The sequence below is a fragment of the Thermostilla marina genome, assembly GCF_054657455.1.
In genome coordinates, this window is sequence record NZ_BAAHYR010000001.1 from 1,038,084 (window position 1) to 1,095,754 (window position 57,671).

At 61.2% G+C, this 57,671-nt stretch carries 42 protein-coding genes (2 of these 42 cut by a window edge); 31 read left to right on the forward strand and 11 right to left on the reverse strand.

Going from position 1 to position 57,671, the window contains the following annotated elements; translation table 11 throughout:
- The 19 genes from nuoD to ACYQ2I_RS03785 all read left to right on the forward strand — a co-directional run.
- On the forward strand, positions 1–1,019 hold the 3' portion of the coding sequence (nuoD, locus tag ACYQ2I_RS03695) for an NADH dehydrogenase (quinone) subunit D (RefSeq protein ID WP_460165643.1). Its footprint begins 208 nt before the window's first position; only the last 1,019 of its 1,227 coding nucleotides appear in the window; its start codon lies off the left edge, out of view; it ends in the stop codon at positions 1,017–1,019.
- Between the two features lie 85 nt (positions 1,020–1,104).
- A complete protein-coding gene (nuoE, locus tag ACYQ2I_RS03700; protein ID WP_460165644.1) occupies positions 1,105–1,596 on the forward strand; it encodes an NADH-quinone oxidoreductase subunit NuoE in 492 nt (163 codons plus the stop codon).
- Positions 1,597–1,647: 51 nt separating this feature from the next.
- Positions 1,648–3,015, forward strand: coding sequence for an NADH-quinone oxidoreductase subunit NuoF (gene nuoF, locus ACYQ2I_RS03705; protein WP_460165645.1), 1,368 nt, complete (start codon positions 1,648–1,650; stop codon positions 3,013–3,015).
- A gap of 116 nt (positions 3,016–3,131) precedes the next feature.
- Positions 3,132–4,760, forward strand: a complete 1,629-nt coding sequence (locus ACYQ2I_RS03710) for an NADH-quinone oxidoreductase subunit G (protein WP_460165646.1) — start codon at positions 3,132–3,134, stop codon at positions 4,758–4,760.
- A 42-nt stretch (positions 4,761–4,802) separates the two neighbouring features.
- Positions 4,803–6,041 carry a complex I subunit 1/NuoH family protein gene (locus ACYQ2I_RS03715; RefSeq protein ID WP_460165647.1) on the forward strand — a complete coding sequence of 413 codons (1,239 nt, stop codon included), beginning with the start codon at positions 4,803–4,805 and terminating at the stop codon, positions 6,039–6,041.
- Between the two features lie 84 nt (positions 6,042–6,125).
- Positions 6,126–6,722 (forward strand): NuoI/complex I 23 kDa subunit family protein, encoded by a 597-nt coding sequence (locus ACYQ2I_RS03720; protein WP_460165648.1) that lies wholly within the window; start codon positions 6,126–6,128, stop codon positions 6,720–6,722.
- Positions 6,719–7,618, forward strand: coding sequence for an NADH-quinone oxidoreductase subunit J family protein (locus ACYQ2I_RS03725; RefSeq protein WP_460165649.1), 900 nt, complete (start codon positions 6,719–6,721; stop codon positions 7,616–7,618). The genes ACYQ2I_RS03720 and ACYQ2I_RS03725 overlap by 4 nt, the downstream gene beginning before the upstream one ends.
- A complete protein-coding gene (gene nuoK, locus ACYQ2I_RS03730) occupies positions 7,611–8,054 on the forward strand; it encodes an NADH-quinone oxidoreductase subunit NuoK (RefSeq protein ID WP_460165650.1) in 444 nt (147 codons plus the stop codon). Before ACYQ2I_RS03725 ends, nuoK begins: the two co-directional genes overlap by 8 nt.
- A 77-nt stretch (positions 8,055–8,131) precedes the next feature.
- On the forward strand, positions 8,132–10,165 hold the full coding sequence (nuoL, locus tag ACYQ2I_RS03735) for an NADH-quinone oxidoreductase subunit L (protein WP_460165651.1): 2,034 nt from the start codon (positions 8,132–8,134) through the stop codon (positions 10,163–10,165).
- A gap of 77 nt (positions 10,166–10,242) precedes the next feature.
- A complete protein-coding gene (locus tag ACYQ2I_RS03740) occupies positions 10,243–11,964 on the forward strand; it encodes a complex I subunit 4 family protein (RefSeq protein ID WP_460165652.1) in 1,722 nt (573 codons plus the stop codon).
- 18 nt (positions 11,965–11,982) lie between these two features.
- A complete protein-coding gene (locus ACYQ2I_RS03745) occupies positions 11,983–13,602 on the forward strand; it encodes an NADH-quinone oxidoreductase subunit N (RefSeq protein WP_460165653.1) in 1,620 nt (539 codons plus the stop codon).
- Positions 13,603–14,229: 627 nt separating this feature from the next.
- Complete coding sequence (locus tag ACYQ2I_RS03750; RefSeq protein WP_460165654.1) at positions 14,230–15,609, forward strand: AAA-type ATPase lid domain-containing protein; 1,380 nt, start codon at positions 14,230–14,232, stop codon at positions 15,607–15,609.
- A 73-nt stretch (positions 15,610–15,682) separates the two neighbouring features.
- Positions 15,683–16,225, forward strand: a complete 543-nt coding sequence (locus tag ACYQ2I_RS03755; RefSeq protein ID WP_460165655.1) for a hypothetical protein — start codon at positions 15,683–15,685, stop codon at positions 16,223–16,225.
- Positions 16,226–16,323: 98 nt separating this feature from the next.
- Complete coding sequence (locus ACYQ2I_RS03760; RefSeq protein WP_460165656.1) at positions 16,324–17,403, forward strand: Mrp/NBP35 family ATP-binding protein; 1,080 nt, start codon at positions 16,324–16,326, stop codon at positions 17,401–17,403.
- 137 nt (positions 17,404–17,540) lie between these two features.
- Positions 17,541–20,027: a beta-L-arabinofuranosidase domain-containing protein gene (locus ACYQ2I_RS03765; protein WP_460165657.1), complete on the forward strand. Its 2,487-nt coding sequence runs from the start codon at positions 17,541–17,543 to the stop codon at positions 20,025–20,027.
- Between the two features lie 15 nt (positions 20,028–20,042).
- Entirely contained in the window at positions 20,043–20,924 is an 882-nt protein-coding gene (locus tag ACYQ2I_RS03770; protein ID WP_460165658.1) for a Rossmann-like and DUF2520 domain-containing protein, read from the forward strand.
- A gap of 149 nt (positions 20,925–21,073) precedes the next feature.
- Entirely contained in the window at positions 21,074–22,126 is a 1,053-nt protein-coding gene (locus tag ACYQ2I_RS03775) for a DUF1559 domain-containing protein (RefSeq protein ID WP_460165659.1), read from the forward strand.
- Between the two features lie 144 nt (positions 22,127–22,270).
- A complete protein-coding gene (locus ACYQ2I_RS03780; protein ID WP_460165660.1) occupies positions 22,271–23,107 on the forward strand; it encodes an SAM-dependent methyltransferase in 837 nt (278 codons plus the stop codon).
- Between the two features lie 165 nt (positions 23,108–23,272).
- Positions 23,273–28,300 (forward strand): glycoside hydrolase family 2 TIM barrel-domain containing protein, encoded by a 5,028-nt coding sequence (locus tag ACYQ2I_RS03785; RefSeq protein WP_460165661.1) that lies wholly within the window; start codon positions 23,273–23,275, stop codon positions 28,298–28,300.
- A 39-nt stretch (positions 28,301–28,339) separates the two neighbouring features.
- On the opposite strand, the gene ACYQ2I_RS03790 is transcribed toward ACYQ2I_RS03785, so the two are convergent.
- Complete coding sequence (locus ACYQ2I_RS03790) at positions 28,340–29,098, reverse strand: CPBP family glutamic-type intramembrane protease (RefSeq protein WP_460165662.1); 759 nt, start codon at positions 29,096–29,098, stop codon at positions 28,340–28,342.
- A gap of 119 nt (positions 29,099–29,217) precedes the next feature.
- On the reverse strand, positions 29,218–30,384 hold the full coding sequence (locus tag ACYQ2I_RS03795; protein WP_460165663.1) for an aldose 1-epimerase family protein: 1,167 nt from the start codon (positions 30,382–30,384) through the stop codon (positions 29,218–29,220).
- A 418-nt stretch (positions 30,385–30,802) separates the two neighbouring features.
- On the opposite strand from ACYQ2I_RS03795, the gene ACYQ2I_RS03800 reads away from it, so the two are divergent.
- The 3 genes from ACYQ2I_RS03800 to ACYQ2I_RS03810 all read left to right on the forward strand — a co-directional run bounded on the left by ACYQ2I_RS03800 (position 30,803) and on the right by ACYQ2I_RS03810 (position 34,551).
- Positions 30,803–32,050 (forward strand): hypothetical protein, encoded by a 1,248-nt coding sequence (locus ACYQ2I_RS03800; protein ID WP_460165664.1) that lies wholly within the window; start codon positions 30,803–30,805, stop codon positions 32,048–32,050.
- Between the two features lie 182 nt (positions 32,051–32,232).
- Positions 32,233–33,309, forward strand: coding sequence for a sugar phosphate isomerase/epimerase family protein (locus ACYQ2I_RS03805; RefSeq protein WP_460165665.1), 1,077 nt, complete (start codon positions 32,233–32,235; stop codon positions 33,307–33,309).
- Between the two features lie 84 nt (positions 33,310–33,393).
- Positions 33,394–34,551, forward strand: coding sequence for a Gfo/Idh/MocA family protein (locus ACYQ2I_RS03810; RefSeq protein WP_460165666.1), 1,158 nt, complete (start codon positions 33,394–33,396; stop codon positions 34,549–34,551).
- A gap of 101 nt (positions 34,552–34,652) precedes the next feature.
- Here the strand turns inward: ACYQ2I_RS03810 and ACYQ2I_RS03815 are convergent, their stop codons facing one another.
- Positions 34,653–35,810: a XylR family transcriptional regulator gene (locus ACYQ2I_RS03815; protein WP_460165667.1), complete on the reverse strand. Its 1,158-nt coding sequence runs from the start codon at positions 35,808–35,810 to the stop codon at positions 34,653–34,655.
- A 577-nt stretch (positions 35,811–36,387) separates the two neighbouring features.
- Here ACYQ2I_RS03815 and ACYQ2I_RS03820 point away from each other — a divergent pair.
- Positions 36,388–38,016: a sulfatase family protein gene (locus ACYQ2I_RS03820; RefSeq protein WP_460168396.1), complete on the forward strand. Its 1,629-nt coding sequence runs from the start codon at positions 36,388–36,390 to the stop codon at positions 38,014–38,016.
- 84 nt (positions 38,017–38,100) lie between these two features.
- Here ACYQ2I_RS03820 and ACYQ2I_RS03825 read toward each other — a convergent pair whose 3' ends face one another.
- From ACYQ2I_RS03825 to purN, 5 genes are all read right to left on the reverse strand, one after another.
- A complete protein-coding gene (locus ACYQ2I_RS03825) occupies positions 38,101–38,952 on the reverse strand; it encodes a sugar phosphate isomerase/epimerase family protein (RefSeq protein WP_460165668.1) in 852 nt (283 codons plus the stop codon).
- 16 nt (positions 38,953–38,968) lie between these two features.
- Positions 38,969–40,531, reverse strand: coding sequence for a xylulokinase (locus ACYQ2I_RS03830; protein ID WP_460165669.1), 1,563 nt, complete (start codon positions 40,529–40,531; stop codon positions 38,969–38,971).
- Positions 40,532–40,833: 302 nt separating this feature from the next.
- Positions 40,834–42,504 (reverse strand): L-fucose/L-arabinose isomerase family protein, encoded by a 1,671-nt coding sequence (locus ACYQ2I_RS03835; protein WP_460165670.1) that lies wholly within the window; start codon positions 42,502–42,504, stop codon positions 40,834–40,836.
- Between the two features lie 406 nt (positions 42,505–42,910).
- Positions 42,911–44,683 (reverse strand): formate--tetrahydrofolate ligase, encoded by a 1,773-nt coding sequence (locus ACYQ2I_RS03840; RefSeq protein ID WP_460165671.1) that lies wholly within the window; start codon positions 44,681–44,683, stop codon positions 42,911–42,913.
- 437 nt (positions 44,684–45,120) lie between these two features.
- Entirely contained in the window at positions 45,121–45,774 is a 654-nt protein-coding gene (gene purN / locus ACYQ2I_RS03845) for a phosphoribosylglycinamide formyltransferase (protein WP_460165672.1), read from the reverse strand.
- Positions 45,775–46,119: 345 nt separating this feature from the next.
- Between purN and serA the strand changes: the two genes are divergently transcribed.
- Complete coding sequence (serA, locus tag ACYQ2I_RS03850) at positions 46,120–47,760, forward strand: phosphoglycerate dehydrogenase (protein ID WP_460165673.1); 1,641 nt, start codon at positions 46,120–46,122, stop codon at positions 47,758–47,760.
- A gap of 29 nt (positions 47,761–47,789) precedes the next feature.
- Here the strand turns inward: serA and mutY are convergent, their stop codons facing one another.
- Complete coding sequence (gene mutY, locus ACYQ2I_RS03855) at positions 47,790–48,938, reverse strand: A/G-specific adenine glycosylase (RefSeq protein WP_460165674.1); 1,149 nt, start codon at positions 48,936–48,938, stop codon at positions 47,790–47,792.
- 386 nt (positions 48,939–49,324) lie between these two features.
- On the opposite strand from mutY, the gene ACYQ2I_RS03860 reads away from it, so the two are divergent.
- Entirely contained in the window at positions 49,325–49,801 is a 477-nt protein-coding gene (locus ACYQ2I_RS03860) for a tetratricopeptide repeat protein (protein WP_460165675.1), read from the forward strand.
- 22 nt (positions 49,802–49,823) lie between these two features.
- Here ACYQ2I_RS03860 and panD read toward each other — a convergent pair whose 3' ends face one another.
- Entirely contained in the window at positions 49,824–50,171 is a 348-nt protein-coding gene (gene panD / locus ACYQ2I_RS03865; protein ID WP_460165676.1) for an aspartate 1-decarboxylase, read from the reverse strand.
- A 318-nt stretch (positions 50,172–50,489) separates the two neighbouring features.
- Between panD and ACYQ2I_RS03870 the strand changes: the two genes are divergently transcribed.
- The 5 genes from ACYQ2I_RS03870 (at position 50,490) to ACYQ2I_RS03890 (ending at position 57,044) form a co-directional block, all read left to right on the forward strand.
- Positions 50,490–51,887, forward strand: coding sequence for an aspartate ammonia-lyase (locus ACYQ2I_RS03870; protein WP_460165677.1), 1,398 nt, complete (start codon positions 50,490–50,492; stop codon positions 51,885–51,887).
- 273 nt (positions 51,888–52,160) lie between these two features.
- A complete protein-coding gene (locus tag ACYQ2I_RS03875) occupies positions 52,161–52,541 on the forward strand; it encodes a hypothetical protein (protein ID WP_460165678.1) in 381 nt (126 codons plus the stop codon).
- Entirely contained in the window at positions 52,538–54,493 is a 1,956-nt protein-coding gene (locus ACYQ2I_RS03880) for a hypothetical protein (RefSeq protein WP_460165679.1), read from the forward strand. Before ACYQ2I_RS03875 ends, ACYQ2I_RS03880 begins: the two co-directional genes overlap by 4 nt.
- On the forward strand, positions 54,490–55,449 hold the full coding sequence (locus tag ACYQ2I_RS03885; RefSeq protein WP_460165680.1) for an ABC transporter ATP-binding protein: 960 nt from the start codon (positions 54,490–54,492) through the stop codon (positions 55,447–55,449). The genes ACYQ2I_RS03880 and ACYQ2I_RS03885 overlap by 4 nt, the downstream gene beginning before the upstream one ends.
- Entirely contained in the window at positions 55,446–57,044 is a 1,599-nt protein-coding gene (locus ACYQ2I_RS03890; protein ID WP_460165681.1) for a hypothetical protein, read from the forward strand. Before ACYQ2I_RS03885 ends, ACYQ2I_RS03890 begins: the two co-directional genes overlap by 4 nt.
- Before the next feature lie 68 nt (positions 57,045–57,112).
- On the opposite strand, the gene ACYQ2I_RS03895 is transcribed toward ACYQ2I_RS03890, so the two are convergent.
- The gene (locus ACYQ2I_RS03895) at positions 57,113–57,415 is read right to left on the reverse strand and encodes a gamma-butyrobetaine hydroxylase-like domain-containing protein (protein WP_460165682.1); all 303 of its coding nucleotides are present in this window, start codon (positions 57,413–57,415) and stop codon (positions 57,113–57,115) included.
- Positions 57,416–57,583: 168 nt separating this feature from the next.
- Here ACYQ2I_RS03895 and ACYQ2I_RS03900 point away from each other — a divergent pair, with 168 nt between their 5' ends.
- Positions 57,584–57,671, forward strand: partial view of a nitroreductase family protein gene (locus ACYQ2I_RS03900; protein ID WP_460165683.1) — the beginning only. The gene runs 437 nt beyond the window's last position; 88 of the gene's 525 nt are visible here — the first part of the coding sequence; it begins with the start codon at positions 57,584–57,586; its stop codon lies beyond the right edge, outside the window.

The following is a 57,671-nucleotide window of genomic DNA, read 5'->3' on the forward strand; positions in this document are numbered from 1 at the left end:
ATTACAACCAGTACGTGACCGTCACCGACCGCATGAACTATGTGTCGCCCATGGCCAACAACGTGGCCTGGCACATGGCGGTCGAAAAGCTGATGGGCATCGAGGTGCCGCCGCGATGTCAATATCTGCGGGTGATCGTCGCCGAGCTCGCGCGGATCGCCGATCACCTGGTGTGCAACGGGGCGGTGGGGTTGGATACCGGCGCGTTCACGTATTTTTTGTATGCGTTCAATCCGCGGGAAAAGATTTACGACATCTTCGAGGCCTTGTGCGGAGCCCGGTTCACGAACAGCTACACGCGCGTGGGCGGGCTGATGTACGACGCCACCCCCGAAGCGATCCGGATGATCCGCGAATTCGTCCGCGAGATGCCCAAGGCCTTGCGCGACATGGAGCGGTTGTTGAACCGGAACAAGATTTTCATCGATCGGACGAAGGGGGTCGGCGTCCTCACCAAGGAAGAGGCCTTGAACCGCGGCGTGACCGGTCCGATCGCCCGAGCCAGCGGCGTGACGCGCGATTTGCGCAAAGACGAGCCGTACCTGGCCTATGCCGATTTCGATTTTCAGGTGTGTTGTGCACAGGAGGGCGATTGCTACGCACGGTATCTCGTCCGCATGGGCGAGATGTGGGAAAGTCTGAAGATCATCGAGCAGGCCGTCGAAAATCTGCCGTCGGGGCCGGTGAATATCGGGCTCGACGCGCGGGCAACCAAGCCCGACAAATTGCTGGTGTACACGACGATCGAAGGGCTGATTTCGCAGTTCGAGCTGGTGATGACCAACCGCGGGCTGCGCGTTCCGCACGACGAAGTGTACTCGGCAGTCGAAGCGCCCAACGGCGAGCTCGGTTTTTACATTGTGGGAGACGGAACGGCCCGGGCGTATCGTGCGCGGTGTCGTCCGCCCTCGTTTATTCATTTCGCCCTGTTTCCGCATTTGATTCGCGGTCACATGCTCAGCGACGTGGTGGCCGTGTTGGGCAGTTTGAACATCATTGCCGCCGAACTGGATCGGTGAATCGCCCCGGCGCGATCGAATTCACCGGGCCACGGCGTATGAGGCGACCGCGGAACGTGGATGTCGAGAGGGAAAGGTGAACGTCATGGGAGAACTGAAGCGCCCCGTTCTGACCGATGCCGTTCGGACCGCGATCGAGGAGTATTTTCCGCGGTATCCGAATCGGCGGGCGGTCGTGTTGCCGGCGGCGCACATCATTCAGGAAGAACTGGGGTATGTCCCTGCCGAGGCAGTGGCCGAATTGAGCGAGTTGCTCGAGATTCCCGCTCCCGAAATCCAGGACGCGTTGTCGTTTTACGGGTTCTTTCATCAAGACAAGCCGATCGGGCAGTTTCGGATTTGGGTGTGTCGCAGCTTGAGCTGTTCCGCCCGCGGCGGTGAGAACCTGTTGGCGTACCTCAAAAAGAAGTTAGGAATCGAGCCGGGAGAAACGACCGCCGACGGCCGCTTTACCCTCGAAATCGCCGAATGCCTGGGAGCCTGCGATTACGCTCCGGCGATTCTGATCAACGATCAGTTGCACAAGAACATGACCGAAGAGCGGATCGACCAGTTGTTGGCCTCGTTGAGTAAATAGCTTCGCAAACACGATTGCCGACCAGAACGCATCGGACGGGAGAACAGCGTCGTGGCCGAATACGAGCCGGTCTTGCTGGCGAACATCGACAAGGAAGACAGCCATACGCTTCGGGTGTACGAGGCACAAGGCGGGTATCGGACCTTGCGCCGTGTGCTCAAAGAATGTACGCCCGCCGACGTGGCCGGTAGCGTGCAGCAAAGCCATCTGCGCGGACGCGGCGGTGCGGGGTTTCCTACGGGGTTGAAGTGGTCGTTCCTGAAGAACGACGACGGCGGCCCGATCTATTTTTGCGTCAATGCCGACGAAAGCGAGCCGGGCACCTTCTGCAACCGCGTATTGATGGAACTCGACCCGCATCAAGTGATCGAAGGGACGATCCTCAGCGCGTACGCGACGCGGGCGTCGACGGCGTACATCTATTTGCGGTACGAATACCCCACGGCATACCGGCGGTTGCAGCAGGCGATCGACGAGTGTTACGAGGCGGGATACCTGGGGAAAAATATTCTCGGCAGCGACTTTTCGCTCGACATGTACATCCACCGCGGCGCCGCTGCGTACATCTGCGGTGAAGAAACCGGCCTGATCGAAAGCCTCGAGGGCAAGCGTGCGTGGCCGCGGATCAAGCCGCCGTTTCCCGCCGTCGAAGGCCTGTTCCGACGTCCGACGGTGGTCAATAACGTCGAGACGGTCGCCTGCGTCAAGCACATCATGGAACGCGGCGTCGAGTGGTTTCGTTCGATCGGCGTGCCGCCCGATCCCGACAATCCGAGAGACCCCGGCAGTTACGGGCCGAAGCTGTATTGCGTGAGCGGGCATGTGAATCGTCCCGGTTGTTACGAGGCGCCGCTCGGCGTGCCGTGCCGGGAAATCATCGAGGAATTCGCAGACGGCGTGTGGCGGGGCCGCAAGGTGAAGGCCGTCGTGCCCGGGGGCTTGAGCACCGGGTTGCTCACCGCCGACGAGTTGGATACGCCGATGGATTTCAACGGGCCGCTCAAGGCCGGTTGTTTGGGCCTGGGAACCGGCGGTCTCGTGGTGCTCGACGAGACCTATCCGATTATCGAATTCCTGTACAACAGTTGTCGCTTTTTCGCCCACGAAAGCTGCGGCCAATGTACGCCCTGTCGCGAGGGAACGCGTTGGGCGCTCGAATTGGTGACGCGGATCAAATCGGGCAAAGGGCGACTGGTCGATCTCGACCTGCTGTTGGATATCGCCGACAACATCGGGATCATCCCGGGAACGACGATTTGCGGGTTGGCCGACGGTGCCGCATGGCCGATCAAGACGGCCGTCCGCAAGTTCCGGGATGAGCTGGAAGACTACATTCGTTCGAGCAATCCCGACGGATATGCCGAAACGGGGCCCGTCCCCGCTTTGCAACCGGCCCCGTTCGTGTCGCTCGACCATTGACGGTCGCGAGGTGCCGTCGCGGGAGAATAAGGACGGGGAGCAAGCGTGTTGACGACTCCGCCTGTGCGAGGCGGGTTCGGAACGACGACCGATTCGAAAAACAAGGCGGTTTGCCGATGCCTGTTGTCATTGTCGACGGTAAAGAGATCGAGATTCCCGCCGATCGCAAGATGAACGCGATCGAGGCGGCGGCGCTGGCCGGTGTCGAGATACCGCACTATTGCTGGCATCCCGGTTTGTCGGTGGTCGGCAGTTGCCGGATGTGCCTGATCGAGATGGGAAACCGTCATCCCGAAACCGGCGAGATCACCATGCTGCCGAAGCTCTTCCCGGCGTGCAACACTCCGGCCAAAGACGGGCTGGTGATCGTCACGCAAAGCGAAAAGGTGCAGCGTGCCCGGGCGATGGTCGAGGAGGACTTGCTGCTCCGGCATCCGATCGATTGTCCGATTTGCGACAAGGCCGGCGAATGTCGCTTGCAGGATTACCACTTCGCCCACGGCCGCGAGCAGCGCCGAGCCGATATCCGACCGTTCACCAGCCGCAAACGCGATGTGGGCGATGTATTCCTGTTCGTCGATCGGTGCGTGATGTGCTCGCGTTGCGTGCGGTTTACCCGAGAGATCAGCGGCACGAGCGAATTGATGATCTCGCGTCGTGGAGCGAACGAAGAGATCGATGTCCTGCCGGATTATCCGCTGAACAACAAACTGTCGGGGAATGTAGTCGACCTGTGCCCGGTCGGAGCGTTGGCCGACAAGGACTTTCTCTACAAGCAACGCGTGTGGTTCTTGAAACGACGCCCCGGGGTTTGCACCGGTTGCGCGACGGGATGCTCAATTTGGGTCGAAGAGAATCAAGACCGCGTGTGGCGGATCAAGCCGCGGGAAAATCCGTTCGTCAACAAGTGGTGGATTTGTAATGACGGGCGATACGGCTATCCGCATGTGCACGACCCGCGGCGCTTGCGCGGCGTCGCGCGACGCGGTGAAAACGGGCTCGTTCCCATCGACTGGAAGGTGTTCTTGTCGGAAATTCCCGGCAAGCTGAAAGAGGCGGGCAGCCCGGCGATCGTTTTGTCGCCGTTTTTGACCGTCGAAGAGGCGTATTTGTCGGCCAAGTGGCTGCGGACGGTGGATGCGAACGCGACGATCGCCGTCGGTCCGATTCCCGTCGAAGGTGAGGACGAGACGTTTCCCGGCAAGTTCGTCATCTCGGCCGAGAAGTGTCCCAACCGACGCGGCGTCGAAGCGGTCGCGTCGCATTTCCAGAAAGGCGTCGTTTCGTGGACGCAGTTCGTCGAACAAGCCGCGGTTGGAAAGTTCGGGGCGGTGTGGATCGCCGGGGGATATCCGAAAGCCTGGATCGACGAGACGGAGGCCGCCGCGCTTCGCAAGGCAACACTGTTGATCGTGCAGGATTTGTTTCCCTCGCCCGCTTCGGAGGCGGCCGATTACGTACTGGCCTCTGCCGCGTTCCCGGAACGAGAGGGATCGTACGTCAACCGCGGCGATCGGCTCCAGCGGGTCGTGCGGGCGATTCGCCCTCCCGCGGGCAATCGACCGGCCGCGCAGGTCGTTTGGGAATTGTCGGCAAACGAGGGGCTCTACGATGCTCGCGGCGTTCTCAGTGAACTTGCCGCCGAGATCAACTATTTCGCCGCGGCGGCGGGCGAGATTCCCGAAACGGGTTTGGATTTGAAGGTGAACATGCTGGCCGATGCCGGCAGCGGTGCGCATGCCTGATGCGGGACGTGCGACCGAGGAACATATAGACGGATAACCGCCATGTTCGGATTGACCATCGAAGCGATCGTCAAGATTGCCCTGTTGATCGGCGGAGCCATGACGGCGGCGGCCTATCTGGTGCTGGTCGAACGCTGGTTTGCCGCGTGGGTGCAGGACCGACTGGGACCGAACCGCGTCGGCATTCCGCTGACGAAGATTCGCCTGTTCGGACTCGGACAGCCCATTGCCGACGGCGTCAAGTTCATCTTCAAAGAGGAATTCACCCCCAAGCACGTCGACAAGGTGCTGTATTTTCTCGCGCCGACGGTGATGTTTATGGCGGCGCTGGCCGTGTTCGCCGTCGTTCCCTTCGGCGCGGTCGATTTGGGGTTGGATGGCGTGCCCCCGATTCATTTGATGGTGGCACCGGGCATCGACGTGGCGGTCATCTACCTGTTTGCCGTCGGCGGATTGGCCGTTTACGGCGTCGTTTTGGGGAGTTGGGCGAGCAACAACAAGTATGCGTTTTTCGGCGGCATGCGAGGTGCCGCACAGCTGATCGCTTACGAAATTCCGTTGGGGCTCGGAATGCTGGGCGTGGTGCTGGCGTCGGGAACGCTGCGATTGGATCGTATCGTGCTCGCGCAAGCCGAGTCGGGCATGTGGAACATTTTCGTGCAGCCGCTGGGATTTCTGGTCTTTTTCGTGGCAGCCACCGCCGAAGCCGGGCGATTGCCTTTCGACCTGCCCGAGACCGAACAGGAGTTGGTCGGCGGATACCATACCGAGTATTCCGGTATGAAGCTGATGATGTACCTGGTGTCGGAATTCCTGCACATGATCGCGGCGTCGTTCTTCGTCGTGATCTTGTTCCTGGGCGGTTGGCACTTGTGGGGCTTGACCGGCAGCGACGAGGTCGTCGGTTGGCCGCTCGCGCTGCTGCGGATTGCCGTATTGCTGGGAAAAGTGCTGCTGCTGATCCTCACGTACATGTGGATCCGCTGGAGTTGGCCGCGGTTTCGCTTCGATCAGCTCATGGCGATGGCCTGGAAGGGGCTGCTTTCGTTGGGATTGGTGAATTTGCTGGTCGTGTTCGCATGGTGGGAATGGGCCGATCCGTGGTTGCGAGGCAAAGGCATTCCGTCTGCGGGACTGGCCGTTTCGGTCGGTTGGGCCGTATTGATTGCAAGCTGGCTGATCACCGCCGCACTGGTTCCGCCGTATGCCGACAACCGGCCGCGACGCGACGAGCCGATTCCGCTTCCCGAGCCGATCGACGAGGCAACGGTTGTCGAGTGACCGAAAAGATCGAACTGGCGCGCGAGCGAACATGGCGTTGTCGGCGATGAACGCCGGCGATTACGAACAGACGGGTACCGCACCATGAAACCGGATGATCCGAACATTCACTGGATCGAACCGCCGAAGATGGGTTGGTCCGAGAAGACCTATCTGCCGCTTCTGGTGGACGGACTGACGACGACGTTTCGGCATTTGATTTCGCCGAAGAAGACGGTCCAGTTTCCCGAAGAACGCCACGAGTTCGTCGATCCGATCCGCTATCGCGGCGTTCATCGCTTGAATCGCGACGAGAAGGGGCGGGTGAAGTGCGTCGCGTGCTTCTTGTGCGCGACGGCCTGCCCGGCGCACTGCATCGACATCGTGGCCGGAGAGAGCCCCTGGCCGGATCGGGAGAAGTATCCCGTCCGCTTCGAAATCGACGAGCTGCGTTGTATCTTTTGCGGCATGTGCGAAGAGGCTTGCCCCTGTGATGCGATCGAGCTGACCAGCCTGTACGATCTGGCGGGCAAAAGTCGCGAAGAGATGGTTTTCAACAAAGAAAAGCTGCTGTCCGTCTACGATCAGACGAAAGACAGCGAACCGTCGGCCGAGGAACGCCTTCGCATCGGCGGTATCAAGGCGTTGATTCGCGAACAGGGGACCGAGGATCGAGCCGACAAGGGAGACGAGCAAAAGTGATCGGCACGCCGTGGTTGATTGTCGTTGCTGCCGGGTTGGGTGCGGTCGGGCTGTGGTGGCTGCTGCCCTGGGGCGGCCGTTCGCGGACGAGACGCCTTGGCTGGTTGCCCGTCGCCGTGGCGATCGGGATCGCGACCGCCCCCCTGTGGTCGCTGGGCGAGTGCTTCTCGGCCGCCGTCGTGTGGACGTTGACGGTCGTGACGTTCGTCGGTGCCGTGGGAACGATTACGACGCGAAACCCCGTCTATGCCGCGGTATGGTTCGGGCTCACGCTGCTGGGGACCGCGGCGCTGCTGTTGTGCTTGAAGGCGCAGTTTTTGGCCTTGGCGACGATCGTCGTCTATGCCGGGGCGATCTTGGTCATGTTTCTGTTCTTGCTGATGTTGGCACAGCCCGAGGGGAGGGCGATTTACGACCGGAACGCCTGGTCGCCGCATTTGGCCGCGTTTACGGGGATGATTCTCGTCGCCGTCCTCACAGCGGCGTTGGCGAAATCGGCATCGGCACAACAGGCGATCGCCAAGCAAAAACAATCGGCCGCATCGGTCCGACAGACGGATGAGGCGTCCTCGGGGGAGACGCAAGGCGGCGTCGCCGACGAACGCGCCCCTTCGCGGCAGGTTCGGACGGCGCAGCCCGGCGACGAGCACGAAACGAAACGCCTGGGCGCGGCGCTCTACGGCCCGGAGTTGCTGGCCGTCGAAGCGGTCGGTCTGCTCTTGTTGGTGGCCTTGGTCGGTGCCGCGTTGATTACTTCGCGACCGGTGACCGACGACGAGATCGCCGCGTCGCGACAGGCCGAAACGCTTACCGCAGAAGAAGCGTCGGCCTTGGCGACGCACGACGACGTGCCGGTATCGCAGGGCGAAACCGACCGGGAGGAAGACGATGCCTGAGATCACGTTGTTGTATCACTACCTGACGGTCGGGGCCGTCTTGTTCGGACTGGGAGCGATCGGCTTCGTCGCACGGCGGAACATGATCCTCATGTTCCTCAGCGCCGAGATGATGCTCCAAGGAGTCGCGATCAGCGGTGTCGCCTGGGCGTGGTATCGGCAAGATATCGGCGGGCAATTATTGGTCGTGTTCGTGATCGCCGTCGCCGCGGCCGAGGCCGCCGTCGCTTTGGCCTTGATCATGATGATCTTTCGGGCGAAGGGGACGCTCGACATTGCCGCCTTGCAACATTTGCGGGAAGAGGAGACGACGCCGTACGTCGATCACGACGTGCCGCCGGAAGAACCGCACCGGCGGCGGTGGCCGCATCTGGCCGTTGCGGGCAGAAAACCCGAGGTTCCGCCCGAGGCGACCGAGTTCCGCGACGAGGTGTAGCGGTCGCCGTCGCGGTTCAAGACGATACCGGGAAATTGACCATTCGGCTCGAGTGAGCGAAAAGCGAGCAAACGACGATGGAATTCCTGCTGATTCTGGTTCCGATGATGCCGTTGGCCGCGGCCTTGGCGACCGCCCTGTTGGGCAAGCACGTGTTGCGGTCGCAGAGCCACGTTCCGGCGGTGACGGCCATAGCGATCTCGTTCGCAGCCGCCTTGATTTTGTGCGTGTGGACGGCAGGCGGCGACCATGCGGCGCAGGAAATCGGCACCCGGCACATCGTTCGATTGTGGACCTGGGCCGACGTCCCCTCTGCGGCACCTTCGGCGCCGGACGGTTCCTTGAATCATGCGAATTTCGACATCGGCATCACGCTGCGGCTCGATCCTCTGACGGCGATTATGCTGGTGACGGTCACGTTCATCTCGTTGTTGGTGGCCGTCTACTCCATCGGGTACATGCACGACGATCCCGGCTACTGGCGGTTCTTCACGTACATCAACTTGTTCGTTTTTTCCATGACGATGCTCGTGTCGGTGAGCAACTTCTTGTTGTTGTACGTGTTTTGGGAGGCCGTCGGGCTGTGCAGTTACCTGCTGATCGGATTCTGGTTCCAAAAGCCCGAAGCCGCGGCGGCGGGGAAGAAAGCCTTCCTGGTCAACCGCGTGGGCGATTTCGGCTTTGCGATCGGCATTTTCCTGTTGTGGACGATGTACGGCACGTTGAACTTTCACGACGTGGTCGATCCGCAGACGGGCGAGGTGATCATCGCGGGCGTATTGGGCGGGCATCGTTTGGCGTCCGGCGCGTTCGTGACCGGCGGTATCGCCACGGCAACATGCCTGTTGCTGTTCCTGGGAGCTTGCGGTAAGAGCGCCCAGTTCCCGTTGCACGTGTGGTTGCCCGACGCCATGGAGGGCCCCACTCCCGTGAGCGCCTTGATTCACGCGGCGACGATGGTGACCGCGGGCGTGTACATGATCGTCCGCTGTGCCCCGTTGTTTGCCGCGTCGCCGCAGGCCCTTGAGGTGGTCGCGGGGATCGGTGCCTTTACGGCGCTTCTGGCGGCACTGATCGCACTCACACAAACCGATTTGAAACGTGTGTTGGCGTATTCGACCATCAGCCAGTTGGGCTACATGTTTTTAGGTCTTGGCGTGGGCGGGATCGTCGGCGGCACGGCGGCCATGTTCCACCTGTTCACACACGCCTTCTTCAAGGCCTTGCTGTTCCTTGGGGCCGGAAGCGTGATGCACGCCATGGGCGGCGTGATCGACATGACCCGCTTCGGCGGTTTACGCAAACGGATGCCCTGGACACACATTACGTTTCTGGCAGGATGCCTCGCCCTGGCCGGGTTGTTCCCCTTTGCCGGCTTTTTCAGCAAGGATCGCATCCTGGCGGCGGTGCAGGCGCACGCAGCGGAACACGAGTTTTACACGATTTTGTACTACACGGGCGTCGTGACGGCCTTCCTGACGGCGTTTTACACCTTCCGGGCCTTCTTCCTCACCTTTTACGGTCCCGAGCAAATTCCCGAGGCGGCCGGGCACCACGCGCACGAGTCGCCGTTGAACATGGTGGTTCCGCTGGGGATTCTGGCCGTGTGTGCCATTGTGGTGGGAGCGATATTCAATTGGGGCGACATCTTCGGCCGCTTCCTGGCGAACACGCCGTCGCTGGCCTATTTCGCCGAGCACGCCTCGGGACACGGCGGAGAACATCACGGCGATCACCTGCTGGTGGCGATTCAAAGTACGATCGCTGCGGCCGCGGGAATCGGACTGGCTGCGCTGTTCTACTTGCCCAAACGCTCGCCGCTCGGCGCGGTCGCCGCGGTGACGCGAAAACTCGGGTTGTACGACCTGTCGAAGAACAAGTTCTATTTCGACGAGCTGTACATGATTTTGTTGGTGTTGCCGATGTGGGGCATCGCCTACCTCGCGGCCTTTTTCGATCGGCGGTTGATCGATCGGTTGGTGGATGCCGTCGGTGAGACGCCGAAGGCGGTCGGAACGAGCCTGCGCTCGCTGCAGCGAGGACTCGTGCCGTACTACGCCGCGGCGATGTTGTTGGGCGTGCTGGTGTTGACGATCGCCCTGTTGTTGTGACCGACTGCGCGAGAAGAGGGAAGGAAACGCAACGGCCGTCGGCATGCGGCCGGTAATTCACAAACGTTCAAGACGCGATGAATACCATGGGAAACCTGCTGGCTGTGACCATCCTGTTGCCGACCGTCGGAGCGGCGTTGATCGACAATCATCGCTGCCGGGCACGCGGCGTGGCGCTGGTCGTGTCGCTGGTCGTCTTGGCGGCTTCGATCGTGATCCTCGCCGGATTTCCCGGCGGTGCCGAGCCGTACGCCGTGTGGCAGGCCGATTGGCTGGGTGACGCCTTGCCGCAAGTCGACCTGAAACTGGCCGTGGGCCTCGACGGGTTGAGCTTGTGGCTGTTCGGCCTGTCGGCGTTGTTGACGGTCACCTCGGTCTTGGTGAGTTGGAATGCGATCGAGGAGAACGCGCCGACCTATTACCGGCTGTTGCTATTGTTGGAAACCGGGATGCTGGGGGTCTTCGCTGCCCGCGACTTGTTGTTGTTTTACGTCTTCTTCGAGTTCACGCTCATCCCGCTGTTTTTCCTGATCGGCGTGTGGGGAAGCGACCAGCGGCGGTATGCGGCAGTCAAGTTCTTCTTGTTTACTTTGGCGGGCAGCTTGCTGACGTTCGTCGGCTTGCTGGCGTTGGTCTTGTGGGCGGGGCAGTACGCGCCGGACGGGAAGATCACCTTCGACATCGCCGCCTTGACCGAGACGTTGCAGCAGTTGAACGCCACCGGCCGGTTTCCCGCAAAAGTGCAACTATGGATCTTTCTGGCGTTGTTCGTCGGTTTTGCCGTGAAAGTGCCGTTGTTCCCGCTGCACACATGGTTGCCGTTGGCGCACGTCGAGGCCCCGACCGCGGGAAGCGTTCTGCTGGCGGGTGTGCTGTTGAAAGTGGGCGGCTACGGCTTCGTGCGGTTCAGCATGCCCATGCTGCCCGACGCGGTGACCATGTGCGCCCCGTGGATCGTGTGGCTGGCCGTCGTCGGAATCATCTACGGCGCGTTGACCGCGTTGGCGCAGTCCGACATCAAGCGGTTGATCGCCTACTCGAGTGTGAGCCACCTGGGATTCTGCATGTTGGGGTTCTTTGCGTTGAATCGCGTGGCGCTTTCCGGCGGTGTGTTGCAAATGATCAATCACGGGCTGTCGACCGGCGGGTTGTTCGCGGTCGTCGGCATGTTGTACGAGCGATATCATACGCGGCGGATTCGCGACTACGGCGGGATGGCTTCCCGCTTGCCGGTATTGGCCTTCTTCATGTTTGTGATGACATTTTCCAGCATCGGCCTGCCCGGGTTGAACGGTTTTGCCGGCGAGTTCCTGATCCTGTTGGGAACGTTCCAGAGCGCGTGGGCCAAGGGCGGGCATTACCTGGTCGCCGCGGTCTTGGCCGTCGGCGGTGTCGTATTGGGGGCATGGTACATGCTGTACCTGGTGCGCCGCGTGTTCTTCGGGGCGTTGGTCGAGCCGAAGCACGACGAGGACGATTCGGCCGAGCCGGTGCGGGATTTGCGATTTCGCGAATGGTGTGCCCTGGTGCCGCTGGTCGTGTTGATCGTGTGGATCGGCGTTTGTCCGCAATTCTTCCTGAGCCGCATGCAGCCGACGTTGGAGCAGATCTACGCGGCAGCAAGCGTCAACGAACCGGTGTACCGACCGCCGACCGTTGCTTCCGAAAGCGAACAGGGGGAAGAAAGCGATCGGCCCGGACGCGTCGAATCGCGTGAGCCGGCAGGCAAGACGCTTGCCGGGACCTACTTGGCACAAGACGACGGCGCGGCGACATCCGCCGTGACGAACGACCGATAACGGGAGGAGTACATCACCGTGTGGCCGGAAATCCAACACCTGATGCCGGAACTGGTTCTGACGGTGACGGCCGTGTTGCTGTTCTTGCACGGGGCGTTTCGTCCCGGGGAGCAGAAGCTGCCGCCGTGGATCGCGACCGTCGCGCTGGTGGTTGCCGCCGCTTTGTTGGCGAAACAAACGAGCCAGGCGGCGGTTGCCGGTGCCGTGACCGTCGATCCGTTGGCATGGTTCTTCCGGTCGACGGCGGTGGCGGCCGGTGTGTTGTTGGTATGGTTGCGCCGGGCCGAAGGCGACAAGAACTACGCCGAAGAGACCGCCTGTCTGCTCGCGGCGATCGCCGGATCGATGCTGGCCGCAGCGTCCGACGACTTGCTGCTGGTGTTCGTGGGGCTCGAGTTGATCTCGGTGCCCGTCTACATCTTGCTGTATTTGGGAGGCAATCGGGGCGACCGGCAAGAGTCGGCGGCGAAATACTTTTTCCTGGGCATCTTGGCTTCCGCGCTGTTCTTGTACGGTTTGTCGTTTCTTTACGGCGTGACGGGGACGTTGCGGATTTCGGAGACGGCCGCGGCATTCACGGCCCCGGATCAAGAGATCGCCGTGTTCCCGCTGGGGTTCTTGGGCGTGCTGCTGGTGTTCGCCGGCTTGGCGTTCAAGATCACCGCCGTGCCCTTTCAGTTCTATGCACCCGACGTGTACCAAGGGACGACCCACGCGAACGCCGCTTTGTTGTCGGTCCTTCCCAAGGCCGCCGGATTGGCGGTGCTGGTTCGCGTGTTGTTGGTCGCTGTGCCGGGGCTGGAAAACTACCTTTGGCATGTCGCGATGGCCCTGTCGGTGCTGACGATGACGGTGGGGAACGTTCTGGCCCTGCGCCAGAAGAACCTGCGGCGACTGCTGGCGTACTCGGCGATCGCCCACGCGGGCTATCTGTTGCTGGGGCTGACGGCCGCCTTGGCGGCGGCGAGCATCGGGGCCGCCTCACGATGGGACGGCGGCGCGGCCTCGCTGGTCTACCTGGCGGCCTACGTCTTCGGGACGATCGGCGTGTTCGCCGTGCCTGCGGCATTGGAGCAAGGCGGTAGGCCCATCGACCGCGTGACTCAATTGGCCGGGCTGGCCTGGTCGCCTTTGGCGAGCAAGAGACTCTTGGCTTGGGCGTTGGCGGTGTGCCTGTTCAGCCTGGCAGGCATCCCGCCGCTGGCCGGTTTTTGGGCGAAGCTGGCCGTTCTGATGAGCGCCTTGGATACCGGAACGAAGGCCATGGAGGGAACGCCGCAACGCTGGCTGATTGCCGTGACGGTCATCGGGGCGATCAATGCGGCGATTGCCGCGGGATATTACCTCCGCGTGACGGCCGTGCTGTTCTTCGGACTGGGAGAAGGCGAAACCCGCTCGGTGGAAGACAACGTGACGGCGATCTATCGCAAGCCGGGATTTTCGGCGACACTGGCCGCTGCGGCCTGTATGGTGATCGTTCTGGGAATGGGGTTGTCTCCGGCACGCTGGTTCCGGGCCGCCGATACGGCCGTCCGCGGTCTGCGATCGAATCCATTCCAAGCGGTTCGAATCGACAAGCAAGGCGACGGTGCGACCGTCTTCCATGTACAGCGGCAGGAGAACCCCGCAGCGGGGTGAATTTCTGCGGTACGCAATTGAGGCGTGCACCCTGCTGGTGACGGGGTGAAAAAATTTCGGCCGAAAGGCCTTTTCACGCGGGAAGCGACGTTAAAAATAAGGAGCGACGGTCACCTGCCGAGAGCGTCCCGCAACTGTGCCCCGAGTTGCGGGTCAAGGTGACCGTCGCTTGCCCCAAAGTCCTTCGTAACTTGTCGATCGCTCGACCTTTGCCTCTTGCTCGGCCCCGCGTGTGTTAAGCACAACGGTTGATGGACGCGCGGACAACACAAGGTGGGCGATCGACATTTTTCGCCGTGAGGAAGCAGCCTACCCGACGGCGAAATGCGTGGGGAATCTCCTGCCCCGGTCTCGTCCTGATTACTCCTCGTGTGTCGCCGCGTTTCTTATCGCGGTGGTCCTCTTTCGATCATATATCCTATCCAATACATTGGCCTGGGAGGCTGATTTTGTCCACAAATTTTTGGCGAACTCGCCGAATTTGTGCTCTGTCGAGCGGGGGGCGATTTCCCTGTGCGAGGGGCTGTCTCTTGCGGGGGAGGGATGCCCTCGCCACAATGGCAATCGATGTTCGGTCGCGTTTTTTCGATCGAAATCTGCGAAGTGGTCTTTGGTGCGAGCGTCCGCATGCCTCGTCGTCGACATCTTGCCGGGCTGTCGAATCTGTTCGACAAAGCCGCTCAACCGATCTACGTGTTGGACGCTCAGTGGCGCATCGTCTACGCGAATCGTGCCTGCCTGGACTGGGTTTCGGTTGAAGAGCGGGAGTTGCTGGGGCGGCGTTGTTTGTTCCATAGCGAACTCGATTTGGATCCGGCCGACGTGATTGCCGCGGGATTATGCCCACCGCCCGAGGCGATGACGCGCGACGAAACAATCGGCAGTATTTCCTGTTTGCTGCAAGGCGGAAAGCTGTCGCGGCGCCGTGCCCGGTTCTTGGCCATCCGCGACGGGAACGAGGTCGTCGGCCTGATCGCCTTGGCGGATCCCGACGAGCAACCGGTGCCGACGCAGACGAATGCCGCCGCTGAAGGCGAGCGGACCGAGGATTGGCACGAGGTCGTCCGCGCGTTGAGGCATGAGCTGCGCTTGGTGTCGGGCGTCGAGCCGATCCTGGGGCGGCATCCGGCTTCGGTGCGCCTGCGTCGGCAGATCGAGGCGGCGGCCGCCGTCGGCGAGAACGTCTTGCTGTACGGGCGGCCGGGAAGCGGTCGGCGCACGTTGGCCGCCACGATTCACTACGGGGGCGGATACGTGCCCGGTCCGTTGATCCCCATTCCCTGCGCCGATATCGACGCCGACGTGCTCGAAACGACGGTTCAGGCCTTGGCCGCGGCGCACGCCGAGGAAGACGGTCGCGCGGCCTTGCTGTTGGAGGATGTCGACGCGTTGGCCGATGAGGCGCAGTGGGTCTTGCAACGTTTGATCGTGCGGGAAGACTTCCCGTTTCGCCTGTTCGCGGTGGCCGAATCGTCCCTCTTGGAAAAGGTCGAACAGAAGGCGTTTCGTGCTGAACTGGCGCTGGTATTGACGACCTTGACGATCCGTGTGCCGCCGTTGGAAGAGCGGCTCGAGGACGTGCCGGTGCTCGCCCAAGCGCTACTTGAACGCTGGAATACGCAGGGCGAAAAGCAGCTTTCAGGGTTTTCTCCGCCGGCGATCCAAGTTCTTACGACGTACCGGTGGCCGGGTGAATTCGCCGAGTTGCAATGGGCGGTCGAGGAAGCGGCTCGACGCGCACGCGGTCCGCGGATCGAAGCCGAGGATTTGCCCCGTCGGTTGCGTTGGGCGTTCGACGACGCCGCCTCGCCCCCGATCGATCGCGAGCCGATCGATTTGCCTCGATTTTTGGCCGATGTCGAGCGCGAGGTCATCATGCGGGCGCTGCGAATCGCCAAAGGCAACAAGGCCCAGGCCGCAAGATTGCTGGGATTGAACCGGCCCCGTTTGTATCGCCGCTTGGCCGAATTGGGGATCGACGACGCCGAAGATACGGCTTCCGATTGAGACCGACTCGACTGAGGACATAGACGATGCCGTGTGTTTGGTATTGTCGGCAGGATCAATTGCAGCGAAGGGCATGGCGGGATTGAACGGTGACGAGATTCGGACGACGCGACGACGCTTTCCCGGCGGCGAGTCGGCGGCACTGGTCGTATGCGAGACGACGGGACGCTGGACGGCCGCATTTCGGACGGCTTTGGCACGTCTCGAGAAGACCGTCGACACGCCGCGCGATATAATGACGTTGCCCGGCCGCGAGATGCTCGATGAGGTCTTGCAGCGGCGTCCGACTTCGGCGGTCGTCATCGAATGGGCCGGAAATTCGAAGCGGGAGTTCGTCGTCGAGTTGGCGCGACTTCGGCGTCGGTTTCCGGCGGTGCTGTGGATCGCCGTGGGTGAGGGACTGGCAACCTTTCACGTGCCGGTGCGTGAGGCCGGAGCCCACCTGGTCGTGTATCGCCCCTTGGACGTGCTGCCGGTCGCCCGCGCCGTCCTACGGCGTCTCGATCGTTTTGCGGCGGCCGACCAATCCTGCCGCGAGGCGATTTGGCGGCGTCTGCCGTGGCCCGCGTTTGCCGTCAAAAGGGAGATTTGCGATCTGCCGGGCGGAGAACACTGACGCGCGAGCGAAGCTTGTCGTTTGTGGGGCCGACGGTAAAGGACCGGTCTTCGCCGATCGTTGCACGATTCACTCAAGCAATAGAGGAAACCGACGTGATGTCCGATTCGCTGACTCGCGAAAATGTCTTGCAGGCTTGTGAGGATTTTCAAGACCCCGAAACGGGGCGCAGCTTGGTCAAGATGGAACAAGTCAAAGATGTCGTCATCGAGGGCGACAAGGTGACGGTGACCGTCGGTTTGACGACCTTTGCCGCACCGCTTTGGGACGAGATCACAGCGCAATTGACCGAGCATTTGAAGACCCGGTTGCCGCAGGCGGCGGAAGTGACCGTCCATCGCGTGATCGAGGAACGCCCCCCGGCAAAGCAAGGACAGTTGGGGGTGCAGGTGAAGTCGGTGATCGCCGTGGGGTCGGGCAAAGGCGGCGTCGGCAAGAGCACGATCGCAACGTTGTTGGCGTTCGGGCTTTCGCGTGCCGGAGCCAAGGTCGGAATGATCGATGCCGACGTGTACGGGCCGAGCGTTCCCCACATGTTGGGTTCGCGCGGTCGGCCCACGATGCACGACGGGAAGATTCAGCCGGTGGTCGTCGACGGGGTGCCCGTCATGTCGATGGGGTTCCTCGTGCCCGAAGACGAAGCGGTCATCTGGCGCGGCCCGATGCTCCACGGGGCGATCCAACAATTCTTGGGCGATACGAATTGGGGTGAACTGGATTACCTGGTCGTCGACATGCCGCCGGGTACCGGCGACGTGGCCATCAGCCTGTCGCAATTGATTCCCGTTTCCGGGGCGGTGGTCGTGTGCACGCCGCAAGAGGTCGCCCTTCTCGACGCCGTCAAAGCGGTGGCCATGTTCCGTAAGGTCAACATCGAGCTGTTCGGCATGGTCGAGAACATGAGCCACTTCATTTGTCCGGAATGCAACGCGCGGCACGAAATCTTCGGTACCGGCGGGGCCAAGGCGAAGGCCGAGCAATTGGGCGTACCGTTCTTGGGTGAGGTTCCGTTGAACGTGAACATGCGGGTGGCCGGCGACGCGGGTAAGGTGGTCTCGTGCTTCGAGGACGAGGCCTGTCGGCCGTACCTGGAAAACCTCGTGAAAAACCTCGTGCGAACAATCACGTCGCAGCGCAAGCAGAAACCGCCGATGCCCTCGCTCGAAGTGCTCGGTTGACGCACTCGGCCCGCCCGCGCAGACGCCGTGTGCGCCCTGCACACTTTTTGCGATCACCCGGCAAGCCGACTATACTCACCTCGGCCGTTCGTCGGTCGAGGTTTTTTCGTGGACGATTCCGATGTGGGGGAACGATCATGCAGGCGACGCGATTTCTTGTCGGGGTAGTCGTTGTACTCGCGGCAACCGTTTTCGGAGCGTCGGCGACGTGCGTTGCCGAAACGGGCGTTGAAGTGGTCGGTTCGCCGCCGACGGAACGCCCGAACTCGCACTACGTGTCGAATCGTCGCCCATTGACGGTCAGCCCCTTCGTCAAGCTGCCGATCGGTGCGATTCGGCCGCAGGGGTGGCTCCGTAGGCAATTGGAACTGGAACGCGACGGCCAGGTTGGACATCTCGAGGAAATCTCGCGCTGGCTCGACTTCGAACGCAGTGCATGGACCGATCCCCAAGGGCAGGGGGAATATGGTTGGGAGGAGATGCCTTATTGGCTCAAAGGCTACGGTGATTTGGCCTACGTGCTGGGTGACGAGCAAATGATCGCGAACGCCCGGCGCTGGATCGAAGCCGTCATGGCCTCGCAACGGGACGACGGCTGGTTCGGGCCGCGCGGCTTGTTGACCAGTTTGGGCGACAAGCCCGATTTGTGGCCGCATATGATCATGCTCAATGTGCTGCAAAGTTACTACGAGTACACCCACGACGAGCGGGCGCTGGAGGTGATGCTCGGCTATATGCGCTGGGAGAACACGTTGCCGGTGAGTGCCTTCGGCGAAGGCTACTGGCCGCGGTTGCGGGCGGGCGACAACATCGAAAGCGTCTTCTGGGTGTACAACCGCACCGGCGAACCCTGGTTGCTCGATCTCGCTCGGAAGATTCACGCCGGGATGGCCCGCTGGGACGAAGACGTCATCAACTGGCACAACGTCAATATCGCGCAGGGATTTCGCGCGGGGACGGTGTTTTGGATGCTGTCGAAAGACGAACAGCACTTGCTCTCGGCCGAACGCAATTGGCGAAAAGTCATGGCCGAGTACGGCCGATTTCCCGGCGGCGGGTTCGTCGGCGACGAGAATTGCCGCCCCGGTTACGTCGATCCGCGCGGCGGCATCGAAACGTGCGGCATCGTCGAATTCATGCATAGCTACGAGATGCTCACCAAGATCACCGGCGATCCCGTGTGGGCCGAACGTTGCGAAGAGATCGCGTTCAACACGTTTCCTGCGGCGATGACGCCGGAGCAAAAGGGCCTGCATTACATCACCTGCGTGAACCAGGTGCAGCTCGATCGGAACAACAAATCGCCGGGGATTCAAAATCGCGGCATGATGTTCGCCTATTCCCCGCATTCCTATCGTTGCTGTCAGCACAACGTGTCGCACGGGTGGCCGTATTACGCCGAAGAACTATGGACGGCCACGGCCGACGACGGCTTGTGCCTGTCGCTGTTTGCCGCTTCGACGGTGACGGCAAAGGTCGGCGACGGCACGGAGGTGACCGTCCGCGAAGAGACGGACTACCCGTTCGACGAGACGATCCGCCTGACCGTCGAGACCCCGGCGACGGTTCGCTTTCCGTTGTACGTTCGCAAGCCGAGCTGGACGAACCGGATGGAAATCGGCGTAAACGACGAACAACCGGTGGTCGTCGAAACCGAAAAGGCCCGCTTCGTTCGCTTGACGCGCGAGTGGAAAGCCGGCGACCGCGTGACCGTGCGTTTGCCGATGTCGCTGCGGGTGACCCGTTGGCCGAACAATCAGAATGCGGCGTCGATCGCGTACGGTCCGCTTCACTTTTCGTTGTTGATCGAAGAACGTTGGGAGCCGTTCGGCGACGATCCGAATTGGCCGAACTGGGAGGTCTTTCCGGCCTCGCCGTGGAACTACGGCCTGGTCCTGGATGACGACGAGCCGACCCGCGGCATGCGATTGGTGCGCACGGAAGGACCGCTCGCTGCGCAACCGTTTACGCCCGAAACCGTGCCGCTTCGCTTGATCGTCAAGGCCAAGCGGATCCCGAATTGGAAGCTGGATCGTTTGGGCATGATCGACAAATTGCAACCAAGTCCCGTGTGTTCCGCCGAACCGGTGGAAGAAATCACGTTGATTCCGATGGGTGCGGCGCGGCTGCGGCTGGGCATGTTTCCCGTCATCGGAGAAGGCCCCGACGCGCACGAGTGGACGCCTCCTCCGCTTCCCCCCGCGTCGAAGTACAAGGTGACCGCATCGTATTGCTACGCGAACGACAGCGTGCAGGCGGTCGGCGACGGATTGGAACCGCGAAATTCGAACGATCATTCGATTCCGCGACAAACATTCTGGCCGCACAAGGGGACGCAAGAATGGATCGCGTACAACTTCGACGCGCCGAAGACGGTTCGGTCGGTCGCCGTCTATTGGTTCGACGATGCACCGCAAGGGGGTTGCCGGATTCCTGCGGCGTGGCGGATACTCTACCGCGAGGGCGATGCGTGGTTGCCCGTTGCAAACGCGAAAATTGATCCCGTTCGTAAGGATGCCTGGAACCGCGCGACCTTCGAGCCGGTGACGACGACGGGACTGCGGCTCGAAATACAGCTTCAGCCGGAATTTTCCGGCGGCGTGCTTGAATGGAAGGTGGAGTAGCAACCGAGCGGCGGCATGGAACGTACCGATTTGGCGATCATCGGAGCAGGACGCGTCGGCAAGGCCTTGGGGCGCCTTCTCGTTCGGGCGGATTGCGTCCGTTCGGTGGCTGTGTACGATCGCGACGTTCGGATTGCCGAGCAGGCCGCGGCCTTCATCGGTAAGGGGCCGGCGGTTTCTACACTGGATGCGTTGCCGCCGGCGACGGTAGCGGCTTTGACCGTGCCCGACGATGCGATTGCCGGAGCGGCCGAAGAACTGGCTGCCGCGGGTGCGATACCGGCGACGGCATTTCACACCTCGGGGGTCCACGACAGCCGCCTGTTGCAGCCGCTCGCCGAACGGGGCGCGGCAGTGGCGTCGTTGCATCCGATGCGCAGCTTCGCCCGGCCGGCCGAGGTCGTCGAAACCTTCAGCGGCACGTTTTGCACCGTCGAAGGTGACGAACCGGCCGTGTGCCTGCTCGCGGAGTGGTTTGCTGCGTGCGGTGCGCAAGTGGTGACGATCGATCGGCAAGCCAAACCTCTTTACCACGCCGCCGGAGTGTTCGCGTGCAATTATTTGGTGACGCTCACGGCAATCGCCGAGCAACTCTTGGAAGCCGCCGGTGTGACGGAAGCACATCGGCGCGCGATGCTTGCGCCGCTGGTTCGCGAAACGGTCGAGAATTGGGCCGGCTCGACCCCGCACGACGCACTGACCGGACCGATCGTTCGCGGTGACGAAGAAACGGTGCGCCGGCATCTCGAGGCGTTGCAGACGCTTTCGCCCGCGTTGGCCGACTTGTATCGGCGCCTAGGGCAGGCGACGCTTCCGATCGCCGAGAAGGCGGGGCTGTCGAAGCTAGCGGCAGACCGCCTCCGGCGATCGATGAGCGACGCGCGCGACGTCGGTTGAAGGGGCAGGCAACCGCCGCGCTGGTCTTGAACAGCGCGAAGTTTCTCGTTTCGGAGTTGTGGGTTTCGTTCGCCCCTTGACAACCGCGCCGCGATAGGAAATATTACGAATCTGTAATACGTAATATCTGCCGGTAAAAGGGTGTCGAAATGGTCCGCCTGCGACGTTCTAGTGGGTTTACTCTGGTCGAATTGTTGGTCGTCATTGCCATCATCGGGATTTTGATTGCATTGCTGCTTCCTGCCGTGCAGGCCGCCCGAGAGGCCGCACGAAGAACCCAATGCACGAACAATCTGAAGCAGGTCGGATTGGCATTGCACAACTTTCATGCCGCCAGGGGAGAGTTTCCTTGCGGGTCGCCTAGCAAGGTGTGTCCCGGTTTCGAGCAGATTCCGGCTTGGCAGTACCGCTGGGGGCCGTTGGCGATGATCACCCCCTACATGGAACAATTCAACGTGTATCGCTCGTTGGATCTTTCGATGCCGTTGTACGGCCATACCGGGATCTTCAAAGGGCCCGGCTACGGTGTCCATCCCAACAACCAGGAAGCCGTTACCCAGGAAATCAGCTTTCTCTTGTGCCCCAGCGATCCGCAAAGAAAAGTTCGGATCGAAGACGCGGAATTGCCGTTTGCGGCTACCAATTACTTGGCGTGTTGGGGACGCGGTGCGCCGACCGAGACGGGCACGGCCATCTTCGCAGACGCCGACGGCGTGTTCCGCTCCGAAGAGCCTGTGCGCTTTGCCGATATTCTGGATGGAGCGAGCAACACTGCCGCCTTTTCCGAATCGCTGCTGCCGGACGGGAGTATTTCGACCGGCGGTGTTGTGCTGACGCAGGCAAACCACGGCCTGGTGATGGTGGGAGATTCCAGTCGATCGGACCCTCATTTGACGGTCGAGTGGTGCACGCGTTACGGTGAACCGGTTGCTTCACGGTCCCGTCGAGGAACCCGTTGGGTCGACGGCTTTGTTCTCTATACCGCTTACTATCATTGGTGGGGGCCGAATTCTCCGGTGCCCGATTGTGCCAAATGGGCACCGCTGCGCTCACTGTGGCAGTCGGCCCGCAGCTATCATCCCGGCGGCGTCAACGTTCTCTTCGCCGACGGCTCCGTTCATTTCGTTCGGGAGACGGTAGACCTCGATACCTGGCGGGCATTGGGCTCGATCCGGGGCGGCGAGGTCGTTCAAGGCCTTTAGGGAAATGCCCGAGAAGGGCGACACTATGCACGAAAGGATGGTTCGATGTTTGCATCCGTTGATCGAGAGTCTGTGATTCGCCGAACTGCGATAGGGTTTGTGATCGTCGTCGGGCTGGTGATGTGCCGGTGGAGCGGGTCGACGATGCCCGTTGCGTCGGCGCATCCCCACCATGAACAGCCGACGAAGCGAAGCCTTTACTATCTTGTGGGTGTGGGACCGGGCGACCCGGACTTGATTACGCTGCGGGCATTACGGGTGATCGAGCAGGCCGATGTCGTGTATGTTTCGCCCGGAGTGAAGGAGCGATTCGCACGCGAACTCGAAGGCAAGAAGGTGATCGAAGGGTTTTGGCGTCTGTTTCCGTACTACGGCCAAGAACGCGACGAGGTGCCCCTCGAAGAAAGGGATGCCTTCGATGCCATTTCGGCAAAACGCGACGCCTTCATCAAGCAGGTCCGCGAAACGACCGCTGCCGGAAAAGTCGTAGCCGTCCTCGACAGCGGGGATCCGCTGATCTACGGTCCGTGGGCCTGGTCGCTGCGGGAATTTGCCGACCTGCACCCGGTCGTGATTCCGGGTGTGAGTTGCTTCAATGCCGCAAACGCAGCCTTGGCTTGCTCTATCCAAGACGGAACGGAAACCAAGTCGATTATTCTGACTGCCGACGATTGGCCCGGAAAGAAAGACACCATCGACAAGCTCGCGAAGCTGAACACGACGATGGTTCTGTTTACCATGCGGGCCGATTTCGATGCGTTTATCGACAAGTTGTTGAAAAGTCGGTCTCCCGAAACACCCGTCGCCATTGTCGAATATGCCGGGTTCGCCGACCGGGAAGCGGTGATTACCGGCACGTTGGGCACCATCCGGCAGAAAGTGTCGGCGGATGAACTCCCGTTTGAGTACCTGATCTACGTGGGCGATTTCCTTCGTTTGCGTGCACCGTCGTCCGGCGAAAAGACTTCGGCTGCACGATAACCCTGCTCGGCCTCGCCGGGGGTGGTACGCCGGAGTTCAGGGCGAGGAAGATACACTGGAATTCCCCGAAGCCATGGATTATCGTGGCAGGCAATATGCCGGGGGGGATGTGTATCTCGGCCTCGCCCTATCTGCTTTCCCGCCTTTTCCGGAACGAGGTGCCCGATGCAACGTCGCTTGCTCGCCTGCTTTTGTGTCGTAACGGTGTGGTGGTCGGCTGCGGCCGTCGGAACTGCCGCTTCCTACGTGTGGCTCGAGGGAGAAAAGCCCGCCGAGGCGCAGGGCGAGCCGACCCTGTCGGGCTGGGGGAATGCCGATTTTCTTTCCCAAGGCGCATGGCTCTCGTACAGCATTCCCGACAAGGAAATCGAGGCGAAAGTCCCTGAATCGGGGTTGGCGATTCGGTATCCGTTCGAGCTCGATGAGGCCGGAAAGTACGAGGTTTGGCTTCGTATCGGCTTCGAATTCGTACGGTCCGACTTCGAATGGCAAATCGACGGCGGCGAGCGGCATACGGTAACGCCCGACGATTTGACGACCGACCTCATGGAAATCGCCACCTGGTGCGAGGTCGCCTGGTTGCACGCGGGCGATGTCGAACTCGTCCCGGGAAGGCATGTTCTGGAGATCCGGCTTCCCCGCCGAAAAGACGACGAAGGCAAGTGGAAACGCATTCTCTTTGCCTTCGATGCTGCGTGTTTGAGTCGCGAGCCGTTTCATCCGAACGGGAAATATCGGCCCGATCAAGACTGGAGGACCGATCGCGACCGCGCGGCGGCGGAACACGTCTTTCGGTTGCCTCCGCCGAAAGGCGCTGCGGAACGTGTCGAATTGCCGCTTGCCGGCGATTGGGAAATCTGTCGCGACGACGAACAGTATCCCAAGGATGTCGACAAACCGATTCCCCGTCTGCCCGAGACAACCTATTTTACGGCGATTCAGGTTCCCGGCGACAAGAACACGCTGCGCCCCGATTTGGTATTCGCGCATCGGCTTTGGTATCGCACGCGCGTCGAGGTTCCCACGGAATACAGCGGTCGTTCGTTCTTTTTGGTCTTTCCGCAGAACAACCTGAACACGACCGTGTACGTGAACGGGCGGTTGTGCGGCTTCGACAAGAATCCCTTCGCCCGCGTGCAGATCGACATTACGCCCGCGATCAAGCCGGGAATCAACGAGGTGTGGGTCGGCATTCGCGATGCGTGGTACGGCTATTCGACGAATCCGAACGATCCGATGAAGTTGCGTCGGGTGTTCAACCGGCCGATCAAGTTCTTCAGCGAAGGGTTCCAGGACCTGGCGTATCCGATCTGGAATCATCCGCAGTCGGGGATTCTCATGACGCCTAAGTTGATAGCGGCCGGGCCGGTGTACGCCGAAGACGTTTTCTGCAAGCCCTCGGTGGCGAAAAAATCGCTGGGCTTGGAGGTCACCCTGAAGAATCCCGCGAGCGAATCCGCGTCGGGGACGCTCCTTTGCGAAGTGATCGACGACGACGGCACCGTCGCCAAGCGGTTTGCACCGGTCGAATTCGAGTTGAAGCCCGGCGCCGAGAAGCTGCTCGATTTCACCGAATCGTGGGAAAATCCCAAGCTGTGGTGGCCCGACGATCCGCACTTGTACCGCCTGCGGGCGACCGTGCGGTTGAACGATCGACCGGTCGACGTTTCCGAGACGACGTTCGGCTTCCGCGAATGGTCGTGGCAGGGAAAAGATTTCAAGCTCAACGGGATCGTGTGGCACGGCTGGGCCGACTGTTTTCGGGCCTCGTCGCCGGAAGAATGGATCGCCTTCTACCGACAGACGAACCAGCGGATGATGCGATTCTGGGGTGCGTCGTGGCAAGGTCTTCCGCCGGAAGAAGCGTTGACGTTTTTCGATAAACACGGCGTCGTTGTACGGCGCAGCGGAATACTCGACGGCGAGCGCATCGGGTACAACGCGGTCGAGCACGACCCGGATCTCGTCGCGCTGTACGACAGCCCGATCAAGATGCAGTTGATGAAGAATTGGAAGGATCAACTCTTGGCCCAGATTCGGGGCGAACGGAACCATCCGTCGGTGATGATCTGGTCGATCGAAAACGAGTGGTTGTATATCAACTGCATCAATCTGCACCGCAAGTACATGGATTTGTTCGAAGAGGCCGTGTACGAAGTCGCCGAGGCTGCGATGGCGCTCGACCCGACACGGCCGGTGATGACCGACGGCGGCGGCGCCGGGGCGGCGCAGAAGATGCCCGTGCACGGCGATCATTACGTGTTCAAAGGATACACCGCCTATCCCGATCTGGCTTACGAGGCGAATCCGACCGCCGGAGGTCGCGAACGCTGGGTGTGGGATCAAAAACGTCCACGGTTCATCGGGGAGGATTTCTTCGCCAATGGCATCAATCCGTTCGACTATTCGTATTTCGGCGGTGAGGAAACCTTCCAGGGGAAGGCGCAAAGTCATCGTGCGGCGGGCATCATCTACCGCATGCTGACCGAGGGCTATCGCTGGGCCGGCTACGGGGCGTGGCACTTCTGGATGGGCCAACACGAAGCCGAGGACCAGTACAATTCGAATGCACCGCGGGCGGTGTTCTGTCGCCAGTGGGATTGGACGTTCGGGGCGGGCCAAACCGTCCGCCGTACGTTCCGCATCTTCAACGATACGCGATTCGACGATCCGATTCGGTTCGCTTGCGAACTGACGATCGACGGTAAGACGATCGCCAAAGGCGAACGCGAGTATCGTGTACCGCCCGGGGCGAGCGAAACGGTCGAATTGGCCTTCCGAATGCCGCAAACGAACGCGCGGGTCGAGGGAACACTCGTGTTGCGGTTGACCGTCGGCGGTGAAGAAGTCTTCCGCGACGAGAAGGCCGTTTCGGTGCTTCCTGATGCGGCGAAAGTCCATCCGCAATGGCCTGCTGAATTGAAGAAGGAGGATTTGCTCGTCTACGATCCGCACGGCAGCGTGGCGGCATTCTTGGACGAAGCCGATATCGCGTATACGAAGCTCGATGACCTCGAGGCGTTACCCGAATCCGGTAAGGTGTTGGTCGTCGGCAAGGATGCGATCGACGCGATGTCGACCGATTCGACGCGGTTCCAGGCGTGGGCGTCGACGGGGCGGGCGGTCGTCGTTCTGGAACAACGAGAACCGCTTCGCTACCAAGCCCTCCCCAGCGACATGACGCCGGACGACAACGAAGGGCGAACGGCGTTCATCGAAGATGTATCGCATCCGATCTTCCGCGACCTTGCCCAAAAGGACTTCTTTACGTGGGCGGGCGACCATGTCGTCTATCGCAAGGCGTACACGAAGCCGACCCGCGGCGCAAAGTCGCTCGTCCAGTGCGATCTGCGCCTTGCCCGCACGGCCTTGGCCGAGGTGCCCTGCGGTCGCGGCGTGATGCTGTTGTCGCAATTGGTGATCGGCGAAAAGCTGGACCGATCGGCCGCAGCCCGGCAACTGCTCGTCAACCTGTTGAGTTACGGAGCGAACTATCGGCTGGAATATCATCCCGTTCTCGCCTGCACGCGGGGCATGGACGCGCTGTTGCGCCGCGAACTCGATGCGATCAAGGTCAAGTACGATCCCGTGGATGATCCCGTAGCGGCGCTGGCCGGAAAGGGGCCGCGGATCGCGATCGTGCCGGCCGTGCCGGAGAATTTGCAGGCCTTGGTCGGCGCCGAGGATGCGCTGGTCGACTTCTATGCCGACGGCGGTTACCTGTTCCTGCACGGCCTGACGCCGGAAGGGCTCGACGCCTACAATCGCCTGACCGGTGTGGATCATCTGATCCGGCCGTTTTGGCGCGAGCGGGTGACGATGGCGATGCCGCGACATCCGCTGTGTGCCGGGCTGACGTTGGCCGACGTGGTAATGCGGTCGGGCGAACGGATCTTCGGCTGGACGCGCGACGAATACGTTGCCGACAACGTCTTTTCGTACGTGGTCGATGTCGACGACGTCCTCTCGTTCGCGCGTTTCGCGAACGACTTCGAGCGGAACATGGTCAACGGCATGGTTTCGGCCGATGCCTGGAAATACATCGTGAACGTGCCCGTCCCCGAAGACGGCGGACCGGTCGAGTTCGAAATGGAACTTCCCAAGCCGCGGACGATCGATCGCATGGAGTGGATCGGCAACACGTTCTACTATCCCGTGACCAAGGCGGCGTTGATCTTCGACGGCGACGAGGAACACGCCTTTGTCTTCGAGACCGAACCGAACAACGAGCCCCAAGAGTTCGTCATCGATCCGCCGCGGACGGGCAAACACGTGTTGCTGCGACTGTTGGAATGGGAAATCGTTCCCGAGAAGCACGCCGTGACCGGCCTGGACAACATCAAGCTGTTCGCGAAACGCGACGACGATTTCCGCCGTCGTGTGCACCCCATGCTGAATGTGGGCGGCCTGGTGGAGTACAAGCAGGGGCCCGGCGGTATCGTGTTGTGCAACGTGAAGTTCGAGCAGAGCGAGGCGGTTCCCGAAAACGCCGACAAGAAACGTAAGATCCTGGCCACCTTGCTGCGAAACCTGAAGGCGCCCTTCGCCGAAGGAAAGACCGTCATCGCCGGTGCGCCCATGCGCTACGAGCCGATCGACATCGCGAAACACTGCAACCAGTATCGTGATGCGCAAGGATGGTTCGGCGACAAGCAATACACGTTCGCCGATTTGCCCGTGGGCGATCAACGGTTCGCCGGCGTGCCGTTTCATATCTACGATTTTCCGACCTCGCCGGTGCCCACGTGCATCATGTTGGGCGGCAAGGGCGTGCCCGGCAATCTGCCGGATGCCGTTCGCGGCATCACGATCGCACGCAAGGCCGACGCCGTATTTTTCCTGCACACTGCCCGCATGGACCATCGTCGTAGTCCGCGCGATTTGGCCGAGGACAAACGCTACGTCATGGCGCGGTACGTCGTGCATTATGCCGACGGGCAAACGGCTTCCATCGATCTCGAGGCCGAAATCGACATCGACGACTATCATCCGGAGCAGCTGCAACCTATCCCCGGCGCGCAACTGGCTTGGGTGAAACCGTATCCCGACGGCAAGCGGACGGCGGTCGCCTATTGCAAGCAATGGAACAACCCGCGGCCGGAAGTCGAAATTTCGTCGGTCGACTTCGAATACGGTCCCGATCGACGCGGCGTGCCCGCGTTGCTTGCGATTACCGCCGCAAAAGTCGAGTAGTGCGCAAAGTCGTGCAACACCCCTGTTGCCGTGCGATGTTCACAACAGCGACCAATCGCCGGTCGTCAGTGCGTAGCCTGCAAGGGCCGCGTTGGTGATAGCGTGTGCGATTACGCAATCGCCGAAACTGCCCGTGCGCCGGGCGGTGTACGCGACGATCGAAAACCACACGACCGCCGCGGGCACTTCCGCCGGATGCGAGAATACGGCGTAGGCGAGCATCGCCGAGAATGCTCCGCGCGTGAGCTTGCCGAATGGGACCCGCTGCCACTCGATATCGACGACCAGCCGCATGAAAAAGCCCCGCAAGAACGCTTCTTCGATCAGGGGAACCAGCAAAACCAGGCCCCACAATCGCACGGCCAGGTATCCGTAGATCACTCCGTTGCCGAAAAGTTGTAACTCGACGAACGGATCGTACCCGGGCCGCAGCATGGAGCGTCCGCCCAACCGTGCCGCCGCTTCGCGGGCGAACTCGCCAATGGGCGAAAGGCAAATCCCCAGCCATACGCCCGCGCCCACGAACCCGGTCGCAATGCCCCACGGTGTTATCCGCCACGGCATCTGTCGCAACACGCCGACGAAAGGCAACACCACGCAAGTAACCGCGACCACCTGAAACGCGTACACGATCGGATAGGCCACATTCGGCGGAAGATAGGCGGTAGGGATGAATGCGAGTCCTATTCCCATCGCCAGGTACACGATCAAGGGCGCAGCCAATGCGGCTCGACTGCGCTGTTCGCCGGCATCAGGTACAGGTTGCTCGAGGCGGTCGTCGGTGCGATGCGTCGTCATCGTGCCCCTTTTTGCGTCGTGGTTTCGGCGGTCGTATCGACAAGTGACGTGCTTCGGCAAGCGGATACACGACGCCGACCGGGCATGCTCGCCGACCGGCGTCGCTCGGTGATCATCGCTCAGCAGACGGACCAGTCGGGATCGGGGTGTTGGAGGATTTCCGGCGCTCGCTCGCCCTGAACGGCTCGAACTTCCTCTTGAACCTTGGCGACCGCAGCGGCATCGGTTAAGGCCTCGACGGTCACGCGGAAGGTGCGCGATTCGCCGGGAGCGAGATCGACGACGCGGCCGTGTTCTTTTTCGAACGATTTCGTATTCGGGAAGTTCGTGGCGGGTTCCAGCCCGGTCACGTATCCGTCGACGACCGCCTGTCGATTCTTCCACAGGGTAAAGCACGGCAATTGACGGACGTCGAATCGCACGCAGGCACCCAGGTCGGCCCCGGAATTGTGTAACAGGGCGACGGTCTCGCCGCTTTCGGCAGCCGCCGGCCGGAAATAGAAGACCGCCTCGCGCAGTCCCGGCGATTCCGGTCCGTAGCGGTCCCACTCGGCCGCGTTTTCGACGGCCGTGGCATCGCGCGGGGCCATCTTTTCGATCGGCAACAGCACTTTCGATCCCGGATCCAACAGCGGCGCCCCGATATTGATGTGATACAGCAGTTCCATGTCGGTCGGTTCGGCCGACAGGTTCTCGACGGTATCGATGATCGTGAAGGCGGTCGAGCCGACGCGGGTTTCGATGCGGGTAGAAAGCCGAAGCTTCGTGAAGAACAGCCGCGTCTCATCGACTTCGCCGATTACCGCCATCGTGCCGGTTTCTTCATCGACCTCGGCGACCACCTTGTGGGCGGGGCGGTTGGCGATCTTCCCGTGCAAAGGATACCGCAACGTGCCGTCGGGGTTGAACTCGGGCGCGCCGTTGCTTTCGAGACCGCAGCGAACGACCAGTTCGTCGAATCCGTCGAGCCAACCCACTCCGCTGGGATCCCAGATGGGAACGAACGCCGGGTGAACCGGTCCGCGCGTCGGTGCCTGCCAGCCGAGCCGGAGATCGCCGACGACTGCCTGCCAGACGCCCATCCCGCGGGTGGGAAGAATCGTCAGTTGCATGCGACCGTTGTCGAGACCGACCACCTCGACGCCGTCGCTCAGTCCGCCCCGCAGGCGAGACTTGGCGATTTCCGCCTTTTCGAAGCCGGCCCCCAACTCGCCGCCGTCGAGGCGGGCCGATTCGAGGTACGTTTGCTCTGCCGCATCGATGAACACCCATTTCTTGGTCGCCATGAGCGTCTCCTCCGTTTTGCGGGCTCGAATGCCGAAAAATACGCGGTTTCGGTTGCCGAGAATTCTTCGCGTGCTTGGGTTTTGCAGGTTGTCTGGCTCGCAGTGAAGCGTTTCGGTGCGTCGCCGAGCGTGAACACAATGGTAGACCTGAACGGAGCCGATTGCCAGTACATCGAGAGGCGAACTTTCGCCGACGCCGAAGGGGATCGGGTTATATGTCCGCTTCGTGCCGGTTGCGGTTACGATCGCCCGAATTTCGACGCCGTTTCTTGCGGAAGGCGGTTCCAATCGCTAAAAATGGTCACAGACTTTATTGGCCCTTGCCGGGAACGATGCCCGCACGGCGCCGGCAAGCCGTCCTCTGTACAGGCCGTTCACGTCCCGTTTCGCTGGAAATGTGGAGAAGGAGCACACACCGATGGCCGCATCGAAGATCGTCGAAAAAGATAACGTCGGAAAGATTCTGGATCGGGCCATGGATGCAGGCGGCGGCCTGCTGCGTTTGACGCCCACGTGGGTGCCCCGCAGCTTCTTGCACCCCGGGCGGCGGATCAAGCTCGCTCCCGAAGACCTGTATGCCTTGGGGGGGCACCGCGGCGGTATCGACGAACGGTGGTTCGCCAGCACGACCGAGGCCGCCAACGAGAACCGCAATTGGGACGAAGGGTTGAGCTGGGTGCGTTTCGAGGGAGAACGCTTCCTGCTGCGTGATGCCGTCGAAGAAGGGCAAGGTCGCATCGTCGGTCCCGACATTTGGGAAAAGTACCAGCGGTGGCCCGTCTACTCGAAGTTCTTCGACAATGCCGGCCCCATTCCGCACCACATGCACCAAAGCCAGGAATTCGCCCAGTTGACCGGGCAGGAAGGCAAGCCCGAGGCGTATTACTTCCCGCCCCAACTGAACGCCGCCGAAAACCATTTCGACTACACGTTCATGGGCCTCGAGCCGGGGACGACCAAAGATCAAGTCAAAAAATGCCTGGAAGACTGGAACAAGGGCGACAACGGCATCTTGGACTTGTCGCGGGCGTACCGCCTCAAACCGGGGACGGGATGGCTGATTCCCGCCGGCGTGCTGCACGCTCCCGGCTCGCGCTGCACGTATGAGCCGCAATGGGGTTCCGACGTGTTCGGAATGTTCCAGTCGTTGGTCGAAGGCCGGGTCGTGCCGTGGGATTTGTGCGTCAAGGACGTGCCGAAAGACAAGCACAACGACCTCGACTTCATCGTCAGTCAGCTCGACTGGGAAAAGAACGTCGATCCCTATTTCAAAGAACACAACTACCTTGAACCGATCGTCGACGAAGAGGTTTCGGGCGACGGGTACGTCGACAAGTGGGTCGTCTACGGGCTGGTCGACGGGAAGCAGCTCTTCTCGGCCAAAGAATTGACCGTCATGCCCGGCGCGAAATGCACGCTCAAAGACCCCGGTGCCAGCGGCTGGATCACTGTGCAAGGCTGCGGTCGGATGGGCTCGCTCGCCCTGCAAACGCCGGTCATGATTCGTTTCGGCGAAGAACCCGACGACGAGGTGTTCATCACCTACGAGGCCGCTACGAACGGCGTCGTCATCGAGAACACCGGCTCCGAGCCGCTGGTCGGGTTGCGGTACTTCGGACCGGACGTCCATCCGAAGGTGCCGAACGTCGGCGATTACAAGAAGTAAGCCGAATGATCGAGTCGGGGCGTCCGGCGGACGATCGGTCGGGAACGCCCCGACGGAAGTGACAGCTCCGAGCCGATTCGTGCGCCGCGTGCCGAGCCGATTGCCATGCAGGCGGCGCGTCGTTTTCGGCCGAGTTTTTCGCCCCGGTTCGTGTCGGTTCCCAAACAAAGCGAGGAGTGTCCATGAGCACGGCTCAGCGCAACAACTATCCCAAGTTGCACAACGCAGCATGGCCCGGCGTCGTCGGCAAAGGCGATGGAGGCGAACCCCCGATCGATCTCGATACGATGCTCGACCTGACGGCCGCCGCCGAGGTCGACGGCATCAAGTTCGACGGGTTCGACCTGTTCTTGTATTTGCCGCACATCGACATCGACTCGACCGTCGAGAGTGACGACGCCATCAAGGAATTGGCCGAAAAGGCGCAGAAGCGGAACCTCAAGATCGGTACGGTGGTGGCCCCGATTTGGCCGCCCACCGGCGGCGGATCGGCGATGGGCAGCGAGGAAGAACGGAAGCGGTTCCTCGAACAGGTAAAAAAGGGGTGTCGGGTCGCCAAAGTGTTGCGTGAGTTGGGCGTCCGCCCCGACGGCGTGGTCCGCATCGACTCGGCGTGTTCGGTGAATGACTGGATTGCCGATCCCGATGGCAACCAAAAGAAGATCGCCGAGACGTTCCGGCAGGCCTGCGACATCGCGGCCGATCACGGCGAACGGCTGGCGGCCGAAGGCGAAATCTGCTGGGGCGGCATGCACAGTTGGAAACGCATGCTCCAACTGCTGGAGATGGTCGACCGGCCCGACGTTCTGGGCTTTCAGGCCGATATGGCCCACACCCTGTTGTACCTGATGGGCTACAACGCGCCCGAGGACGCCATCCTGCCGCAAGATTTCGACTGGTCCGACAAGGATGCCTTCTACGCCGCGTACAAGCAGCTGACCGACGCCTTGCGGCCGTGGACGATCGACCTGCACATCGCGCAGAACGACGGCACGGTGCACGGTTCCGGTTCGCACGACAAGACCGGTCGGCACTGTCTGGCGACCGATCCGAACGGCAAACTCGACATTCCCGAGTGTGCCGGGTACTGGTTGCGCGATGCCGACGGCAACGTGACCAAGAAGATGCGGTACATCTGCTGGGACGGCTGTATGTTCCCCAACGCCGTCATGATGAATCCGCAGACCTGGAACGACATTCTCAAGGTCATGATCGAGGTCCGCGATCGCCACGGCTGGTATGAACCGGAAGAAGGGTGATCGGAGAGAGACGGGAAAGATAAACAGGGCGCAGGAAGGCGTCCGACCGACAACACGCATTTTGCATCGCGTAGGAGGGAGACAATGGCCAAAGAATTGCGAATCGGAATGTTGGGTTGCGGCTTCATGGGCCGCGCGCACTCGAACGCCTGGTTGCAGGTGAACCACTTTTTTGAACGGGAGCACAAGCCTGTCTTGAAGGCCTGCTACGCCCGCAGTGAAGACAAGGCCAAGGCCTTCGCCCAACAGTGGGGCTACGAAACGATCGAAACCGATTGGAGGAAGATCGTCGAGAGTCCCGACATCGACGTGGTCGACATCTGCGTGCCCAATCATATGCATCACGATTGCGTGATTGCAGCGGCCGAGGCGGGCAAGATCGTCGTTTGTGAGAAGCCGTTGGCGATGAATGCCCAGGAAGGCGAAGCCATGTTGGCCGCGGTCGAAAAGGCCGGGGTGCCGAACATGGTCACCTTCAATTATCGCCGCGTGCCCGCCATTGCGTTGGTGCGGCAGGTGATCGACGAGGGCCGTATCGGTCGGGTGTTCCACTATCGGGCCACCTACAACCAAGACTACACGATTTCGGCCGATGTGCCGCAGGGCGGTCGGGCGCTGTGGCGATTGGACAGCCGCGTGGCCGGCTCGGGCGTGACCGGCGACTTGCTGGCCCACTCGATCGATACCGCCGAATGGCTCAACGGCCCCATCAAGAAGGTCGTCGCCTACACCGAAACCTTCGTCAAGGAGCGCAAACACGCCGAGACGGGGAAGGTCGAGAAGGTCGACATCGACGACGCCTGCATGTTCTTGGCCGTCTTCGAAAACGGATCGATCGGCACGTTCGAAAGCACTCGCTATGCTCGCGGACGCAAGAATTACAACACCTTCGAAGTCAACGGCGAACACGGGGCGGTCTTCTTCGACCTGGAAGATCCGCACATCCTCCAGTTCTTCCGGTACTACGACCCGGCAAGCGGTCGGAAAATCGAAGATCACCTCACCGGATGGCAGCGGGTGCACGTGACGAACTTCGAGCATCCGTACATGAAAAACTGGTGGGTGCCCGGATGTACGATCGGCTACGAGCACACCTTTACCAACAGCTTCGCCGATTTCCTCGCCAGTCTCGAAGGCGGTCCGGAATTCCAGCCCGACATCAAGTCGGCACTGCGCACGCAGCGGGTGTGTGACGCCGTGCTCCAGTCGGCCAAGGAAGGACGTTGGATCGAAATCGCCTGACCTGAATTCTGCACCGTCAAACAATCGGCCCGGCAGCCGTCGAGCTGTCGGGCCGATTTCGTGGATCGATGGCTATACGCGACCGGACGATCACGCGTGAATTATTCTTCTTCGACCGCCGCGGTTTTCCGGTACGTGCTGGGCGACATACCCACTTCGCGCTTGAACACGACGCTCATGTGCGAGGCGGTCTTGAAGCCCGCCAACGCGGCGACCTCGGGTAAGGGGTGGCGCGTGCGCGTCAGCAGCTTTTTGACTTGCTCCAGGCGAATCCGCAAAATCTCGTCCTTCGGCGTGCGGTTGAGATACCGGCGGAAACGGCGCTCGAGCGTCGCACGCGACAGGGCGAGGCGATGGACCACATCACCCACGGTGATCCCGTCGCAGGCGTGACGGCGAATGAACGTCAAGGCCTCGGCGAGTTCGGGATCGGCCATGGCGAACACGTCGGTCGATTCGCGGGCGACCACGCCCCGCGGCGGCAGCAGGATTTCACTGCGAGGAGGCTTCTCACCGTGCATCATGCGGTCGAGCAGCGCGGCCGCCTCGTAACCGATGCGCGGCGTGTTCAGGTCGATACTGGACATCGGCGGCGAGGTGAGCGTCGTGATCACCGGATCGTTGTCGACGCCCAAGACGGCGATTTGCTCGGGAATAGAAATATCGACGCTGCGGCAAGCATCGATCAACCGCATCCCGCACATGTCGTTGGCGGCCAACACGGCGATCGGCTTGGGCAGGCTTTGTGCCCATTCGGCCAGTTCCTGTCGTTGGGCCTCCCACAGCGAGCGGCCTTGGCATTCGGCCGAGAACCAATGGCAGGGGATGCCGTGACGGCGGGTTTCTTGGGCGAAGGCCCGGCGGCGACGATCGACCCAGGCGCCTTCTTCGATCGTGCAAAAGGCGACTCGTTGGAATCGACGTTCGAGGAAGTGCTCCACGGCCATCCGGGCCAGGGCCTCTTCATCGACATAGACCAGCGGCAGCCCGTGGCCTTCGACTCGCGTGTTCGTATCGACCGCCGGCACCCCGCGAGAAACGATGGCGTCGATGACGTCCTCGTAATAACTGCGAATGATGATGCCGTCACCCGTCCAACGACGGAGCCAATCGGGCTCGCGCTCGCCCAGCGAGCGTTCTTCCATGTAGAGCGACCAGCGGCCGTGCGCCACGGCGTAAGAACCGATTCCCTCGAGCAAACCGCGACCAAAGATCTTCGAGGTTTCGACCAAAAGCAGGATGTGTTTCGTGTGCGGCATAGGGGACCCGAAACTCCGGAATTAGCAGATTGATGAAAAACCTGTATGCAAAAAACTGATATGTCGATCCCGCAGCCTATCCCCAAACACCACGTCGATATATTGAGTTTACCTTCCAAAAATCGCATTTGGAACCCAATTCTCGGTTTTTGAAACACTTGTTCGGCCACTATGAGCATGAAAAGTACATTCTTCGAGAAAAAGTGAAATCAAGACTTTGTGGCAAAATCTGCGGCAATCATGAAATCTGCTTTGAGAAAAATCGGAATGTTGCGGTGGTTGGTCGATCCGCAATGCATTCGGGACACATTTTGTGACGTCGGCGACACTCGGAAGGGTGTCTCTGATGCAATGGTGAACGAAGTTTGTCCGCGGTGCTGCAAATTGTGGTTGCAGCGTGTTCGTTGCTGGCAATTCCGAAGGCTACGGGATAGCATCAGCCCTTTGACTGGTGCCCGGATCGGACATCGGGTGAGGCGGGGGAGGGGTGAGACGTCGCACGGATGCCGTGTGCAGTCGTCGAATGGAAGAGGAGAGTTGTATCGCGCCCGTTTCACTACGGAGGTTTCCGATGAGAATGTCTGCGTTGCGACTTGCATGTTGTACGGCGGTGTGCCTCTTGGGGAGCATCGCCGCGGCGGCGGAGAAACGTCCGAACATCCTGTATATCATGGCCGACGACCATACCACGCAGGCGATCGGTGCGTACGGCAGCCGGTTGGCCAAGCTGAACCCGACGCCGGTCATCGATACCCTTGCGAAAGAGGGGATGCTCTTCGAACATTGCTATGTAACGAATTCAATTTGCGTTCCCTCGCGTGCGTGCGTCATTACGGGACAGTACAACCACGTGAACGGTTGCTTCACGTTGCGCGAACACCTGCCGCCGGAACGCCATTACTTGGCGATCGAGATGCGCAAGGCGGGGTACACCACCGCCATAATCGGGAAGTGGCACTTGGGCGAAGAACCGAACTTCGACTACTACAAGGTGCTGCCCGGGCAGGGACGCTATTTCGATCCGCAGTTTCGCGACAAGAACGCTCCGGGCGAATGGCCCAAGAACATGGTCGAAATGAAGGGCCATTCCAGCGACTGCATTGCCGACAGTGCCTTGGAGTGGCTCAAGAATCGGCCGAAGGACAAACCGTTCTTCCTGATGCTGCATTTCAAGGCGCCGCACGATTTCTTCCAATATGCGCCGCGTTACGAAAGCTACCTGGCCGACGTCGAGATTCCCGAACCCGAAACGTTGTGGCATCAGCCGAATTTCGGCTCGATCGCGACGCGAGGGTACAACGATGAGCTGGTTCGCTTCATCGGAACGTCGATCGGCCGACGCCACGTCTTCCGCAACTACACGCAAAAATGGGCGAATGATCCCTCACTGACCGACGACGAGGCGAAGCACCAGGCTTATCAGGCGTATCTCAAGGCCTACCTGCGCTGCGTCAAGGGTGTCGACGACAACCTGAAGCGGGTGTTCGGATACCTGAAAGAACAGGGCGTCTTCGACAATACGGTCATCCTCTACACCGGCGACCAAGGCATGATGCTCGGCGAGCACGACTACCAAGACAAACGCTGGATGTACGAAGAGAGCGAGCGGATGCCGCTGTTGGTTCGCTGGCCCGGCCATATCCCTGCCGGTTCGCGGACCGATGCGATCGTCGAAAACGTCGATTTTGCTCCGACCATGCTCGATTTCGCCGGTGTGCCGACGCCCGAGTACATGCAAGGGCGCAGTTTCAAATCGATCCTGCTGACCGGAAAAGAACCGGAAGATTGGAAAAAGGCGGCATACTATCGCTATTGGATGCACCTGGCGCACCATTGGAATCCCAGTCACCTCGGCATTCGTACGAAGCGCTACAAGCTCATCTACTACTACGGATGCGATATGAACGGTGAAAACCGGACGCCGCCGGGATGGGAGTTGTACGACCATCTGAAGGATCCCTTCGAAACGACGAACGTGTACGACGATCCGGCGTACGGTGATGTCGTCAAGCTGTTGAAGGCGCAACTCGCCGAGTTGAAACGCAAGGTGGGCGACAACGAAGAAGGAATGCCCGCGGTCAAGAAAATCGTCGAAGAGTTCTGGGACTACGACGAGGCCGACCGCCAAAAGGCGATCGAGATTTCGCATCAGTATGCGGCCGAACAGCAGGCCAAGTACGAAGCGATGCAGAAACGTCAGCAGTAGTCGTTCGCCCTTCGGCGAGGGGGAATGAGTGAAGAGAAATCGAGGCGGTCGTCGTCGGACGGCCGCCTCGTTTCGGTGCGCGGTTTACTCAGCCTCGCTTGCCTCGACGGCCGCGAGTTTTTCCCGCAAGAATGCAACGCTTGCCGGAACCTGGGCCTCGGTGAGACTGTGCAGCAACAGCGGCCCGTCGAAGCCGACGCGTTTCAGGGCGCGTAGATAGCAGTCGTAGTCCAGCAAGCCCGTGCCCGCCGCCGATTGTCCGGCTTCGCCGTCGCGTTCGAGATCTTTGGCGTGCGCGAGGACGATATCGGGGCCCAGCAATTCGACGGCCTCGTCGATCACCTCGTGCATGCGGGCAAGTTGTCCGTGGTGGAACAGGTTGGCGGCGTCCATGATGATCTTCAGACGCGGCGAAGCGACCTCGTCCAGCAAACGCCGGGCCTTGTGCGGTGTGTCGATCACGTTGGCGACTTCGGTTTCGATTACCAACGTCAGATCGTGGGCTTCGGCGAGTTCAAGAACAGCATCGAGCGTGGCCCGCATGTCCCGCCAAGCCTCGGGCGTGTGAGTGTCGGGGTGTGCACGCCACATGTCGTTCGGGTCGCGCGTGCCCGTGCACAACGAGACGATCCGAACGCCCAAATGCGGACAAGCCTCGGCCAGTACCTTGAACCGCTGCAAACACGCCTCGCGGTACGCAGCGTCGGGATGCGCCATGTTGAACGTGCCCGAGATGGAGACGATGTCGAGGCCCAGGTCTTCGGCTCGGGCGCGAACGGCATAGCACACCGCCGGATCGATCGCTTCGGGGAGCGAATCGCCGTACACGCATTTCATGTTGAAGTGAACGGCGCGCAGGCCCGTCGCCGCCACGGCGGTCAACGTCTCTTCCCATGTAGGGCGGACGAATACCTTCGCGAAGATGCCGAGTTGCATCAGATTTCCTCGCCGATCACGACTTGGCCAGGGCGGCGACTTGCTTGCGGAACTCGGTCAATCCCTTGCGGTACGCGGCGGTCCATTCCGGATTCGGTTCGACCGTATCGCGGAAGCGGACCATGATCTCGACCGCGTCGCCGACCGTAAATCGCTTGCGGATTTGTTTCTCTTTCCGCAAGTGCGACTCCATCGCCGCCAAGGCCGTGACGGCGGCTCCCAGCGCCGGCCCTTCCTCCGATTCCAAACGGACGAGCGGCTTATCGAGGACGCTGGCTAGGATGCGGCACATCAGGTTGCTGCGGGCAATGCCGCCCGAAACGGTGATGCGCTTGATGTTCTGACCGGCCGCTTCGTGTTCTTCGACGGCCATCGCGATGAGGTAGGCGATCGCTTCGAGAGCCGCCCGGAACTGCTCGCCCGCCGCGCGGGGCTTCTTGGGCAACCATTGCACCTTCGCCTGTTTGAGGCTGATGCCGCGAGACGGTTCGGGATTCACGAACGGCATGACCAACGTTCCGTTCGTGCCGGGAGCGACGGTCTCGGCCGCGCTTTCGAGTGCCGCCCAATCGGGATTGGGACCGACGACCTTGTCGAGGAACTGGGCGCCGTTGTTGTAGCACCGCATCCACAAGTACGGTCCCCAATTCAGCCGCATCACGTCGAGCTCGCCGGAGGTGGGCCGATCGGCCGACGAGGAGTTCACCACGGCCGAATTCCCGAGGATGACCGCCACTTGCCCGGCGTCGACGGCCCCGCCGCCCACCAGGCCCGCTTGTTGATCGTCGGAAGTCGGGAAAATTAGCGGGCGATTCTTGCCGCGAATACCGGCGACGGCCGCCATGGCATCGTTGAGCGTTCCGACCGGCGTGTCTTGCGGAATGATCTTGGGAAGCTGCTTCCAGGCCAATTGGCGGTAGGTTTCGTTTTCCAAGGCCCCGAGCATCTCGCGGCACCATTTGCGGCTGCGCAGGTCCATGATGCCGGTCGAGGCGGCCACCGAGACGCTGCACACGTCGAAATTGCCCGTCAGATAGCCTGCCGCCAAGGCACCGTGCGGCAGAATGCGGTACGTGCGCCGCCAATCGGCCTCCGAGAGAGTGCTTTCGTCTTTCACCAGATGGCTGAGCGAATACCGGATGGCCCAGGGCCCGCCGATCAACTCTTGGACCCTTTTTTGACCGCCGAGCCGTTCCAAGCCGACGGCGTGATATTCGGCCAAGGTGGCGTCGTTCCAGCAGATGGCACGCCGGACTTGGTTGCCGTTTGCGTCGATGCGACCGGCGGTGTGGTGCGTGGCCGAGATGCCTCCGGCAATCCAGCGGTTGAGCAAGCCCGCTTCGTCGAGGGCCTTGGCGATCGCCCGCACGCTTGCGAAGGCTTGGCCTTCCAGTTGCATCAAGTTCAGTTCACGGATGCCCGTCTTCGGGGAATCGCCGAACCAGAGATCGGTCGGAAGGCGTACTTCGGCCAGTACGCGTCCTTCGACGTCGAAAGCCAGGCACTTGACGCCGCCGGTGCTGAAGTCCCAACCGGTGATCACACTGTTCTTCTTGACGCATTCGAGCGATTGAGCCATGACCCTTCTCCCGTCCAATCGACCACGTTCGGTTGTGTGTTCGCTTCGTGTGTCGTGAATGCGACGCCGCCGAACGGCCGAAAAAATGCGGCATCGTCACGTATCGGGTTGTCGGCGATTGTACTCGCGGCGCCGTGCGTTGCGAACCCCCCGGCGAATTCCAAAGGGCACGGCGGCATGTTTCGGCAACAGGGGTGTTGCGGTCGGAGGACGAAACGTAACGAAAAACGCCCGCCGAAAACGGCGGGCGCGATGAATGGTCTTGCGGCTTGCCCATCGAGACGCCGCACGGGCAGAGAGCGCTACGCCTTGGGCCAAGGCTTGTTGCCCGCCCGTTTGCCGCAGAAGTACACTTCGATCCCCAACGCTTGGGCCATGGCCGCCTTGGCCATGGCGACGGCGTCGGCCTCGCGGGCGCTGTTGGCATAGGCCACTTGGATGTGGTTCGACTTGTGCCGGGCCATCAGCTCGTCGCGACCGATACCGTAGGTCACCGCGTGCATGATCGGCCACTGCGGCGTGGTCTCGTTCAGGCGGCGTTGGGTTTCCTCCGGCGGAAGCTCGACGACGCCGGCGCGACCGATGTCCATCCGCAGCTTGCCCTTTTCGACGAAAATGCGGGACCAAACGATTTCACCCGGCTTCGAGACGCCCTTGAGCGTACCGCCGCCGAGGCGGAAGTACATCGGCGGCTGTCGCTCGCTGGAGGCGCCCTTCCACCCGTCGATGAAGTGCGCCGGAGGCGCCGAACCGCTGATCAGGAACACCCAAACGTAGTCGGAAACCGTGCCCGACTGATCCCAATCGCCCCAGCGGACGTCGTGCAGCGTCGTTTCGACCGGCTGGCCCATGGCCGCGTGGACACGATTGGTCAGCAATGCGTCGAGACCGGCGCATTCGTCGACCTCGTTGAAGTGGATGACGGGCCGGCCCTTGAACAAGATGCGGCGGCCGTCACGGCTGCGGACGGGCGGGCGGTCCGAGTTGTTGAGCATGCCTTCGACCAGGTCGCTGGCGGGCAACAGGTCTTTCAGTCCCTGTTGATACTGGATGCCGATCGTGTCGCAACCGAAATCGTCGGCCAACCGCACGGCGGCGATATACATCTTGCACTGGGTGAGAACCTGCTCTTCGGTCAGGTCCGTTTCCGGGTTCTTGCCCAGCACGAATTTCATGCCCTTTTTCTTCAGCCAGGTGTAGACTTCGCGCGCTTCCTTGTCGGAAACCTGCGTGGTCTCATAGTACAGCGTCGATTGGCTGAGACGTTCCTTGAACACGCCGACGGGGTTGAGCAGTTCGTCGGGAATGATCGCGTTATACATTCCCATGCACCCCTCGTCGAAAACGCCCATGATCGACTTCTGCCGTTGCAACTGTTCGGCCAGAGCGTTGCCCAGTCGCTGGAGCGTGGCGGGAATTTTGACCCGTCGATACGGTTTGACGTGCCGCAAAGGATGTTTGATTTCGCCGGTTTCGAGCCACTTGTTGAGTCGTTCGAGGAACCATTCGTCGGTGAAGTCCTTGCTCCACAGCGACGAGAATTTCTTGCCGGCCTTGGTGAGGCACGCGTTCAAGTTCAGCAGGCCTACCAGTCCCGGCCACTGACCGGACCAATTGGCGATCGTGAGGATCGGCCCGCGGTGCGAGAGCAAGCCGGGCAAGACGTGGTGCGAATACTGCCACACGGCCTCGGCGACGATCAATTTGGCGTCGGGGTCGAGCTGCGAAAAAACTTCGAGCCCTTCTTTTTGCGACGAGATGAACCCGTGCTTGACGTTGCGCTTGTAGGGGTGTCCCCGCACGATGCGATACCCGGCCGCTTCCACGGCCTTCGCCAGCGCCTTCTCCATCTTGTTTTGTGCGTCCCAGCACACTTCGTTCGCCGAATCGCGCAGATCGCCGCTGGCGACGAGATAGACTTCGTTCGACTTGAGTTTGGTGGGACTTTTCAGCTTCGGGATCGCGTACGCCATGAAAGACACTCCGGTCGATAACGGGGAACGAGATTGGTTTGTACCTTGGGGGCGGGCGGGACGACGAGAACCATCGAGAACGACAATCGATCGCCGATTGCGATCAGGGCGATCGAGCCGATTCCCCCGCGACCCCCGGTGCCTTGGAAACCATCATCATACTCTTGAAGGATAGTGCGGCAAAGTGGAAGCATCGCAAACGCACGCCGATCGTCGACATCGCGTTTGTGAATGCGCGAAAACGAAAAAATCCCGCACGATACACTGCAAAGCGCAGTCCGGTCGCTCGACGGCGGTGTGAGGTCGACGAAAAAAGCGGAAAAGAAAACGGCAGCTCCCTCCGACCGATCGTCGGCCGAAAGAAACCGCCGCAATGCGCAATGGGGATGCTTTGTTCCGGGCCGACTCAGAACAGTCCGCGGACCTCGCCGGTGTTGGTGTCGACGTCGATTCGTCGGAACGCGGGGTTCGACCCGGTTCCCGGCATCAGCTTGATGTCGCCGGCCACCGGGCAAATGAAACGTGCGCCGCCGTACACCAGGATGTCGCGGATCGGCAGCGTCCAGCCTTTGGGAACGCCCTTGAGCGTCGGATCGTGCGACAGGCTCAAGTGCGTCTTTACCATCATCGTGGCGAACTCGCGGTATTTCGGATCGTTTTCGAATTCGTTCAACTTGGCTTCGGCTTCGAGCGAGTAGGCGACGCCGTCGGCTCCGTACACCTTTCGCGCGATGCGCTCGATGCGTTCGCTCAACGGCGTGTCGAGATCGTAGAGATACTTGAAGTCGACCGGTTCCTCGCAGGCGTCGATCACTGCGTCGGCCAGCTCGAGGGCGCCGTCGCCGCCGTAGCGCCAATGGTTGGAGACGGCGACGCGGGCGCCGGCGTTTTCGGCGAGTCGACGCAACAGCTTGATTTCGGCTTCGGTATCGGTGGGGAACACGTTGATGGCCACGACGGGGTGGATCCCCGACTGCTTGATCGTCTCGACGTGATGCAGCAGGTTTTCGGCACCCGCCTCCAACCAGCCGAGGTTTTCTTCGAAGTATTCTTTGGGGATGGGACGCCCAGGCGGGCAGGGAGGCGCTCCCGCCGCCACGCCGTGATGCTTGAGTCCGCGGATCGTGGTCGTGATTACCGAAACATTGGGTGTTTTCCCCAGGTAACGGCATTTCACGTTCCAGAACTTCTCGAAGCCGATGTCGGCTCCAAAGCCCGATTCGGTGATGTGGTAATCAGCCAACTTCAGGGCGATCTGGTCGGCGATGACCGACGATTGTCCGATGGCGATGTTGGCAAAGGGACCGGCATGCACGAAGACGGGCTGGCCCTCGATCGACTGCATCAGGTTGGGATTGATGGCGTGGCGAAGCCAGGCGGTCATGGCACCGGCGACTTCGAGATCCTCGCATGTGACGGGCTTGCCCCGCTTGTCGTAAGCAACGACGATGCGGCCGATCCGCTCCCGCAAATCCTTGAGGCTTTGCGCGATTGCCAAGATGGCCATGACTTCGGAGCTGCTGGCGATTTGGAAACGGCTTTCCATCATGTAGCCGTCCATCCGCCCGCCGATCCCGATGATGATCTTTCGCAGGGCTTGCGCGCAGAAGTCGATAGTCCAGCCCAATTCGACGCGGGTGGGATCGATGTCCAGCCGGGGGATTCCGATCTTGGCCAGCCGTGCATCATCGTAGTTTCGCTCATGTTGCAGGCGGGCAGTCAGGGCGACCATCGCCAAGTTGTGGGCGTTCATGACGGCGTTGACGTCGCCGGTCAGGCCCAGCGAGAACTCGGCCAACGGAATACACTGCGACAAGCCGCCCCCGGCTGCGGAGCCCTTGATGTTCATGGTCGGGCCGCCGGAGGGTTGGCGGATGGCTGCGGCCACGCGTTTCTTACGCTTGCCGATCCCTTGAAGAAGGCCGATGACCGTCGTCGATTTTCCCTCGCCCAACGGGGTGGGGGTGATGCCGGTGACCTCGATGAATTTGCCGTCGGGGGCATCGGCCAGCCGCTCGCGAATCTTCAGGTAATCGACTTTGGCGATGTAGTGACCGTGCGGGAGAAGTTCTTCGCGGGTGAGGCCCAGTTCTTCACCGAGCTGATAGCAGGTTTTCATCCGCGATTCGGCTTCAACGGCAATCTCCCAGTCGGCATGTTTGGTCGGATCCAAGGGCATGAGAAAGACTCCCCTCCGAAATCTGGGTCGGCGCGTTGCCTCTCGACCGGATTGCCGAGCGGTCGCGCACGACGATCAACGAATTGATGTCTCTGGGACACTCAAAGGGGGGACACGAACGAGCACCGATCCGACGATGCACGGGAAGACGGATACCAGCACAACCCCCGCCTCTTGCGTGTTCGGGTCGAAGCCTCGATTGGACCCGTTCGGACCGGTCGAGTAGTAGACGAATCGTCGTCTACGATCGGACGCGAAAAATCCATTATGTCTCGAAAACGTGGTCCGTACAGCTTTCCTCAGCCTGTTCTTTGAGATTTGCGCGTCAACAAAAAAATGTTTTCCGGGACGCGTCAGAACCATGTGCCGTTCGCGATCTTGGTCGATCGCAAACGGACGGATGCCGGATCGACACGCGCGGCTGTTCGACGGTCGCATCAAGGAAGCTCTTCTTCCTCTTCCACTTCGGCCGGATGAATGTATACCTTGCGGCCGCGGATTTCGACACGGTTTTCGGCGATCAGCCGAATCGCTTCGGGATAGGCCTCACATTCGGCTTCGAACACCCGCGCCGCGAGCGTTTCGGGAGTGTCGTCGTCCAGGACGGGGACCACCCTTTGCAGGATGATGGGGCCGTGATCGTATTCGTTGTCGGCAAAATGCACGGTACAGCCTGACAGTTTGGCCCCGTATTCCAATACGGCCTCGTGGACGTGTCGCCCGTAGAACCCCTTTCCGCAAAAGGCGGGGATGAGGGCCGGGTGGATGTTCACCACGCGCCCGAAGAAGTCGTTGGGAATCACGAGTCGCTTGAGAAAACCGGCCAAAACGACGAGTTTCACCCGCTTGTTCCGGCACAGCTCGAAGACATCTTGGCTGAATTTCTCGGGCGATTCGTAGCTGTTCCAGTCGAGTACGTGGTATTCGAGACCGGCTTCTTCGGCGAATCGCAGCCCTTTGGCGCGGGGAGTGTTCGAGATGACGACTTCGATGCGCGCGTTCAATTGCCCGGCATCGATCTTGTCGATCAGGTTCTTGAGAGTCGTTCCGCCGCCCGAGATGAGTACGGCCAGCTTGATCGGTCGAGGCACGACAAAGCTCCCTTGTTGCCGCAAAGTCCGAAAGGGCTGGGGGGATTTCCCGATGGTAGAACTTGTAACACACCGTCGGCGACTTGACCAGTGAGGCGGCGGGAATGCCCCAAGTCGGGGTGGTGTAGGGGCCCCTTGACCCGTGTAGGCCGGGTCTGACAATAGATTCTTCTGCTTGGGGCGACGCGGTAGGGATCTCGGGGTGTGACGGCGAGGCCGCTGCGAGGTGGAGTTGAGACTTGATCTCATTATTTCCTCGCGCCGTTTTGACCACACCGAGTTCGTCGACCGCCGATCGCCCGGTTCGGCTTCTTGCTTTCACTCAACGTGTGGGGACTGCCCGCCATGCCCAAGGTCATCGTGTTGGATCCGTTGTCGGACGACGGTATCGCGCTTCTGGAATCGGCCGGAAACATCGAGTACGAGGTGCGTACCGGCCTCAAAGGCGAGGAACTCAAGCAAGCGCTCACCGAATTCGACGGCGCCATCTGTCGCAGCGGGGTCAAGATTACCGCCGACGTGTTGGAAGGCAATCGGCGATTGCGGGCGATCGTGCGGGCGGGGGTCGGAACCGACAACATCGACAAAGAGGCCGCGACCGCCAACGGCATCGTCGTCATGAACACGCCCGGCGGAAACACCGTCTCGACCGCCGAGCACACGATTGCCCTGATGATGGCTCTGTCGCGGAATATCTGCCCTGCTTATCAGTCGCTGTGCGAAGGCCGCTGGGACCGCAAGAAGTTCATGGGCACCGAGGTCAACGGCAAGACGTTGGGGATCATCGGGCTGGGACGCGTCGGGCGTGCCGTGGCCGCACGTGCCGCCGCGTTACAGATGAAGATCGTCGGCTACGATCCGTTCCTGCCTTCGCAACGGGCGAAAGACTTGGGCATCGAGACCGTCGATTCGCTCGACGAGTTGCTTCCGTTGGTGGATTACCTGACCGTCCACACGCCGCTTACCGACGAAACCCGCGGCATGATCGGGCGGGACGAGATCGCCAAGATGAAACCGGGCGTCCGGCTCATCAACTGTGCCCGCGGCGGAATTTTCGATGACGAGGCCGTTCTCGAAGCCCTCGAAAGCGGCCATGTGGCCGGGGTGGCGCTCGACGTGTATCCGAGCGAACCGTGTACCGACAGCCCGTTCTTCAACCGACCGAACGTCGTGTGCACGCCCCACTTGGGCGCCAGCACGGAAGAAGCCCAGTCGCACGTGGCGGTCGAAGCGGCGGAACTGCTGATCAATTACTTCGCCACGGGTGCCATCCGCAACGCCGTGAACATGGCGCCGTTGGATCCCAAGAGCCTCGATGCGATCCGCGGTTATCTCGACGTGGCGTACCGGCTGGGCTTGTTGCTGGGGCAGCTCGACCGAAAAGCCCCCTCGACATGCCGAGTCATCTACGAAGGCGAAGTGGCGAAAAAAGAGACCCGTTTGTTGTCGGCCGCCTTTGCCGCCGGACTGCTCGAGCATGTGTTGGACCAGTCGGTCAACCTGGTCAATGCGATGGTTCTGCTGCAACAACGCGGCATCAAGTTCTCGGAAGAGCGCAGCGAGGAGATTCGCGACTTCGGCTCGCTGATCACCGCCGAGGTGTCCAACGGCAATACCACGGTTTCCGCGGCCGGAACGGTGTTCGGAAAACGCCTGCCGCGACTGGTGGCCAAAGGCGGGTTCCGTCTGGAAAGCCCGCTTGAAGGGACGTTGCTTGTGACCACGCATAGCGACGTACCCGGCGTGATCGGTAAGCTGGGCGAGATTCTCGGCCGGCACCAGGTGAACATCGCCTACTTGTCGGTGGGGCGAGCGAACGGTGATCAGGGGGGCGAAGCGATCGGCGTCTTGTCGCTGGACAGCTATCCGCCCGCCGAAGCCATCGCCGAGATACTCAAGCTGGAACCGATCAAGCGGGCGTGCGTCGCCAAGTTGCCGCCCGCCGGCGAAGTGCCCGGTTGGCTGGGCAGCAGCGGCCGACGTTGATCGTCGTTCGCCCCACAACGAAGGCGTCCCTATAGCAAACCGCCGGCCAACTTTCGACCTGCGCCGGTGAAGGGAAGTTGCGACAGCGCGTCGCGTCGCAGCCATTTCCAGCGTTTGACGACGTAATCGAACGTCTTGCAGGCGGTGCTTTTGGGGTGATCGGTCGAGGGGAAGTCCTCTTCGAGTTCCGCCTCGAAGAAATCGAGCGTGATGCGGTAGCGGGTCACCGAGTGGTGGATTCGCCGGAGACGCTTTCCGACAGGGCGGGCACGTAGGTTGTAATGCCGTTGGAACAACGCGGCCGCCTTGCGCTCGGGGTGTTTTTCGGTCGCTTGCGGCAAGGTGACCCGCGGGAATTCCCACAAACCTTCCCAGTGGCCGCCGGAGGCATACTGCACGAGCAAGACTTCGTCGGCCCGGCGAATCAGGAAGGCGACGTCGTGTCGGGCGATCGACGCCGGTTGTTTCCGCGTGCTCGCGACGCTGTCGATCCGGTCTTCCGCCAAAGCGACGCAAAATGTGGACACGGGACATTCGTCGCACTGCGGCGCCTGCGGCGTGCAGATAAGGCTGCCGAGTTCCATCAACGCCTGATTGAGTTCACCCGGCGACGGCTTGGCGACCAGCTTTTCGGCAAAGTCCCACAAAATGCGTTCGCGGGCGCCGGAGGTGATACCGTCGCGCAGTCCCATCAGCCGGGCGTACAACCGACGAGTATTGGCTTCCAAAATGGGCACCGGTTTGCCGAAGGCGATCGAGAGAATCGCTCCGGCCGTGTAGCGCCCGACGCCGGGCAACGAAACGAGCGCCTCGTAGGTGTCGGGGATGCGACCGCCGAAATCTTCGACGATGATTTGAGCGGCACGGTGAATCTGTCGGGCGCGGCGATAGTATCCAAGCCCTTCCCAGACACGTAAAACATCCGATTCGTCGGCGGCCGCCAGGGTACGCACATCGGGAAAGCGTTCGAGGAATCGATGGAAATAGTCCAAGACGGTCCCCACCTGCGTCTGCTGGAGCATCGTTTCGCTGATCCATACCTTGTACGGATCGTCGTCTTCACGCCAGGGAAGATCGCGGGCTTGCCGTCGATACCAGCGTCGGATCGCCTTTCGGAAAGCGGAGACTTGCTCGGGGATGTCGACGAAAAGTGGTGACTCGGATGAGTTGGCGGTCATGTAGTCGTTCTGCCCCCTTTTGATTTCCGGAGCCGGGAGTTGTCCTTTCTCGGCTTCCCGCGTAAGCTGGCCCGAACCGACATCGCATCGATGCCGGTCGCGGAAATGTCGCCGAATTCCATGCGCCCTCCAGAAACGTATCCAATGTACCGAATCGCGGGGCGAATGCGAACAGCCCCCGCAAACAGTCTTCCGCCGTCGTAGCGGTGTGAGGGACGTCATTCTCGCCGAAAGCCCGTGCGAACGCGCCCATGACCGACAAAAAACATCGAGGTCGAAAAACAAAACGCGGCGGCCGCAGGAGTAAAGCGGTACGCTCCGGTTCCCGATCGTCGCGAATTCGGCTTCGCCGTATCGACACCGGTGACGTCGAGGAATATGAATTCGTGTTTCCTCGGGACGTGATGGAACGCGAGGACGACCTGGAGGAAGTCCGCCGGATGCTCGAAATGGGCGAGATCGACGTAGCCGTCGACGAGTTGCGCTGGCTGGTCGGCGGATGCGACGGGCTGCTCGAAGGGCATCGGCTGTTGGGCGAAATCGCCGCCCAAAACGGCGACTGGGAGTTGGCCAGGGCGCACTTCGGCTACGCTTACGATTTGGGGTTGCAAGCCCTACCGAAGCGATTCGTCGGACGATTGCCGTTTCGCAAGTTGTCGAACCGGCCGATGTTCTACGCGGCCGACGGACTTGCGCGGTGCCTCGTGCAACTGGGGAAGATCGAAAAGGCGAAGGAGATCTGGCGGCAGATGGCGGCGTGGGATCCCGAGGATCCGTTGCAGGCGACTCGAAAGATCCACGACCCGGAAGGCAGCATTGCCGAGCCGTGCGACGGCTGCGGCGAAGAACATGACGAAGAATGAGCCTCGCCCTGGACCGTCCCGGTCAGATCATGCGGTTGTTCTTGTCGACTTTGACCACCTTGGGGGTGTACGACTTGGCCTCGGCGTCGTCGAGAGCGCAATAGGTGAGGATGATGACCAGATCGCCCTTTTGGCCGAGTCGCGCGGCGGCACCGTTCAGTTCGATCGTGCCCGATCCGGCCGGCGCTTCGATGACGTAGGTGATCAGTCGTTGGCCGTTGTTGATGTTCAGCACGTGGACCTGCTCGCCGGGGATCATGTCCGCGGCGTCCATCAGGTCGCGATCGATGGCGATGCTGCCCTCGTAGTCCAGCTCGGTACCCGTCAGGGTGGCCCGGTGGATCTTCGATTTCAGCATGAACCTTTGCACGGCAACGACTCCTAAATTGGAACGATGTGATCGAAAGGCGGCGGAGACGGCATCGTCCCTCGGTGCGGTCGACCCGCATTCGGTCGGCTCTACCCGTTATTCCCTGCCGGCGAAGATGCAAAGCGAACGCCGACCGTTCCGCCCACGCCGGAACCCTCTCATTTCCGAGAAGCGAACATATAATTCTAGACCTCGGCGAGAGAAACGTCGACCGTTCCCCCGCAATAGAAGGGGGCCGGATGCCCGTACGATCGTCAAACGAAATTGGTTCGGACGGCACAAACAAACGCAATATAATTACTGATATAAGGTACTTGGATGGGCGACACGCGAACAGAACGCGACTTGTTGGGAGAGGTCACGCTTCCCGCGCATGTCTTGTGGGGCGTTCACACCCACCGCGCGGTGGAGAACTTTCCGCTTGCACGGCGACCGGTGCACCCGGCGATCATCCACGCGTACGGGCAGGTGAAACTGGCGTGTGCCCGCGCGAATCAGGAAGCCGGTCGCTGGGGCGAAGCGACCTTTCAGGCGATCGAGCAAGCGTGCCTCGAGATGGCTGAAGGGCGCTTGGATGCACAAATCGTGGTCGACGCTTACCAGGGAGGGGCGGGAACCTCGCTGAATATGAACGTCAACGAGGTGTTGACCAACCGCGCGCTGCAACTGCTCGGTCATGCGCCCGGCGAATACGACGTCCTTTCGCCGTTGGACGATTTGAACTTGCATCAATCGACCAACGACACGTTTCCGACCGCCGTGCGGGTGGCGGCATTGTACGAGCTTCGACGATTGGAAGAGGCCGTCGTCGCTTTGGCCGAGGCCTTTCAGGTCAAAGAGCACGAGTTTGCCGAGGTCGTCAAAGTCGGCCGCACCGAGCTGCAAGATGCCGTCCTCATCACGCTGGGACGCGAGATGGGTGCCTACGCCGAGGCTTTCGCCCGCGATCGCTGGCGCATCTTCAAATGTGCCGAACGCCTTCGCGTGCTCAATTTGGGCGGGACGGCCGTGGGAACCGGACTCGCCGCCCCCCGGCGCTACATTTTTCGAGCGGTCGAACACTTGCGACAGATTACCGGCCTGCCGTTGGCACGCGCGGAAAATTTGGTGGACGCGACGCAAAACGCCGACGTGTTCGTCGAAGTGTCGGGAATTCTCAAGGCCTGCGCCGCGAATCTAGTAAAGATAGGCAATGACCTGCGGCTGATGGCCTCGGGGCCGGAGGCGGGGCTGGGGGAGATCAAGTTGCCGCCGCGTCAAGCCGGATCGTCGATCATGCCCGGCAAAGTCAACCCGGTCATTCCCGAAGCGGCCGTCCAGGCGGGGATGGCGGTCATCGGACATGACGCGATCGTGACGCAGGCGGCTGCCGCGGGCAATCTCGAGCTGAACGCGTTCTTGCCGCTTCTGGCCGACAGCCTCCTCACGCAAATCGACCTGCTTGCCCGCGCGTGCACCATGCTCGCCGAAAAGTGCGTCACCGGGATGACCGCCGACGTCGAGCGATGTCGGAAGCACGTGCACGACAGCACGGCGACCCTGACGGCACTGGTCGAAAAGCTGGGATACGAAGAAGTCTCGCGTTTGGCAAAGGTCGCCGCCGAATCGCGCAAGAGTATTCGCTCGCTCGTGTGCGACTGTCGTTTGATGAGCCCGGAGGAGTTCGCCGAGCTTACGTCGCCCGAACGGGTAACACGATTGGGCTATCCCGACTGAGTCGTGCCTCTCCACGGATTGATGCGTTTGGGACCAATGCGCGAAAAACATACGCATTTGGGGGATCCAAGAAGGCGGCCGGGCAATCGAATACACCATTGGAATGACCATCGGATGCCCCCATGTGCGGGTTTTTGTTGCTTTGGTGCGCGAGTCCGCGGATAATGTCGCCGTAAGTTTGCGGGCGTTCTGTCTTGGTCTCGTCGGCGGGCGCGTCCTCTTGCACATCGAATCCGCCCGGAACTCGGCAAGCGGGCTTTGGGAGGCGTGGTGATGTTCTTACCTCGGCATACCGTGCGACATCTGCTGTTGGTGATGGTCGTTGCGGCCGTCTTGGGGTCGGTGGCGTACTATGCGAAGACCGAACAAGCCGCTTGGGCACTGGGGATCCTTGGGGCCGTAAGTATGGTCGCCGTCTTTTTCTGTCTGGCGGCCGTGACGTTCGCCGGGGCCGTCGCGGCTTCCGCGTTGACCCAGCCGCTGGCACGGCGCATTCGCGCGAAGCGCAGTCCTTTTGCCGATTCAAGAACTCCGCCGCCTTCGGAATCGGTTCCCAATGCGGCGCCTCAGGATACCGTCGTCTACGATGCGACGATCGTGCCCGATTCGGATTCGGCGGGGCAACCGCCTGCGAAAACGGAGGATCGATCATGAACGCACGAATCGGGCGTCCGGCGGGCATCAGTCGATGGTGGATACTTTTCTTGGCTTTGATCGGCATGGTCACGGCCGGCGCGGTTCGCGAGTGTCGTGCGGCAACCGGTCCCAAGACGTCCACCGTATCGTTGCCCAACGGCAAGCAAGCGACATTGCGAATGCTGCCCATGTGGGGGCACGGTTACACGCCTTGTTGGACCGAAGTGATCGGTGCGGGAACGTCGGCGAATGAGCGGCGTCTCGACTTCGAGCTCAAGGTGCCGATTTCCGGAGCGTTCGCGTCGCGGTTGCGCGTGCAGGACTCGACGACACTCGATCCGGCGGCACCGACCGCAAGAATCGAAGGCGCGATTCCCTATGTCATGAACGTCGATGTTGCCTCGGCTACCTGGCAGGCGGAAGACATACGCATCTATGTCGACGGCAAATTGATCGTGCGAGGAAACACGTCGTTTCGACAGCAATTGGGGTGGATCGGGCCTCCCGTCGAGCGACTACGAATTCTTCGGCCCAATTGCGGCGAACGGCTTTCGTTACAGTCGATCTTCGAGTCGACCGGACCGCACGACAACGTCTACGTCGCGAGCGAGCAGGAAGCGGTCGTCGACGCACGTGAAGGGGATAACGTTTTTCTGCTCGATTTGCCGCTCTTTCCGACAAGCTGGCTTGGATACACGAACGCCGATATCGTTCTTCTCTCGGCAGAAGATCTGGACCGCCTCGAAGAGCTGCGTCCCGAGGCGATCGCGGCCCTGCGTCGCTGGGCCTACAACGGTGGCACGTTGCTTTTGGTGGCGTCTCCCGAACGCGAAGAAGAAGTGCGTTCCCGGTTTTTACCGCCTGCTGCGCAACCGGTCGGCCGCGGCACATTCGACTGCGAGACAGGGAAGGCGCAGTGGCGTGTCTATGCCGTTGCTTGGGGGCGTATCATGCTGGTCGATCGACCGCCGACTATGTGGAAGAGCGGGCGGCGTGATTTGAACACGTTGGGATTTCGCGAGACGCCTTGGTCGCACGACCAGGTACACGTAGAAACGGCGATTCCGCGGTGGAATTTGCTCACCCCGATGATGATCGTCGGGTTGATTTCCCTCTATTTTGTGCTGCTGGGCGGCGTATCTATTTGGTTCTTCATGCGCAGCAAGCAGCCGTACCTATTGACCGTGCTCGTACCGGCGGCGGCAGGAATCGTCAGCCTTGTCGGTGTGATCGTTCCGCTTTTCGAAGACGGCATCGGTGTCCGCGGACGTATCTATTCGGCGGCATGGCTCGATCAATCGCAGGGAGGCGTCCACGCCGTTTCGTTGCAGACGTATCGTCCGGGGATGTCATTGGGACGCGAGCTGGTATTCCCGCGGGATGTGTGCGTGTTGCCGGTCGATCGGCCCCTTTTGTCGCGACAGGGGAGCTACTCGTGGAAATTCGACGGTGACCGGCAAGTGCTCGGCGGGTGGCTTCAGGCGCGCATGTCGAGCCATTTTCTGGTCGTCGAAGACGAACCGACGAAAGCACGCCTCGATGTGGAGTCGCAGGGGGATACGTTGCGTGTGACCAACCGCCTTGGAACGACGATTCGTCGAGGAATCGTGCGGGACGGCGAAAAGCTCTACGTGCTCGAGGATCTTCCCGCCGGTGAAACGCGGAACGTGCCTGCCGCGTCGGCGGAGAAGGTCAGGTCGATCGCCACATCACTCATCGATCCGGCGGAGATCGCCGGGATTGTCGATTCGACGAACGCGCCGATCGTGGAGGGCTTCACGAAACTTCTCACGGAAACCGGGCGGCGAATCCGGGAACCGGACGGTGGCCCCATGGACGTCCTTGGCGGCGGTGCGGTGCCGGGCGAACGGGCGTTTCTGGTAGAGACCGAAAAGCCGCTTCTGTGCTCGGTGGGAACGCGAATTCGCGAGGTGCCGGGGCGCTCGCTGGTAATGGGGAGTTGGCAATGAACGAGGCCAAACCGTACATCGAGGTTCAGGAACTACACCGGTACTTCGGTAAGGTCCGCGCGGTGTCGGGGATCTCGTTCGCCGTGTATCCGGGGCAGGTCTTCGGGTTTATCGGCCCGAACGGGGCGGGGAAAACGACTACCATGCGCATTTTGGCGACGCTCGATCTGCCCAGCTACGGCGAGGGCTTCATCGACGGGTTTTCGGTGGTGGACGATCCTGAATACGCCCGGCGGCGGTTGGGCTTCATGCCCGACTACTTGAGCGTTTACCCGGGCATGGCGGTATGGGAGTACCTCGACTTTTTCGCCCGCGCATACGATTTGTCGCCGGCAGATCGACGTCGGCGGCTGGCCGAGGTGATGGCCTTCACGGGATTGGATTCGCTGGCTGAGAAACCCGTCACCGGGCTTTCCAAGGGGATGAAACAGCGATTGAGCTTGGGACGGATTCTCGTGCACGATCCGCCCGCGTTGATTCTCGACGAACCGGCATCGGGGCTCGACCCGCGGGCGCGCGTCGAGTTGCGAGACATGATTCGGCACCTGGCCCGCGAGGGCAAGGCCGTGCTCATCAGCAGTCACATCCTCAGCGAGCTGGCCGAGATTTGCGACGTGGTAGGCATCATCGAGCTCGGACGCATGATCGCCGTCGGACCCGTCGATGAGATTCAGCGCCGACTCGCCGAAAGCCGCAGTCAGGACGTGACCGAGTTGCGCATCGAACCTGTGGATCGTGCCGAAGAACTGGCGACATGGTTGGCCGGCCGGCCCGGCGTGCGACAAGTCCGCCGCCAGACGATTGAGATCGTCGTCGAATTGCAAGGAAACCACCTCGAACGGGCGAAGTTGCTGCGGCAGATCGTCGAAGCCGGTTTCGACGTCGCCACCTTCGCGCCGACCCGTTCCGTTCTCGAAAACGTCTTCTTGAGCACCACCCGGGGAGCCGTGCAATGACCGTCGAGGTTTCATCGGAATCTGCCGGAACCGTACGAACGTCACCGGATACCGTCGCCGGTGCACGATGGGCGGCCGTCGCGTCGTGGATCGACGCGCACTTGAACCCCGTTTTCGTGAAAGAAGTTCGCCAATCGTTCAAGTCGGGCGGATTTCAATGGACGTTCATTTTGCTCGTTGTAGGAACGTGGTTGTACACCCTGATGGCCGCCGCTGGGGCGGAAATGCGCGTGGATCAGGTCGGGGAATACTCGGGGGCGAGCTGGTTCAGCGGTTACTTCATCGTTCTAAGTTTGGCCTTGCTGGTCGGCTTGCCCATTCAAGCGGGACGCTCGATGGCAGCCGATGTTTCTGCCGAAACGTTCGAGTTGCTGAGCATCACCGCTTTGCATCCCTGGCGGATCGTGTTCGGAAAACTGGCGGTCGTCGCTTTGGAAATCGTCGTCCTTTTTTCGGTCGTGCTGCCGTGCCTGGTCGTCACGTACATGCTCGGCGGCGTGTCGTTGCCCGGGGCCATATTGGCGTTGGTTCTGGAGACGGTTCTCTCGTTGTTGATATGCACCGCCGCCATGCTCATCGGGTGTATTCGCCAACCGCTGGTGCGCGGAACGCTGTCGACGATTTTCTTGCTGCTGATGCTGTGGTGGGGGTTCGTCGGTTTCATAAGCTTCATGTTCGAGGGCGGGGCCGCGTTTTTTGCCGGCCTGTCGTTGGAAAGTGTCGCGCTGTGGCTGGCGGCATTTGCCACGGTCGGTACGTCGATCTTTTTGTTGATGATCGCGACGATCAAGGCCGCGTTGACCTTCGCGACCGACAATCGTTCGACGGCTATTCGGGCCGCCTTGTTGCTGGTTGTCGCTTGTGTTGCGGGCTGGATGACTTATTGGGCAAACACGTTGAACCGCGACACGATGGTCGCAATAGCTGTCTGTTTGATGCCGACGGTCGTTTTGGTCTGGGGTGCCGGAAGCCTCATTATCGGCGAGTCGCCGATGATGTCGCGTCGTGTACGGCGCCAATTGCCGCGAAGTCAATTGGGTAATTTGTTGTTGGGCGTTTTTTATCCCGGGCCGGGTAGGGGGTATGCCTTTATTTTCTGCCTGCTGGCGTCATTGGCGGTTCCTCCGGCGTTTTGGGGGACCAGCGCTTTCTTGGCAGACGACTGGTGGCTGTGGCGCGGGCTGGTGTTGTTGATTGAGCAGGCCGTGTTGTACTTGGGCGTCGGTCTGTTGATGCTGCGGTTGTTCGTGCCTTTCGAAAAACGCACGATTTGGTGGGGGCTGGGAACGCAACTGTTGTTGCTGGGGCTGGTCGTCACCGTTCAGGTCATGCTGGCGCTGGTCGAGTCGTATTGGAATACCGTGTCGGCGCCCGAGGCGTTCTATCTGTCGCCGTTCGGAGTGTGGGACCGCTCCGGCGGGTCGGAGAGCGTGTTGGTGCTGGGGGCTGCGGCGTGCGCCGTCTTCGTGCTGAACCTGTTGGTAGGCTCGGGGGCCGAAATGCTGGTCACGCGAACCGAGAAGCCCGAGCGCGTGATCGAAGAGGAAAAAATCCTCCACCCCAAAGAAGAGGAACCGCTCAGTCCGTGGGATTGACCCTCGAAGCCGAGGCCGTCGAACGGCAACAGGCGTGTTGCTCACCGTCGACGAGCCTCCGAGAGCGGCTATTCGGGTTGTCCGATTTCGCGCAGGAATTCCAAGCGATAGATGCCCGTCTGGTGGCCGTCGGAGAACCGCAGGCGATAGGCGTAGTTGCCGACCGGTTCCATGCCGGCAAGTCGGACGTCGTCGCCGACGGGCAAAGGGGCGTCATCGGTTCCCCGGCGTATCCGCTCTTCATGACAGCCCGCACAGGGGCATAGGCCGCGAAGCCCTCGCACCGAGTACCGCAGTCGGCGGCCGTCGGTCCAGGTGATATGCAGGGTGTCTCCGTCGAGGTCGAGACGTTCGGGAACGGCGTTGGTCATCGGCTTTCCATCGGATCGGGGAAACGGCGATTTTCACGACGGCGACCTTGTCAACCGCTCGATTATCGAACACGCTCAAGTGAGAGACGAACGGGAAAAGTACGCGAGGCTGCGTACCGACGACATTGTAGCGCGATCTCGAAGCCCGCCAAGGGAAGGAGTGTGTCGATGGATGCGCTGGAAGCGATCCGCACGCGGCGAAGCATCCGCAATTACACCGCGGAGCCCGTATCGAAAGAGGCGATTCGTGAGTTAT

Coding starts and splice junctions, on each gene's coding strand:
- nuoE (WP_460165644.1), top strand. CDS start 1,105: ATGGGAGAACTGAAGCGCCCCGTTCTGACCGATGCCGTTCGGACCGCG.
- ACYQ2I_RS03710 (WP_460165646.1), top strand. CDS start 3,132: ATGCCTGTTGTCATTGTCGACGGTAAAGAGATCGAGATTCCCGCCGAT.
- ACYQ2I_RS03715 (WP_460165647.1), top strand. CDS start 4,803: ATGTTCGGATTGACCATCGAAGCGATCGTCAAGATTGCCCTGTTGATC.
- ACYQ2I_RS03720 (WP_460165648.1), top strand. CDS start 6,126: ATGAAACCGGATGATCCGAACATTCACTGGATCGAACCGCCGAAGATG.
- nuoK (WP_460165650.1), top strand. CDS start 7,611: ATGCCTGAGATCACGTTGTTGTATCACTACCTGACGGTCGGGGCCGTC.
- nuoL (WP_460165651.1), top strand. CDS start 8,132: ATGGAATTCCTGCTGATTCTGGTTCCGATGATGCCGTTGGCCGCGGCC.
- ACYQ2I_RS03740 (WP_460165652.1), top strand. CDS start 10,243: ATGAATACCATGGGAAACCTGCTGGCTGTGACCATCCTGTTGCCGACC.
- ACYQ2I_RS03750 (WP_460165654.1), top strand. CDS start 14,230: ATGCCTCGTCGTCGACATCTTGCCGGGCTGTCGAATCTGTTCGACAAA.
- ACYQ2I_RS03755 (WP_460165655.1), top strand. CDS start 15,683: ATGGCGGGATTGAACGGTGACGAGATTCGGACGACGCGACGACGCTTT.
- ACYQ2I_RS03760 (WP_460165656.1), top strand. CDS start 16,324: ATGTCCGATTCGCTGACTCGCGAAAATGTCTTGCAGGCTTGTGAGGAT.
- ACYQ2I_RS03765 (WP_460165657.1), top strand. CDS start 17,541: ATGCAGGCGACGCGATTTCTTGTCGGGGTAGTCGTTGTACTCGCGGCA.
- ACYQ2I_RS03770 (WP_460165658.1), top strand. CDS start 20,043: ATGGAACGTACCGATTTGGCGATCATCGGAGCAGGACGCGTCGGCAAG.
- ACYQ2I_RS03775 (WP_460165659.1), top strand. CDS start 21,074: ATGGTCCGCCTGCGACGTTCTAGTGGGTTTACTCTGGTCGAATTGTTG.
- ACYQ2I_RS03780 (WP_460165660.1), top strand. CDS start 22,271: ATGCCCGTTGCGTCGGCGCATCCCCACCATGAACAGCCGACGAAGCGA.
- ACYQ2I_RS03785 (WP_460165661.1), top strand. CDS start 23,273: ATGCAACGTCGCTTGCTCGCCTGCTTTTGTGTCGTAACGGTGTGGTGG.
- ACYQ2I_RS03790 (WP_460165662.1), bottom strand. CDS start 29,098: ATGACGACGCATCGCACCGACGACCGCCTCGAGCAACCTGTACCTGAT.
- ACYQ2I_RS03795 (WP_460165663.1), bottom strand. CDS start 30,384: ATGGCGACCAAGAAATGGGTGTTCATCGATGCGGCAGAGCAAACGTAC.
- ACYQ2I_RS03800 (WP_460165664.1), top strand. CDS start 30,803: ATGGCCGCATCGAAGATCGTCGAAAAAGATAACGTCGGAAAGATTCTG.
- ACYQ2I_RS03805 (WP_460165665.1), top strand. CDS start 32,233: ATGAGCACGGCTCAGCGCAACAACTATCCCAAGTTGCACAACGCAGCA.
- ACYQ2I_RS03810 (WP_460165666.1), top strand. CDS start 33,394: ATGGCCAAAGAATTGCGAATCGGAATGTTGGGTTGCGGCTTCATGGGC.
- ACYQ2I_RS03815 (WP_460165667.1), bottom strand. CDS start 35,810: ATGCCGCACACGAAACACATCCTGCTTTTGGTCGAAACCTCGAAGATC.
- ACYQ2I_RS03820 (WP_460168396.1), top strand. CDS start 36,388: ATGTCTGCGTTGCGACTTGCATGTTGTACGGCGGTGTGCCTCTTGGGG.
- ACYQ2I_RS03825 (WP_460165668.1), bottom strand. CDS start 38,952: ATGCAACTCGGCATCTTCGCGAAGGTATTCGTCCGCCCTACATGGGAA.
- ACYQ2I_RS03830 (WP_460165669.1), bottom strand. CDS start 40,531: ATGGCTCAATCGCTCGAATGCGTCAAGAAGAACAGTGTGATCACCGGT.
- ACYQ2I_RS03835 (WP_460165670.1), bottom strand. CDS start 42,504: ATGGCGTACGCGATCCCGAAGCTGAAAAGTCCCACCAAACTCAAGTCG.
- ACYQ2I_RS03840 (WP_460165671.1), bottom strand. CDS start 44,683: ATGCCCTTGGATCCGACCAAACATGCCGACTGGGAGATTGCCGTTGAA.
- serA (WP_460165673.1), top strand. CDS start 46,120: ATGCCCAAGGTCATCGTGTTGGATCCGTTGTCGGACGACGGTATCGCG.
- mutY (WP_460165674.1), bottom strand. CDS start 48,938: ATGACCGCCAACTCATCCGAGTCACCACTTTTCGTCGACATCCCCGAG.
- ACYQ2I_RS03870 (WP_460165677.1), top strand. CDS start 50,490: ATGGGCGACACGCGAACAGAACGCGACTTGTTGGGAGAGGTCACGCTT.
- ACYQ2I_RS03875 (WP_460165678.1), top strand. CDS start 52,161: ATGTTCTTACCTCGGCATACCGTGCGACATCTGCTGTTGGTGATGGTC.
- ACYQ2I_RS03880 (WP_460165679.1), top strand. CDS start 52,538: ATGAACGCACGAATCGGGCGTCCGGCGGGCATCAGTCGATGGTGGATA.
- ACYQ2I_RS03885 (WP_460165680.1), top strand. CDS start 54,490: ATGAACGAGGCCAAACCGTACATCGAGGTTCAGGAACTACACCGGTAC.
- ACYQ2I_RS03890 (WP_460165681.1), top strand. CDS start 55,446: ATGACCGTCGAGGTTTCATCGGAATCTGCCGGAACCGTACGAACGTCA.
- ACYQ2I_RS03895 (WP_460165682.1), bottom strand. CDS start 57,415: ATGACCAACGCCGTTCCCGAACGTCTCGACCTCGACGGAGACACCCTG.